We start from the raw sequence: 56,690 nt of genomic DNA on the forward strand, positions 1-56,690 counted from the left end.
GTATCGTTCGCGACCAGCATCTTGATCGCCTCGTCGTCCATCAGGAAGCCGTGTTCGATGCAGTCGATACCGGCTTTCACAGCCTGCTTGACCGCCTCGGCGCCATGGGTGTGCGATGCCACTCGCAGACCGCGACGGTGCGCCTCGTCGACGATGGCACACAACTCGTCGAACGAATAGTGCTGCGCCCCGGGTTCTCCGGTGAGCGACATGACGCCGCCCGACACGCAGACCTTGATCAGCTGCGCGCCGTGCTTGATCTGATACCGCACCGCCTTGCGCACTTCGTCGACGCCGTTGGCGATGCCCTCCTCGAGGGTGAGGTCCAGGACATGGGGCGCAAAGGCGGCGAACATCGTCGGGTCGAGGTGGCCGCCGGTGGGGGTGATCGCATGTCCGGCCGGCACGATGCGCGGTCCGTCGATCCACCCTTTGTCGATGGCCCGACCGAGCGCGACGTCGAGCAGGTAACCGCCGGTCTTGACGAAGAGTCCGAGGTTGCGGACGGTGGTGAAACCGGCCCGCAGCGTGCGGCGGGAATTGCCCACCGCACGCAGCATCCGGGTCGGCGGATCATCCTGGACCGTTGAGTAGACGGGCCGTTCGCCCCGGCCACCCATCAGCAGGTTGACCTCCATGTCCATCAACCCGGGGAGGAGGATGTTGTCGCCGAGGTCGATGATCTCGCCGTCGGGCTCGCCACCGATTCCGACGATCCGATCGCCGTCGACACGGATGATGCCCGGGGTGATCAGCTCACCCGCGTCGACGTCGACCAGACCGGCCGCCTTGAGAGTGACCATCAGACCACGGGTTCGCCGACGAGTTCGGCCCAGGCGGCTCCGCTGTCCGGGACACGCGGTTGCTTCCAGACCTCCACGGGGAACGACACCATCACCAGCGACTGCATGAGGTGGATCAGCGAACGTACGTCCTCGGGCAGGTCGTCGAGGGGGAATTTGTCACCGAAGACGCACGCGTCGTCCAGGCGTTTCATCGCCGCGTCGTAGAACTCCTGCATGTCCGCCATGCTCGACTCGAGCCGCTTCGCATAGCGCTGCGCCTCGGTGGGCAGGCACCAGTCCGAGTACTTCTCCAATTCGGCGAATTCAGCTGGCAGCTTTGGCATCTTCGTACTCCTTGACATGGTCGACGGCCGTTTTGTGGAGGTGACGCAGGAGGATCTCCTGGTCGCACAAGGGGAAATCGGTGACGGTGCGGGTCTCGATCATCTTCTGCGTCGCCTCGAGGGTGTTCGCGTCCTGCAACGCGTACTCCTTGAAGGTGACCGCGGCCAGCTCCTGGGCGAGGCGCTCGCGGACTGTCTTCGGCGGCACGAAGTAGAGCTTGGCCTCGAAGATGTGCCGATCGACCGCGGTGGGCCAATAGTGGTACGTCAGATACCAACCCGGCGCCCAGCACAGCAGCGACATGTTCGGGAAGAACTCGAACTCGTCGACGCCCCAGGGGACCGCGCCCGCGGGGTTGATGGCAGGCGGCAGCGGATCCAGACCCTCGATGTCGGGTCGATCCCACGGACCGAACAGACCCGACCGCAGGATGCGCTCGATCGGCTTGACCATGTTCAGATCCTTGGGTGGAGCCATGCCGCCCCACGACGAGACCATCGAATGCGGGCCCTGCAAGTCGTAGTGCAGGCCTTCGAAACCGACCTTCATGAGCTTGTCGGCCTCGTCCTTCACCGCCTGCTTCTGGTGCAGGACGGGGGCGTGATAGAACTCGGCGAAGGCGTCGATGAAGAGTTTCCAGTTGCTGCCGACCTCGGCGCGGTAGCTGTAGACCTCGGTCATCTCATGGAATGGATAGCCTTGGAGCCCTTTGCCGTAGGTGCCCAGATAGTCGTCCAGCGACTCGGCGTTCGGGTCGAGGTTGATGAAGATGAACCCTTCCCAGATCTCGCACCGGACCGACTTGAGGCCGAACTGTTGCTTGTCGAGGTCGAAGAACTCGCCCTCCTGCTGGACGTAACTCAGATCGCCGGTGAGGTCGTATCGCCAGGCGTGGTACTTGCAGGTGAACTGCCGGCAGGTGCCGGCGGTCTCCTCGTTGGGGAAGTCGTCCCACACCAGTTTGTTGCCGCGATGTCGGCAGACGTTGTGGAAGGCCCGGACGACGTCGTCCTTGCCCTTGACGATGATCAAGGACGTGTTCGCCGCCGCCAGTTCGCGCGTGAAGTAGCTGCCCTTCTTGGGGAGCCGCTCGACCCGGCCGACGTTGAGCCAGGTCTTCTTGAAGATGGCCTCACGTTCGCTCTCATAGAACTCGGGATCGATCGAGTCGGTGTAGTCCACCGGATCGGTCCCGAGCTGGGGGAAGTGCTCGGTCCAACTTCCCTCGGCGGGTTTCTTGAAGTGTGCCAATGGTTTACCTTTCGTATTCAGGCTGGAGTTCGCGATCCGGCTCGATGCCGAACGTGTTGAATGCCATGGACAATGTTGAGTAGGCGCCGACCGTGAAGACAAGATCCATCACCTGTCGGTCGGTGAGGTACTCGGCGAGCGAGTTCCAGGTCCCGTCGAGGATCGCGTGGTTGCGGTGCAACTCACCGACCGCCTCGAGGACGAGCTGCTCGACGGTGTCGAGCGCGACTCCTGTGCGCGCTTGCTCGATCTCCTCGAGGGTCATTCCGACGGCCTGGCCCATACCCGTGTGGTGCTCGAGTTCGTAGTCCGACTGATTGAGCTCCGCGACCCGGAGGATTGCGACCTCGCGAATCCGGTCCGACAGCGTGGACCCGAACAAGAGGTGCACGTTGAACGGCATGAATGCCCTGGTGAGATCAGGGTGACGTACGAGGGTTGCCAGTGCATTGCCGGCACCCTGTGGGTTCCGTCGCCTCTTCGGCAGCATGCCGGCCAGTGCGGCATCGACGTCGTCGTCCCACTGGTCGCCCGGCAATGGTGTCAGCCGCATTCGGCCCTCCTTCGGAGAATCATATTCTCATTGACGGATACTACGTTTTCACGAGTTGCCGCGCGAGTCAATGGATTGGCGCATGTTTCACGGGGCACCCGAGTTGCCTGGACGAACGGATCCTTGCGGCGCTTGCGTGCGTTATGCGACGTCGCGCCGCTCGAGGCCGGCAAATCTGTGATCTGGATCTCCCAATCTGTTGATTCTTCGTTTAGGAGAAGCTAGTTTCTCACTAGCGAGAGCAGGGATGCCACGGCTGTGCTTCGGAACCGAGTCCGACGGCCTTCGCCAGACGCTCTCGAATCCCGGTGGGATTTGCCGGCCCGGAGACGTCATTGAGGAGAATCAGGTGAGAGCACAGCGAATACTCGCGACGGCCATCGTGGTGGTCGCGTTTGCGGCCACAGGATGTGGCGGTCGCGACGGCAGCGGGACCGAGGAGAGCGGGGCCGAGGGGGCGGGATCCTCGTCGAGCGTTTCGAGCTCGTTCGGTGACTTGACCGATGTGTGCAAGGACGGATCCGCGAAGGGCGCCACCGCGCAGGGGGTCACCGACGACCAGATCCAGGTCGGTGTCTTCTCTGACGTCGGTTTCACCAAGAACTCCGAGTTCGGTGATGCGGCAAAGGTTTTCACGTCGTGGTGCAATGACAATGGTGGGATCAACGGTCGCAAACTCGTGGCGACGACGCGGGACACGAAACTCATGGCAGTGCGGCAGCAGATGTCCGAGGCGTGCAAGCAGGACTTCGCGCTTGTCGGCGGTGGCGCGGCCCTCGATGCGCTGGGTACCAAGGAACGGCTGTCGTGCCTTCTCCCGAACTTCCCCGCGCAGGTCGCGCAGCTGAGCGAACTCGGCGCGGACCTCAGCGTGCAGGCGTCACCGTCGCAGGTCTTCGGTTACCTGCCCTACTATCAATTCCGCGAGTGGCTGTTGAAGGACGCTTATCCGCAGTCCGCGAATGCGATCGGCATCATCAACGGGGACTCGCCGGTGACCAAGGTCCTCGGTGACATCCAGACCGAGACCGTCAAAGCCGCCGGCGGCACCTTCGTCTACAACGACTTGTATCCGGCCGCCGGAGTGTCGGACTGGACCCCGTATGCGCAGGCGATCAAGAACAAGGGCGTCAAAGGTCTGATCTTCTTCGGGGACTACAAGCAGCTCGCCAAGCTCGAGAGCGTGTTGACCAGCATGAACTACAAGCCGGACTGGATCGATGCGAACAACAACGCTTACAGTCAGTCGTTCCTCGACCTGATCGGTCCGTCGGCAGAGAAGCAGAACAATCTTGTCGATCTCGGCGGAGTCCTGCCGATCGAGAGCACGGACCCGGTGATGAGCCAGCTCAAGGATCTGTACAAGAAGTACGCTCCCGACGCCACGATCACCCTCCCCGCGCTGCGCGCCTTCTCGTCCTGGCTGGTGTTCGCGAAGTCGGCGGTGAGCTGCGGTGACAATGTGACGCGTGCGTGCGTACTCGGTGCCGCGACCAAGGAAACCCAATGGACCGCGGGTGGCCTGCAGGCTCCGCAGAATCTTGCGCCGGGTGCGGCGCCGTCACCGTGTTTCAACGTCGAGAAGTCGACCGCGAACGGGTGGGAGCCAGCCGACTTCGGCCCCGACCAGGGGGCATACCGCTGCAACATCCCGGTGAAGAAGTGGACCGGCCAGTACGGCAACGGAATGAGGTTGTCCGATGTCGGCAAGAGCATGAGTGACGTGCAGTAATGGATCAATTCCTCGCCTTCGGCGTGGTCGGACTCAGCACCGCCGCGATCTACGCAGTGATCAGCGGCGGGCTGGTCGTCACTTACACCACCACCGGTGTCTTCAACTTCGCCCATGGCGCCGCCGGCATGATGGCGGCATTCACCTACTGGCAGTTCAGCATCGGCTGGGGATGGCCCGTCTGGTTGTCGTTGATCGTGGTGCTCGGCGTGCTGACGCCCCTGTTCGGGCTGCTGGTCGAGATCGCGATGCGTCCGGTGCAGCCTCTCGGTGAGGCCGAGAAGCTCGTGATGACGGTCGCGTTGTTGAGTGGCCTCATCGCGTTGGCTCGATGGATCTGGGATCCGAATGAACCACGAAACCTGCCGGTCTTCTTCGCCGACCAGCAGTCGCTGCATGTCTTCGGTGCGACGGTGACCTGGCACCAGGCGCTCACGATGATCGTCGCAATCCTGGTGGCTGTTGGATTGCGTGTCCTGTTGTTCCGGACCCGGGCAGGTACCGAGATGCGTGCCACGGTCGACGATCGGCCGCTGGTCGGCCTCACCGGCGCAGATCCGGTGCGTGCCAACCGGATCGCATGGATCTTGGGGATCGAGCTCGCCGCCATCGGTGGCGTTCTGATCGCTCCGGTGGTCGCGCTCGATGCGATGTCGCTGTCGTTGGTGATCGTCAGTGCATACGCAGCGGCGATCTTCGGTCGGCTCAAGAGCCTCCCGCTCACCTTCCTCGGTGCGGTCGTCGTCGGTTGCATGGAGAGTTATCTGACGGGCTATCTGCCGCAGAACGCCTACCTGCCCGGAATTCGCTTGGCAGCTCCCGCGATCCTGCTGCTGCTCGCGCTATTGGCCTTTCCGCACGGACGGTTGCGGGGCCGTGACCGTCAATTGAGCCCGGTGCCGCTGCCGTCGCTTCGAGGCACCATCTTCTTCGCCCTGGTGATTGTGTGGTCCGGACTGATTCTGGCGACAGTGCTCAGCGACGGCGACCTGATCACCTATGGTCAGATCTTCGCGTTCGGCGTGCTTGCCCTCTCATACGTGCCGCTCGCGGGTTATGCCGGCCAGATCTCGTTGTGTCAGATCACGCTTGCCGGTATCGGTGCGATCGTCTGTGGTCACCTGGGAGCGAACGGTCAGTGGTGGGCGATCATTGCGGCCATGGTGATAGCCGGCGTCGTGGGAGCGGCAATCGCACTGCCGGCACTTCGATTGTCCGGGGTGTATCTCGCCCTGGGTACGGCCGCGATCGCGGTGATCTTCGATCGGTGGATCTTCACCCTTCCGGCCTTCGATCTCTTTGGCATGCACATCTCGTTCTTCGACCAGGGGTCGGTCGAGGTGCCGGGACCTACGTTGTTCGGCTATGCCATCGACACTCCGCAACGCACAACTGTTTTCGCGGCCGTGATCCTAGCGGTGGCCACGCTCGGCGTGGCGTTGCTGCGGCGCGGTCGCCTCGGGCGGAAACTCATCGCACTACGCGACAGCGAAGCAGCGTACGCCACTCTCGGCGGCAACCTCCTCGTCTCGAAGATGCTCGTCTTCGGTATGAGTTCCGCGTTGGCCGGACTCGGGGGCGCCTTGTACGGCATGCAACTCGGATCAGTCACCGGAGATCAGTTCAATTTCATTTCGGGACTGCCGATCTTCCTGGTCGTGGTCCTGGCGGGACTGGGAACGGTGGGGAGCGGACTCTTCACGGGTGCCGCACTCGCGGGGCCGCTCAACGCGATCGGCGTGTTGTGGCCGATGCTGCGTGAGGTCTCCCAGGCGATTCCGGCGCTCCTCGGCATCGCTTTCGGAGCCAGGGCGGTCAAGGAGGGGGGCATCGCGGCGCTACGCAGGCAATGGGACCTCGCCTTTGCCGATCGTGTGGTGATGGGTGCGCTGGTGGGGTGGACCCTGGTCGCGTGGCTGCTGCGGCTCGCCGATGTGATCAACGGCTACGTGTTCTGTTTGGCAATGGTCGTCGCAGCGGTACTCACGCCTCTGGTCGCAGTTTGGCGCGAACGTCGTACACATACCGGTGACGGGTCCGATGACTCCGAGATCCCGGTCGAATGGTGGGGTATCTCCCGGCCATGGACAGAAGATGACGAGGAGGTGTTGGATCGTGCCGTCGCTGCTGGAAGTTAGTGATGTGTCGGTGTCCTTCGGCCCGCACCGGGCGCTTGATGGTGTCCATCTGACCGCCGAGCGCGGACACATCACCGGCCTGATCGGACCCAACGGTGCCGGCAAGAGCACGCTGTTCGACGTCATAGGTGGGCTACGGCGGCCGAATACGGGCTCTGTGGTTCTGGATGGGAACGACATCACCCGGCTGGGCCCGGCGCAGCGCGCCAAGCGCGGCATGGCCCGGACGTTCCAGGGGCTCGAACTGTTCGGCCGGCTCAGCGTCCGCGACAACCTGCTCGTCGCGGCCGAACTCCGACGCCACGGACGTGATGTGAAAGCACTCGTCGACGGGGTCATCGAGCGGGCCCGGCTCGAGGCGTATGTCGACCGACTCGCCGATTCCCTGCCGACCGGTGTGGGTCGTCAGGTGGAGGTGGCGCGAGCGCTGACCACCAGGCCGGATTTGATTCTGTTGGACGAGCCGGCGGCTGGACAGGATGCCGAGGAGACCGAGCGCTTCGCGGGGATCCTCCGTCAGGTGGCTGCCGATGGGGTGGCAATCCTGCTGGTGGAGCACGACATGGAACTCGTCATGAGCGTCTGTGACCAGGTCCACGTTCTCGACTTGGGCTCGATCATCACCTCTGGGCCACCGGAATCGGTGCGCCAGAACGCCGCGGTACTCGACGCTTATCTGGGGACAGCATGATTCCACCTTTACTCGAACTCTGCGACATCCGCGCCGGCTACGGGGGCATCACCGCGTTGCACGGTGTCGACATCAGCGTTCACGCGGGCCAAGTGGTGGCCTTGCTCGGTCCCAACGGCGCAGGCAAGACGACGACCCAGAAAGTGGCCGCGGGTGTGCATCCGGTGGACTCGGGCCGGATTCTCTACGGCGGTCGTGACGTGACCGGCATCGCGTCCCGGAATGCGGCGCTGGCCGGGGTGTGTCTGATCCCCGAGGGCCGTGGGGTGTTCCCGAATCTGACGGTACGCGAGAACCTCTGGATGATGACGTTCACCGGAAAATCACGGGAACAGATCGAGGATATCGCCTTCTCGAGGTTCCCGATCCTCGAGGAACGTGCATCGCAGACCGCGGGCACCCTGTCAGGTGGTGAACAACAGATGCTCGCCCTCACGCGGGGGCTGGCAACAGATCCGGCGGTACTGCTACTCGACGAACTCTCGATGGGCCTGGCCCCCCTCGTGGTGGAGAGGCTTTACGAACACGTGGCCCAGATCGCTCGTGACGGAGTCGCCGTCTTGGTCGTCGAGCAGTTCGCTTCGGCAGTGCTCGACATGGCCGATCATGCCGCAGTTCTGGTCCGCGGACAGGTCGAATACGAGGGTCCGCCAGGAGAATCACTCAGAAAAGAACTCGCCAACCTCTACTTAGGAAGTGCCACATGACCGCCACATCTGACGACCGGGCGCAACGATTCACGCAGGAACTCGAGAAGCTGAAGATTCCCGATCCCGCTGCTGCCAGATCTCAGCTCTGGGTCCGACTCGGGGTGGCTGCCATGGTTGTCGGCGTCGCTCTGGGCGTGATCGCGTATCTGATGTCGCACAACACATCCGACCCACTCATCCAGCGTGACGCGCTGACGATCGCGCTCACGGGCGTGGCTGTCGCCATTGTCGGGTCGGCGGTCTTCGTGCGCTACTCGTTGACCAACTTCCTTCGGTTCTGGCTGGCACGGCAGTCGTTCGATCTCAATACTTTCGGCGAGCGCCTGGCCCCGGCCCCCGCGCCCGTGGCCGGAAAACACACCACTGCTGCAAAGGAGGAGATCCGCAATGACCACGAGAGTCCCGCCGCTGCGCGCGGGTGAGCAGTTGGCATGTCCGACGTGTACGACGAAGGTGGTCGTCGTCAAGGCTCCAGCCGACGGTGTCGCCGAGATCATCTGCGGTGAAACGCCAATCCAGCCGGTGAAATCGGTGACCCAGCCGGCGAAGGACGGCTCGGCACCCGGCATCCTGATAGGCAAGCGTTACGTCAACGCCGACGAATCCGTGGAGTTGCTCTGCGCCGCGGCCGGTGCGGGACCCCTCATCTGTGATGGCACCGAGATGACCCTCAAGTCCGCGAAAGCGCTCCCGGCATCGGATTGACCGGCAGCCGCGCGCACCGGCCCGACATCCGGGAGGGCCGGTGCGCGCGCATGTCCGGCACAAGCACACAGGAAGGTTCGGTTCATGTCTGCAGGGATGAGTTTCGATCTGACAGAGGATCAAGAGCTGATCCGGAAGTCGGTCGCCGAGTTGGCGGGTCGCTTCGACGACCACTACTGGATGGAGAAGGATCTCGCGCACGAGTTCCCGACCGAGTTCTATCAGGCCATCGCCGATGGCGGCTGGCTCGGCATGACCATCCCGGAGGAGTACGGCGGGCACGGCCTGGGGATCACCGAGGCCTCCATCCTCCTCGAGCAGGTCTCGCGGTCGGGCGGCGCGATGAACGCGGCGACCGCCATCCATCTCTCGATCTTCGGTATGCAACCGGTTGTGGTCCACGGATCCGAAGAACTCAAACAGCGGACGTTGCCGCGCGTGGTGGACGGCGACCTGCACGTGTGTTTCGGCGTGACCGAACCCGGTGCGGGCCTCGACACATCGCGCATCACCACGTCAGCGCGGCGCAAGGGCGACGGCTACGTGATCAACGGACGCAAGGTGTGGATCTCGAAGGCGATGGAGGCCGAGAAGATCCTCCTGCTCACCCGCACGACGCCCTATGACGAGGTCGCGAAGAAGACCGACGGGATGACGCTGTTCCTCACCGATCTGGATCGGGCACACGTCGACATCCGGCCCATCAAGAAGATGGGCCGCAATGCGGTCACCTCCAACGAGGTGTTCATCGACGACCTGTACGTGCCGGAGGAGGATCGGGTCGGGGAAGAGGGCAAGGGCTTCAAGTACCTCCTCGACGGTCTCAACCCGGAACGCATGCTGATCGCGGCGGAGGCGCTCGGTATCGGCCGTGTCGCCCTCGACCGCGCCGTGACGTACGCGAAGCAACGCGAGGTGTTCGACCGTCCGATCGGCATGAACCAGGGCATCCAGTTCCCGCTGGCCGACTCCCTCGCGCACCTGGATGCGGCGGAACTGGTGTTACGCAAGGCCACCTGGCTCTACGACAACGGGAAACCATGTGGCCGCGAGGCCAACACCGCCAAATACCTCTGTGCGGAAGCAGGTTTCACCGCCGCCGACCGTGCGCTTCAAACCCATGGCGGCATGGGGTACTCGGAGGAGTACAACGTGGCACGCTACTTCCGCGAGGCGCGTGTCATGCGGATCGCTCCGATCAGTCAGGAAATGATCCTCAACTATCTGGGATCGCACACATTGGGCATGCCGAGGAGTTACTGATGGGCCACAACACGATGTTCGACCTGACCGGCCGCGCAGCCGTCGTCACCGGCGCCGCCGGTGGCATCGGTTCGGCGGTGGCCGCGGCGCTGGCCACCGCGGGTGCGGCGGTCATGGTGACCGATGTGAACGAATCGGCCGCGGCCGAGGTCGCCGAGAAGATCTCGCTCTCGGGCGGCAAGGCCGTCAGCATGGCACTCGACGTCAGCGACCGCGACGCTGCCGACGGCGTGATGAGTCGCGCGGCCGCCTTGGGGGACGGGCACGTCCACATCGTGGTCAACAATGCCGGGGTGACGGCACCGGCCATGTTCGCCGACACCACCGGGGACAGCATCCGGCGGATGCTCGACATCCATCTGATGGGCGCGTTCAACTGTTCACAGGCGGCGTTGCCCCACCTGGCGACCGACGGCTCCGGCCGCATCATCAACGTGACGTCGTCGGCGGGGATCACCGGAACACTCGGGCAGGTGAACTACTCGGCTGCGAAAGCCGGGATCATCGGGCTCACCAAATCGCTCGCGCGCGAGCTGGCGCGCAAGCAGATCCTGGTCAACGCCCTGGCGCCGCTGGCCGCGACGCCGATGACCGAGACCATCCGCACCGACGAGCGTTTCGCGCCGACCATGCTCAACCGGATTCCGTTGCGGCGCTGGGCCGAACCATCCGAGGTCGCCGGCGCATTCGTCTTCCTCGCGTCTGATGCGGCGTCGTTCATAACCGGGCAGGTGCTGCCGGTCGACGGTGGCATGGTGATGTGATGTCGACGTCGGTCGAGCGAGTCGACACCGCCGGAACGCCGTCGGACGGGCCGCTCGCCGGTATCACCGTCGTCGCGCTCGAGCAGGCGGTGTCCGCGCCGATGTGCACGCGGACCCTCGCCGATCTGGGCGCCCGGGTGATCAAGGTCGAGAACCCCAACGGTGGGGATTTCGCGCGCCATTACGACGACGTCGTGAACGGCATGGCCGCCCACTTCGTCTGGGTGAACCGCGGCAAGGAGTCCGTCACCATCGACCTCAAGTCGGCAGGCGGCATGGCCGTGCTGCACCGGCTGCTCGACGACGCCGACGTCCTGGTGTCCAACCTGGCACCCGGGTCCACGACGAAGATGGGCATCGGTCCCGATGATCTCGCGGACCGTCATCCCGAGCTGATCGTGGTGGAGATCGACGGGTACGGACCCGGCGGTCCGCTGTCGCACAAGCGCGCCTACGACCTGCTCGCCCAGGCAGAGTCGGGTGCGTGCGCGATCACCGGATACCCTGACGCGCCTGCCAAGCCGGGGCCGCCGATGGCCGACGTCTGCTCCGGGCTCTATTCGGCCATCTCCATCCTGTCGTTGATGGTAGGACAGGGACGCGATGCGCAGCGGCGGCAACGCGGGGGTGCCGTGGCGGTGAGCCTGTTCGACACGATGGCCGAACTGATGGGCTACGCGCTCAACTACACCCGGCACACCGGGATCGACCAGCAGCCGCGCGGTATGGGTTCGCCTGCGGTCGCCCCGTATGGTGCTTACCCCACGGCCGATGCGCAGAAGGTCGTACTCGGAACCACGAATGATCGTGAATGGCAACGACTCGCGACAGAGATCCTGCAGCGCAACGATCTTGCGGCCGACCCCCGATTCACCAGGAATGCCGGCCGGGTCGAACATCGTGACATCCTCGACGCGGCCATCGGCGACTGGTGCTCGAAGCACGATCTCCTCGACATCCAGAAGGCCGCCGACGCGGCGGGTATCGGCAATGCGCGCTTCAATCTGCCGAGCGATGTGATCGCGCACCCGCATCTCGCCGAGCGTGACCGGTGGCGGGAGGTCGACACCCCGAACGGGCCGATCCCGGCGATCCTGCCACCGCCGGTGATCGCCGGTTTCGATCCCGTCATGGGTCCGATCCCCGGACTGGGGGAGCACACCGACAGCGTGCTGGGCGGCCTCGGACTCGGCGCCGACGACATCGCCGAGCTGCGCGCCCAGGGGGCGGTCGGTCCGGCGTTCGACCGATGATCACCGACACCGCGGATTCGGGGGTGGTGGTCGCCGACGACGCCTCGGGTGTCCGCACCGTGACGCTGAACCGGCCCGGTCGTAAGAATGCCCTCGACTGGACGGCGTGGTGCGCACTCCGAGATGTGCTGGAGGACACCGCCCGTGCGGAGGGTCCCCGGGCCCTGGTCCTGACCGGTGCCGGTGGCTCGTTCTGTTCGGGCGCCGACATCTCGAGACCCGATCCGCGCCACCCCGTGGACAAGATGCGCATCCTGGCCGATGTCGCGATGGCGGTGCACGACCTGCCGATCCCGACGATCGCCAAGGTGGACGGTGTCGCGGTCGGTGCCGGGTGGAATCTGGCCCTCGGCTGTGACCTGGTGGCCGCCACCCCCGACGCGCGCTTCTCGCAGATCTTTGCCCGCCGTGGCCTGTCCATGGACCTCGGCGGATCGTGGCACCTCCCGCGCCTCGTCGGGCTGCAACAGGCGAAACGTCTTGCGCTGCTGGCGGAGATGGTCGATGCGGCGCAGGCGCACACTCTGGGGTTGGTGACCTGGGTGGTCGATGCCGACGAGATCGACGGCTTCGTCGAGAAGATCGCGCGGCAACTGGCGGCAGGCCCGCCGGTGGCGCTCGCGCAGATCAAATCCCTGCTGAACGAAGGGGCCGACGGATCGCTGCACGAAGCACTGGCTCGTGAGTCACGCGCGCAGGTGATCAATTTCGGGACCTCGGACGCGGCCACCGCGTACGCCGCGTTCGCCAAGAAGAAGCAGCCGGCGTTCACCGGACGGTGGGCAGTACCCCCGCCGGGGAGTGCGCCGGGAAACGAGAACGGAGAGAGTGGACATGCGTGAAGTCGTCATCGTCGAAGCCGTGCGTAGCGCGGTCGGCAAACGCAACGGCGGATTGTCGGAGATGCACGCCGCTGACCTCTCCGCGGTGGTGCTGCAGGAGTTGTCCCGTCGTACGGGCATCGACCCGTCGATCGTCGACGACGTCGTCTGGGGCTGTGTCTCGCAGGTGGGCGACCAGTCCAGCAACATCGGGCGGTACGCGGTGCTGGCGGCCGGATGGCCCGAGTCGATCCCGGGTACCACCATCAACCGCGCGTGTGGTTCCAGCCAGCAGGCGCTGGACTTCGCCGCCCAGGCCGTGATGTCGGGCCAGCAGGACGTCGTCGTCGCGGGCGGAGTCGAGGTGATGAGCCGGGTCCCGCTCGGCTCGGCGCGCTCCACCGGGATGCCGTACGGTCCCAAGGTCTTGGCCCGTTACGACGACTTCACCTTCAACCAGGGGATCTCGGCCGAGCTGATCGCCGAGAAGTGGGGTCTGTCCCGCGCGGTCCTCGACGAGTACGCGGTCCGGTCACACGAACTGGCGGCCGCGGCGATCGATCGAGGTGCATTCGTCGAGCAGATCGTCCCGGTCGAGACGGGTGCCGGAACGGTGTCGGTCGACGAAGGGGTTCGGCGCGGGTCCACCGTCGAGAAGCTCGCCGGTCTCCGGCCTGCGTTCCGAGACGACGGTGTGATCCACGCGGGCAACTCGTCCCAGATCTCCGACGGTGCCGCCGCCCTGCTGATCACCACACCCGAGCGTGCGCGCGACCTCGGCCTCACTCCGCTCGCGCACTACCGAGGTGGGGCCGTGGCCGGCTCGGACCCGGTGCTGATGCTGACCGGCCCCATCCCCGCCACCGAGAAGGTCCTCGCGAAAGCCGGTGTGTCGCTGGCTGACGTCGGCACATTCGAGGTCAACGAGGCCTTCGCGCCGGTGCCGTTGGCGTGGCTCGCCGAGACCGGTGCGCCCGCCGACCGGCTGAACCCGGTCGGCGGGGCGATCGCTCTCGGACACCCGCTCGGCGGATCGGGCGCGATCTTGATGACCCGGATGCTGCACCATATGCGCGACAACAACATTCGATACGGACTCCAGACCATGTGCGAGGGCGGCGGCACCGCCAACGCCACCCTGGTCGAGCTGACGGCCTGAGAGGAATCCGACATGCGACGTGGGATCTACCACCAGGATCACGAGGCGTTCCGCGCCCTCGTCCGGGACTTCGTGACAAAAGAGGTCGTCGGCGAGTACCCGAAGTGGGAAAAGGCCGGCCAGATGCCCCGCGACGTCTTCGCCCGGCTCGGCGAACTCGGCGTGCTGGGCATGGCCATTCCGGAGGCGTACGGCGGGGCAGGCCAGGAGGACTTCCGCTACAACGTGATCCTGCAGGAAGAGGCCTCCCGGGCGCTGGTCACCCTGTCGACCGTGCGCACCCAACTCGACGTGATCCTGCCGTACTTCCTACGCTATGCGAATGCCGAGCAGCGTGACCGGTGGTTCCCCGGTCTGGCGAGCGGCCAGTTGCTCACGGCCATCGCGATGACAGAGCCGGGGACCGGGTCGGACCTCGCGGGCGTGAGCACCAGTGCGGTACGCGATGGCGAACACTTCGTCCTCAACGGCGCCAAGACCTTCATCACCGGCGGCCTGTTGGCGGACCTGGTCATCGTGGTCGCACGGACGTCGACCGATCCCGAGAACCGTCGTGCCGGACTGAGTCTGCTCGTCGTCGAGGACGGGATGGAGGGTTTCGAGCGTGGCCGGGTGCTCGACAAGATGGGTTGCAAGGTCCAGGACACCGTGGAGTTGTCGTTCACCGACGTCCGGGTACCGGTGTCCAACGTCCTCGGCGAGGTGGGCGCGGCCTTCGGATATCTGGGCCACAATCTGTCCCAGGAGCGGATGACCGTGGCGGCCGGTTCGGTCGCCCAGGCGCGGGCGGCCCTCACGGCGACCATCGAATACGTCTCGGAGCGCAAGGCATTCGGCAAACCGGTCGCCGGTTTCCAGAACACCAAGTTCGAGCTGGCATCGGTCTCGACGGAGGTGGAAGCGGCGCAGGCGATGCTCGACCAGGCAGTGCTGGCCCTGGTGGACGGTGAACTGTCGGGGGCCGATGCTGCGCGGGTGAAGCTGTTCTGCACCGAGATGCAGGCCCGGGCCGTGGATCGATGTCTGCAGTTGTTCGGTGGCTACGGGTACATGATGGAGTACCCGATCGCCCGCCTCTACGCGGATGCGCGCGTGGCGCGGATCTATGCGGGGACGAGCGAGGTCATGCGGACGATCGTCGCGAAATCACTGGGGCTGTGAGCAGCCGGTGAGCACCGCGGTTCCGATGCGATCGATTCCCGACGATCTGAGGAGCCACTACCTGGCGATGGGGTGGTGGAGCGATGAGTCGCTGGGGACGATACTCAGCCGCGGATTGCACGAGCATGCCGACCTCGGGTTCCACGTCCACTCGAAGGTGCGGCCCTACGCGGGAACTCTCGCCGATGTGGAGATGGTGGCCCGTCGCCTGGCGGCGGGGCTCCGGGCGCGGGGTGTCGGGCCCGGCGACGTGATCGCCTTTCAGTTGCCGAACTGGATGGAAGCGGCCGCAACCTTCTGGGCCTCATCGATTCTGGGTGCCATCGTGGTCCCCATAGTGCACTTCTACGGACCGAAGGAGGTGGCATTCATCCTCGCAGATGCGCGGCCGCGGGTTTTTGTCACCGCGGAGCGGCACGGACGTATGACCTACGATCCGGCGGTGAGTGCCGACGTGCCCATCGTCGGTGTCGTCGGCAGCAGTTTCGACGGACTGCTCGAGGACGAACCGTTGGCTGGCGTCCTCGACGTTGACCCCGGTCATGCGGCACTGATCGCCTACACCTCAGGCACGACCAGCGACCCGAAAGGTGTGGTTCACACGCATCAGACCCTCGGATTCGAGACTCGCCAGCAGATCGCCAACTACCAGCCGGACCGCGGTCGCCAGCTCAACGCGCTTCCGGTCGGTCACTTCATGGGCATGCTGACAGCGTTCCTGGTACCGATCCTCGAAGGCACCCCGGTCGACCTGTGCGACGAATGGGATCCGAAAGTGGTGATCGGTCTGATGGACTCCGACGGTGTCGGCTTCGGGGGCGGACCGACGTACTTCGTCACCAGTCTGCTCGATCACCCGGATTTCCGCAGAGATCACCTGAAGTATGTCAACCACATCGGACTCGGGGGATCCACGATTCCCGCTGCCGTGACCCGGCGTCTCACCGGTCTGGGGATCACCGTGACGCGGGCGTACGGCAGCACCGAACATCCGTCGGTGACCGGCACGAGCGCTTCCGCGCCGGAAGACAAGCGGCTGTGCACGGACGGAACTCCACGAACAGGGGTCGAGATCCGACTGGGGGACGACGGCGAGGTGTTGAGTCGCGGTCCGGACCTGTGCCTCGGCTATACCGACGAAGCCCTGACGGCCGGAGCTTTCGACGACGAAGGCTGGTACCACACCGGAGATATCGGCGTGATCGACGCCGATGGCTACCTGTCCATCGTCGATCGCAAGTCCGACATGATAATTCGCGGTGGAGAGAATGTGAGTGCCGCCGCGGTGGAAGAAGTTCTGCTGACCTTGCCCGCTGTCGCGGACGCGGTGGTGGTGTCTGCCCCGGACCCGCGTCTCGGCGAGCGCGTCGCGGCGGTGGTGCGGCTGCGCAGCGGTCATCCGATGCCCACATTGGAAGACCTACGAGGGCACTTCGGACGATCCGGCGTGGCACGCCAGAAGTGGCCGGAGGAGATTCACGAGGTCGAGGACTTTCCGCGCACTCCGTCGGGCAAGGTGCAAAAGCATCGAGTTCGTGAGTTGGTTGCCCGGGCAGGCTGCGGATAACCGATTCGCTGATCGAACCGGTGCTCGCCGCACTGCGCCTACACTCCGGACCCATCCGTCGCTGCGGTGTTCAGCCGGTCCAGAACGGACGCCGGCGCATAGTTGGCCCAGCCGTTCTCGGGCCAGTTGAACCATCCCGATGAGGCGAGTGTGCCGCCGTCGGGGTGCAGGGTGGTGCCGGTGATGTAGCTCGACAGCCCCGAGGCAAGAAACACCACGGCGTTCGAGACGTCCGACACCTCGCCGACGCGCCCCATCGGGATCGCGATGCGAGCGCCTGCCGCGGTGGCCATCGGCGGGGTCTCGCCGTGCCCGAACTTCGCGAGATTCGGGGTCGGCACGAAGTCGGGTGCGACGTTGTTGACCCGAATCCGATCGGGCGCGACCTCGACCGCCAGCGTCCGGGAGAACTGCTCGACGGCAGCCTTGGCCGCCGCATAGACCGCGAATCCCGGTGCGGCACGATGTGCCTCGATGGTGGTGATGTTGATGATGCTGCCGCCTCGCCCGGATGCCTGCATACGCGGCACCGCCAATGAGCACGCATGCAGGACATGGTGGAAATTGGTGCGCAGGAGAGCATCCCAGCCCTTGGAGGTGCTGTCGACGAAGTCGGCACGAAAGGTGCCACCCACGATGTTCACCAGGATGTCCACTCGGCCCCAACGTTCGGCCGCCGTACCGAACAGTTCCTCCAGTGCCTGCGGGTCGCGTGCATCCCCGCAGTGCACGATCGCGTCGTGGCCCCGTTCGGTGAGAACTCGGCGCAACGCATCCACCGCTGCGCCATCGATGTCGATCACCGCAGGTCGAACGCCGTTGACGGCGAGATCGAGCGCAATGCCCTCGCCGAGTCCTCCTGCGCCGCCGGTGATCACGGCCACCGTGCCGTCGAGGCCGCTCCGATCGTCGAACCAGCTCACGAGATCAGCGCTGTCCGGGCGCCAGGTACGTGGCGCCGAAGGCATCCAGGAAGTCGGCGGTCGCGGAGAAGTCGGCGGTCCCGCTCGACACCAGGATCCAGGTGACACCGACCTTCTCGAGCTGCGCGAATGCTTCCCGGTGTCGATCGGCATCGGCGGCGGGGTCGGCGATCCCCTCTGCCTGATAGGAGTAGAGGACGTCGATCGGCTCGGTCCGGCCCGCGAGGTCGGCGGCGCCACGCAGTTCGGCGATGATGTCGCCGAGTTCCGAACCCGGATCGAGCATCGGGGTCCGGGCAGTCGAACTCAACTGTGCGCCACCGGTCATCGGCATCCATCCCTGACCTACCCGCGCCACCCGGCGACGACTGAGCCGCGAATTCCCGCCGATCCAGATCGGGATCGGGGACTGCACAGGCCGGGGACGGCACATCACGTCGCGCGCGCTGAAATGCTTGCCCTGGAAGGTGAACGACTCGCCACTCCAATGCAGTGGGAGGACGTCGAGGGCCTCGTCGAGCAATGCGTTGCGCTCCGCGATGTCGACGCCGAGAGCATGGAACTCGCTCTTCTGGTAGCCCGCTCCGAGGCCGAGGATCAGCCGGCCGCCGGAAAGTGTGTCGAGGGTGGCCGCCGATTTCGCGAGCAAGAGCGGGTTCCGATACGGCGCCACCGCCAGGTAGGTCAGCAGTCTCAGTCGTTCGGTTGCGGCGGCCACGTATCCGAGCGTGACGAACGGATCGAGGGTCTGATGGCCACCGGTGGCCAACCACCGGGCGCCGGGAGCCGGATGCTCACTGAGTGAGAATGCGTCGAACCCCGCGCGTTCCGCGTGGACGGCCACCTCCTTGATCCCGCCGGCAGCGAACAGATCGCCGTCGGGCCCGCTGGTCTCGGGGTAGTGATAGATGAAACGCATGATCTCCTCGTGATAGAGCCCTGACGTGCAGGGTTATCGGCTGTGGTCGCCGGATGCCGTCGATCTTCTCGCGCCGTCCTGGTGCGAACGATACTATCGGCGTAGGAGAGTTCAATTCTCAGATTTGCGATCGGGCGCGCTGGTGCCGCCCGATCGCTTGCTGTGACCGTGACAGCGATTGATGTCAGATGAGACGCTTGTCACATCATCGGAACCTACCTACTATGTGTTCACTAGGTTGGATTCGGGCAGCCCCCCGAACTTGTTCGCTGGTGAGTCAGGAACGAAATTGTGAGTCAGGCGTCTGGTACACGTCCGTATGACGCGCTCCTCGCCAAAGGTGAGGAGCGCAAGCGGCGCATCCTGGAAGTGGCACAGCGGTTGCTGGGCCGAAACGGATGGCGCAATACGACGCTGGCCCAGATCGCGGCGGAGGCGGGCGTCACGCCTGCAGGTCTCCTGCATCATTTCGAGTCGAAGGCGCAGCTGCTCCATGCGGTGTTGGAGCTTCGCGACGCCGACGACGACGAGCACGCGGATCGCACGGGCGACATCCTCGAGCAACTCGAGAACGTCGCACTTCGATTCGAACGGTCACCGGAGCAGGTTCGGATGTTCACCGTGTTACAGGCGGAGAACCTCGAACCGGACACGCCGCTCCACGACCGGCTGTTGTTCCGCTATCACGCGGCGGTCGAGACCGTGGCCGAAGGAATTCGGCGCGGTCAGCGTGAGGGGCGCTTCCGTTCGGACCTGGACGTGGCCGCAAAGGCCGTGGAAGTCATCGCCTTTATCAATGGAATGGAAACATCATGGTTGCTCGATCCGTCAATTCCACTGGTGCCCGTATTCCGGGAGTACACGAGATCTCTCGAGCGCGAACTGTCGCGAGGCGTCGTCCCTTGCGCTACCGGCTCGCAGTGATCGCCACCGACCCGTTGGAGGCGATCGAACACGCGGGTGGCTGGCTGTTCGACCAGTCGATGGCAGGTTGGGATGTCTCTGTCCATGTGATCGAGGAAGGGGACACCCGACCGCTGGCGATCCTCGGCGCACCACTCTTCGATCTCCACGACTCTCTGGTGAACCGAAAGGCTTTCGATCAGCCCGGCGCAGGCCCGTGGCCACAGGCACTGGCGATCTCGGCAAAGGTCTTCGCGGCGGACGAGCGGATCCGGGCCGGGGCCACGTCGGTGATCGATCGGGGACTCGCCGACATCCGGCTGTGGGGTGAGGGGTTGCCGCTGGAACTGGACGAGCGTTGTCTGACCACATCGCACAGGCTCAGTTGTGCGGCACAGGCATTCAAACGTCAGGCTTTCTCGGCGGCTCACGTCGATCCGGATTCGCTGACTCCGGTCGAATCGTTCCGGATGGCGGCCGACCACGCGTTGACCCCACCGCTCGGCCTGGTCCCGGCAAGCTGACACCCCCGGCGTCGGTCACACGGTCGGGGGACGTCGCCGCGCCGCTCAGGGGATCGGTGCGGCGACGTACGGCGTCGGCGACCTCCCCGGCAGTACCACGACTTCGGCTCCCGGGCTTGGTTTCAGGAGTAGGTTCTCGATGGCGGCAGCGACCTCGTCCGCAGTCAGCATGGGTATGCCTGCGGCCTGGAACTGGTTGCGGGCAGCCGAAATGAGGGGAGTGTCCACCAATCCCGGGCACACCGCGGCGAGACTGATTCCCTCACGCGCCAGCTTTCCTGAAAGTGCTCGCACGAGCCCGATGACCGCATGTTTGGTCATCGTGTAGATCGGGTCCTGCTCCACCCCGTGGAGCGCTGCGAGCGACGCCGTGACGACGATCGACCCACGCCCACGTTGCCGCATGACGGGTAATGCGGCGCGCAATCCCCACATGACCGCATGCTGGTTGACACCGACGACCGCGCGATACCGGTCGAGGTCGACGTCAGCCGGATCCTTGTCGACCGAGTTCATGCCGGCGTTGAGGACCAGCAGGTCGAGGTGGCCCCCGGCCGCCTCGACGGCACGGTCTGAGGTCTCGGGTTCGGTGAGATCACCCAGCACCGCCTGACCGCCGATCCCGGCTGCCACCTCTTCGACGAGGGGGTTCCGGTCGACGAGGACGCAGCGGTATCCCGCCGTGGACAGTCGGCGCGCGGTGGCGGCGCCGAGGCCGCCTGCCGCACCGGTGATGACAGCAGAATCAGACACGGTGTACTCCTGAGCTGATTGGGTTGTGTGCAGGGATCGTGGTCAATCGCCGCAGACGCGAATGAGGACCTTCCCGATCGCCCGGCCGTCTGCGACGGTGCGCAGTGCCTGTGCGGCCTCATCGAGGGGGAACTCTGCACCCACGTGGGGGACGACCTGGCCGGAGGCGAGAAGTCCGCGCAGTTCCTCCTCGTTCCGGGCGAACTCGTCGGGTGCGATGTCGCCGAACTGGAACCCGAGTATCTGAATTCCCTTGACCAGGACCAGATTGAGCGGGATTCGCGGAATCTCACCCGAGGCGAAGCCGATCGTCACGAATCGGCCTCCCCGGCGTAACGAACGCAGCGAGGGCTCCGACAGGGACCCGCCGACCGGATCGATCACCGCCGCCGCGCCTCGGGGGAGCAGATCCTTCAGGGATGCGCGCAGGTCGGCCTCTCGATGATTGATCAGCCCTGTCGCTCCGTATCGCTGTGCGGCGTCGAGCTTTTCCGGTGATGACGCGACTGCGATCACGTCGGCTCCGAGAGCTGCTCCCAGACCGACGGCCGCGAGGCCGACACCACCGCCGGCGCCGAGTACGACGATCGAATCGCCCGGCTCGACCCGGGCGACCGAGCGTAGCGAGTGGTATGCGGTGCGGTATGCGACGCCGGCCGCGGCCGCCAGACGCGTGTCGACGCCATCCGGGACATGACTGAGCGAACGCGTCTCGGTCACTACCTCAGCAGCGAACGCGCCGAACAGACCTGTCCCCATCACCCGGTCGCCGATCGCGAACCCGACATCCTGGCCGCCGACTTCGGAGACGATGCCGGCGAACTCACTGCCCGGTATGAACGGGGTCGGGACCTTCACCTGATACTCGTTCGCGACGACCAGCACGTCGGGGAAGTTCACTGCGGCGAAATCGACCCGGACCCGCACCTGACCTGCCGACAATGCGGGAACCGGGATCTGCTGGACAGAAACGCTTTCCGGCGGACCATGACTCGCGCACACGGCCGCACCGATCGTCACCTCAACGGCCTTTCCACAGTGGGTCCCGCTTCGCCATGAACGCGGTCGCCCCTTCGATCGCGTCCTCGCTGGTGAAGACCACGGACTGCCAATGCGGCAGTCGTTCGGCGACCTTGGTCGGGTCCGTCACCGCCAGCCGGACCAACTCCTTGCACGCGGCCAGGCTCAACGGCGCGCACGCACCCACGCGCCGCGCGTAGTCGAGGGCGGTCGCGGTGAGGTCGGTGGCGTCGACCACCGCGTTCACCAGCCCGAGGTCGTAACCTCGCTGTGCACTGACGAACTCCCCGGTCATGGTCATCTCCAGCGCGGCACCGAGCGGGATTCGGGTGCCGATGCCGGTCCCGCCGCCGCCGGGAAACAGGCCGCGTCTGGCCTCGGGCAGTCCGAATCGTGCCTCACGACAGGCGATGATGAGGTCGCAGCCGAGGAGTAGTTCGAGACCGCCGCCGATGGCGGCACCGTTCACCGCAGCGATGACCGGAATCGGTGTCTCTCCCCGGGTGAGTCGGTAGTACGCCTCGGTGGCGGGATCCGACCCGCTGCCGACGTCGCCACCCTCGGCAAAGGTGCGCAGGTCCATGCCGGCGCAGAACGCGCGGTCGCCACTGGCGGTCAGCACGATCGCCCGAGTGTCGCTATCGCTCTCCGCTGTGAGCAAGGCATCTCCGATGGAGCGGATCAGGCTGCCCGTGAGGGCGTTCCGTGCGTCGGGGCGGTTGAGAGTCAACACGACGACCTCGCCGTGTCGCTCCTGTAGGAGTTCCTCGGTCGCCGTGGTCATGACCGGTAGTCCGTGGATTCCGCGAGGTCGGCTGCCGACCGCATCAGCTCGGGCACGATCGCGCCGAACGCCTGGAGCTTGTGATCGTCCCCGGCACGTTGGAAGCCTTGTTCGAGAACGATCGCCAGCTTCCATTTGGCGAGCACGAGGTAATAGTCGAGATCGTCGACCTGGCGGCCGGAGACCTCGGCATAGTGCTGGACCATCTGATCTCGTGAGGGCATCCCGCGGAGGTCGACATAGCTGGACTCGGAGGCCTTCTCGGAGGAGGTGTCCTCCGGCCAGCCCTGCACCATCCACGCGAGATCGAGCTTGGGATCGCCGACGGTCCCCATCTCCCAGTCGACGATGGCGGCGAGGCGCGCGGGTGCGCCGTCGCGGAACATGACGTTCGCGAACTGATAGTCGCCGTGCATCAGACCGGGGATGAAGTCGATCGGACGGTTGTCCTCCAGCCACCGGGTCGCGACATCCATACCGTCGAGTTCGCGGCCCTTGATGCGCTCGAAGAAGCCCGTCCAGCGGCTGACCTGGCGCTCATGGAATCCGTCCGGCCTGCCCAGACCGTCGAGGCCGCGCGCACGCCAATCCACCTTGGAGAGAAGCGCGATGCCCTCGGCGAGCTGATACCCGAGTTGCGGTCGCAGGGTGAGATCCGACGTGAAGGGCTCGGTCCAGCGTTTGTGCTCCATGGGTGACCAACCGTCCACGAATCCCATGAGATAGAACGCTCTGCCGAGGACGGAGGTGTCCTCACATGCCGCGATCGCGGTGGTGTGTGGGACGTCGGTTTCGTCGAGTGCCTCGATGATGCGCCATTCGCGCAGGATGCCCTTGTCCCGATCCGGTGGCGCTGCCGCCGGTGGGATGCGGATCACGCAACGCTCTGCGCCACGGGTGATCTCGTAGATCTCGTTCTGCGTTCCGCCGGAAAGGAATCGGGCCTCGATCGGTTCACCCTTCCCGGGGAGGCCGGTGCCGTCCATCCAGTCTGCGAGTCGTTCGGTGTCAATCATCGGTTACCCACTTCGTGTTCGAGGAACTCCGCATACTTCTCGCGTGCAGCCGCTTGCTTCTTGGGGATCCACTCGCTCGGCCAGACGTCGTCGGTCGGTGAGTGATCCCGGAGCACCTGCCGGGCGACGGTGGTCTTGTGCACCTCGGTTGGGCCGTCCGCGAGGCCCATCACCCCGGCACCGTGGATCATCATGAAGAACGGCATCTCGTTGGTGACCCCGAGTGCGCCGTGTACCTGCATGGCACGCCAGGCGATGTCGTGCAGCACGGTGGGCATCACGACCTTCACCGCGGCGATGTCCTTGCGCACTCTCTTGTAATCCTGGTACTTGTCGATCTCCCACGCCGTGTACAGCACCAACAACCGGAACTGCTTGAGCTGCGCGTACGAATCGGCGATGTAGCCCTGGACGAATTGCTTGTCCGACAGCGCGCTGCCGGCGGTGACGCGGCTCAGCGCTCGCTCGCACATCATGTCCAGTGCCTTCTGCGCCAACCCGATGGTGCGCATCGCGTGGTGGACTCGGCCACCGCCGAGGCGGGTCTGGGCGATCGCGAACGCCTGCCCGGCGCCACCGAGCAGGTCGTCGTCGGGAACCCGGACGTTGTCGTAGTGGATCAGCGCGTGCGATCCTCCGTTCATCGGTTCGCCGTACAACCCGACGTTCCGGACGATCTCGATGCCGGGCGTGTCCGACGGGACCAGGAACATCGACATGCCCTTGTACACACTCACGTCGGGATCGGTCACGGCCATCACGATCAGGAACGACGACGTGGCCGCGTTGGACGAGAAGTACTTCCAGCCGTTGATGACCCACCCGTCGCCGTCGCGTGTCGCCCGCGTCTCGAACCTGGCCGGGTCCGCGCCTGCCTGGGGTTCGGTCATCGAGTAGGACGAGAAGATCTCGCCGTCGAGCAGGGGCCGGAGGTAACGCTCCTTCTGCGCGGCGGTGCCGAAGTGCGCGATGATCTCGGCGTTACCGGTGTCGGGAGCCTGGCAACCGAAGACCACCGGCGCCCACGACGACCGACCGAGGATCTCGTTGAGCAGCGCCAGTTTGAGCTGACCGTGTCCCTGACCGCCGAGCTCTGGGCCCAGGTGCGTGGCCCACAGGCCTCTCTGGCGCACTTGTTCTTTCAGCGGGTCGATCGCCTTTCGGCGAGCGCCGTCCAATGGGATGAACTGCTCGTGCGGCCAGATGAGGTCGAGTGGCTCCACCTCGTTCCGGACGAACTCGTCGGCCCAGTCCAGTTGCTCCTGATACTCCGGATCGGTCTCGAAATCCCATGCCATGTTGTCCCCTCTCTGCAATGAGAATATAGTTCTCGCAACACAGAATGCAATTCTGAATTGTCAGAACAGTCGGCGGATCGGGGAACGCGCATGTCGGACGGATCGGGAGTGGCTCGGCGGATCGCCGCACGGTCCGTTGCGAAGCGCGAGTCGGGCTATGCCGACGAGATCCGTCGGCTCATCGATGCCGGCCGAGACGTGATGGCCGGGTCGGGTCACACGTCTGCGCCTCGCGTTGCCGACATCGTGGCCGCGGCCGGACTGTCGAATGACGCCTTCTATCGCCATTTCCGCTCGAAGGACGACCTGATCGCCGCGATCCTCGAGGACGGCACCGATCGGCTCTGCAGCTATCTGGCCCATCAGATGGGTAAAGAGGAGACTGCTCGTGGACAGGTCGTTCGGTGGGTGGAAGGTGTGCTGTCTCAGGCTCAGGTCGATTCGGCGCAGACGACTCGTGCGGTGCTGTGGAACGTCGGGAGCGTGAACCAGGAGGTCATGTCGTCACCTCCGTCCGTCAATGCGCGTCTTGCCGAACTGCTGCACGAGCCACTGGGCGAACTCGGCAGCGGGGACCCCGTTTTCGATGCGCGACTGATCTCCAACGCCACAGTCGGGGCGCTGTCGGACTACCTGTGGCGCAAGGATTCGCCGACTGGGCGCGACATCTCGCGGATCGTCTCGGCCTGTCTTCGGCTCGTCGCGGCACCCTGCTGAGCACTCGCTCAGGATTCTTTCTCGAAACGCTTGTCGATCGCCTCGCGGAATGCCATTCTTGCTGTGACAGAACTCTGTTCTTCTCCGGAGGGGGTGCCGATCGTGAACGCCGCGCCGATGACCCTCGCCCGGCACGCCCTGCGGACGCCCACCAAGCCGGCGATCGTGATGGGAGCCGATGGCGAGACCGTCACGTTCCGAGATCTCGAGGTGCGATCGAGGCAGCTCGCCGGCGTACTGCGGCAGCGGGGAGTCGAGACGGGTGCCGTCGTCGCGATCCTCATGGAGAACAACCGTTCCTATCTGGAGGTCACGTGGGCCGCACAACGCAGCGGCCTGTACTTCACCGCCATCAACCGGCATCTGAGCGCCGCGGAGGTCCAGTACATCCTGGACGACAGTGGGGCGGTGGCCCTGGTGACGAGCGAGCAGCTGGCCGATGTGATCGGTGACCTCGACCTGAGCCGGATCCCGGTGCGGATCGCTGCGAACGGCGAGGTCGACGGCTTCGAGTCCTACGAGCAACTGCTGCGCGATTCGCCACCGGGCCCGCTCGACGGTGAGTGCGAGGGACGCGAGATGCTCTACTCGTCGGGAACCACCGGCCGTCCGAAAGGCGTCCGCAAGCCGTTGCCGCTGACCCCGCTGGGGGATCCCACCGCGCCGACCGTGCAGATCGCAGCAGGTCTGGCGATGACCGGAGACACCGACGACGCGGTGTATCTGTGCCCGGCCCCGCTGTACCACGGTGCACCCCTGATCTTCTCGATGTCGTGGCAACGGCTGGGTGCGACGGTGGTGGTGATGGAGCGCTTCGATGCGGCCCAGGCCCTTGAGCTCATCGACAGGTATCGGGTCACCACCGGGCAGTTCGTGCCGACCATGTTCACCCGGTTCCTCCGACTCCCCACCGCGGAGCGGGAACGCCATGATCTGTCGAGTCTGCGAAGCGTGATCCATTCCGCCGCACCGTGCCCCGTCGGAGTGAAAGAGCAGATGATCGAGTGGTGGGGCCCGATCATCAGCGAGTACTACTCGGGCACCGAAGATGTGGGCACCACCTTCATCACGGCGCAGGAGTGGCTGTCCCATCGGGGATCGGTGGGACGACCGATGGAGACGTGTCACATCGTCGGCCCCGACGGGTCCGAGCTGCCGCCCGGTGAGATCGGCGAGGTCTACTTCGAGGGTGGCAGGCCGTTCGAATACCACAACGATCCGGGCAAGACGGCAGCGGCGGCCAACGACAAGGGGTGGCGCACGCTCGGTGACATCGGACGGCTCGACGAGGACGGCTATCTCTACCTGACCGATCGGGCCGCGCACATGATCATCTCCGGCGGGGTGAACATCTATCCGCAGGAGGCGGAGAACGTACTCGCCACGCATCCGTCGGTGGCCGACGTCGCGGTCATCGGGGTACCCGATGACGAGATGGGCGAGTCTGTGCTGGCGGTCGTGCAACCGGTCGACGGTGCGACCTCGAGCGAGGAACTCGCCGCGGAACTCCTGGAATACGTCCGATCGCGCATCGCGGGCTACAAGTGCCCGCGTGCAATGGATTTCGTCGCATCCCTCCCCAGGGATCCCAACGGGAAGCTCTACAAACGCAGACTGCGCGAACAGTATTGGTCCGATCACGATTCCCTCGTGGTGTAGCCGCGGGGTCACCCCGAGTCAAGTGAGGTATCGAGGATGGTTGTACAGACAATAGTGGACGAGCTGGGCAAACGCGCCGGTTACGGTGACGTCATCCCGGTCATCGATCCGGTGACCGAGGAGCAGATCGCCGAGTTCACCGACGGCGGTGCCAAGGCCGTCGACGAGGCCGTCGCCAGGGCACGAGAGGCCTTTACATCCGGTGTCTGGGTGGGAAAGGCCCCCAGCGAGCGCGCGAAGATCCTGTGGCGCGTCGCGGATCTGATCGATGACCGCGCCGCGGACCTCGCCGAACTCGACTCGTTCAACACCGGGATGCCGGTCGACCAGGCGCAGGCGATCATGGGTACTGCCGCCGAGATGTTCCGGTACTACGCCGGGTGGTGTACCAAGATCAACGGCATCGCCCACGACATCCAGATGACCGGCGGGGTCGCGCAATTGTTCTCCAACGCGCACGGTTACACCCTGCGGGAACCGTATGGTGTTGTCGGGCTGATCTTCCCGTGGAACGGACCCGTCTTCAACTGGGCCACCAAACTGGCTCCCGCCCTTGCGGCCGGCTGCAGTTGCGTGGTCAAGCCCGCCGAGGAGACCCCCTTGTCGGCGATGCTGCTGCACAAGCTCCTCGATGAGGCAGGCGTCCCCGAGGGAGTCGTCAATCTCGTGCAGGGATACGGCCACACGGCAGGCAAGGCGCTCACCGAACACCCGGATGTCGACAAGATCGCGTTCACCGGTTCCACGGAGGTCGGCAAACAGATCGTGGCCGCCGCGGCAGGAAACCTCAAGCGGGTCACGCTCGAACTCGGCGGCAAGTCCCCGGTCCTGATCTACGACGATGCGGATCTCGATCAGGCAATCCTGATGGCGTCGATGGGAATCTTCATCCATTCCGGTCAGGGCTGTATCTGCGGGTCGCGGATCTTTGTGCAGCGCGGGGTGTACGAGCAGGTCGTGGAAGGCATTGCGGGCGTGGCGAACGGTCTGCAGCTCGGCGGTCCCAAGGAAGAGAACGTCCACATCGGTCCGTTGATCAGCGAGAAGCAACTCAAGCGCGTGATGGGCTTCATCGACGAGGGGCGCAAGGACGGGGTCGAGGTGGTCACCGGTGGACACCGCCTGGACCGCCGAGGGTACTTCGTGCATCCCACGGTGGTCACCGACGTGGATCCCGAGATGCGTCTGTTTCAGCGTGAGATCTTCGGGCCGGTTGTCGCGATCCTGCCGTTCGACGACGACGACGAGGTGATCGCGATGGCCAACAACTCGAGTTACGGACTCGCGGCCACCGCGTGGACGAACGATGTGAGTCGCGCGCACGGACTCGCCAAACGACTGGAGGCGGGCACGGTCACACTCAACTGCCAGATGGTCTATGACCACGCGATGCCGTTCGGCGGCTACAAGCAGTCCGGGTGGGGACACGAGTTCGGTCGCGAGGGTATCGAGGCCTACCTGCAGACCAAGACCGTCTACACCAAGATCTGATCCGGCGGACACGAAGGAGCAGATCGCATGTCAGACAAGCCCGTCCACCGGGTGGTGCAGTGGACCACCGGCAACGTGGGCCGTAGTTCGGTCGCGGCCATCGCGGCGAATCCCACCTACGAGCTCGTCGGGTGTTACGCCTGGTCGCGAGACAAGGTCGGCAGGGATGTCGGTGAACTCGCCGGCGTCGGGCCCCTGGGTGTCGAGGCGACCGACGACGTCGCGGAACTCCTGCGGCTCAAACCCGATGTCGTGGTCTACAACCCGATGTGGATCAATGTCGACGAGCTGGTCCGGATCCTGGAGTCCGGCATCAATGTGGTGGCCACCGCGTCGTTCGTCACCGGGCACAATCAGGGCGAGGGGCGCGAGCGCATCGCCGAGGCGTGCCTGCGCGGCGGATCGAGCATGTTCGGGTCGGGTATCAGTCCGGGTTACGTGAACCAGTTGTCCATCGTCGCGGCCGGGATCTGCGATCGGGTCGACCGCATCACGGTCAACGAGGCCGCCGACACCACGTTCTACGACTCCCCGGAGACGGAGAAACCGGTCGGTTTCGGCCGGCCCATCGACGACCCGGAATTGCCGACCATGACCGCGCAGGGCACCGGAGTGTTCGGTGAGGCCGTGCGCATGGTCGCCGATGCACTCGGGATCGAGCTCGACGATGTGCGCTGCGACGCCGAATATGCGCAGACCACCGAGGATCTCGACCTCGGTTCCTGGACCATTCCGGCCGGATGTGTCGCCGGGGTTCATGCGAGTTGGAAGGGCATCGTCGGTGACCAGACGGTGGTGGAGATAAACGTGCGGTGGCGAAAAGGTCAGACGCTGCAACCCGATTGGAAGATCGAGCAGGACGGCTGGGTCATCGAGGTGGCCGGTCGGCCGACGGTGACGATGACGGTCGGATTCTTGCCACCGCCGGATTTCGAGGCGACCACGATGGAGGAGTTCATGGTGCTCGGGCACATCATGACGGCGACCCCGCCGTTGAACGCGATACCCGCTGTCGTCGCCGCACCCCCGGGGATCGTCACCTACAACGATCTCCCGTTGATCCTGCCGCGAGGAGTCGTCCGGCGCGACGGAACCTGAACAGACCGAAGGTAATTGATGACGAAAGGTTGGGAGACATGGGTGGACGCCTAGAGGGCAAGGTTGCCTTCATCAGTGGGGCAGCGCGAGGGCAGGGACGCAGTCATGCGGTCCGGTTGGCATCCGAAGGCGCGGATATCATCGCGGTCGACGTCTGCGGACCGGTCACCGCCGATTCCGCGATCGCCGCCGCCACCTCGGCAGATCTCGCCGAGACGGTGGAACTGGTCAAAGGCCAGAATCGTCGTATCGTCGCGGCCGAGGTCGATGTCCGTGACTACGAGGCGCTGAAGGCCGCGGTCGACAACGGAGTCGAACAGCTGGGCCGGCTCGACGTGGTGGTGGCCAATGCCGGAATCGGCAACGGCGGTGAGACGCTGGACAAGACCAGTGAGTCGGACTGGCAGGACATGATCGACGTGAACCTGGCCGGCGTCTGGAAGACCGTGAAAGCGTCTGTGCCACACCTGCTCGCGTCAGGAAGCGGCGGGTCTGTCGTGCTGACCAGCTCGGTCGGTGGTGCCAAGGCGTACCCGAACACCGGCCACTACATCGCGGCCAAGCACGGCGTGATCGGCCTGATGAAGAGCTTTGCCGTCGAACTGGGCGCCGAGTCGATCCGGGTCAACTCGGTCCTCCCCACGAATGTCAACACCCCGATGTTCATGAACGAGGGCACGATGAAACTGTTCCGGCCGGATCTGGAGAACCCGGGACCCGAGGACATGAAGATCGTCGCGCAGATGATGCACGTGCTGCCGATCGGTTGGGTCGAGCCCGAGGACATCAGCAACGCGGTGCTGTTCCTGGCGTCCGACGAATCCCGCTTCATCACTGGTGTCGCACTCCCGGTCGACGGTGGCAGCCTGCTCAAGTAGGAGCCTACGAGTCGCCTCGGCCTATCAGTCCGAGGCCGAGGCGATCTCGAACTGTCGCAGGCAACGCTCGATGAACTCCATGGTCTCCGCGTGTGCGGCGGTGATGCCGAGCGCCGCCTCACCGGTGACGGTTCGACCGATACCGCTGAGAATCGTCGCCAGGACCACCGGGGGATATTTCTGGACGTCGATGCCGCGGGCACGCAGCACCATGTCGAACGCGGCCGTCTCGATCTCACGTGCTTGGCGTGCGTAGGTCCTCAGTTCGGCGGCCACGGCCTCGCAGTGGATGGCCAGGGCCATGAACTCCGCGTTGAGCTGGGTCGTCCGGCTCTCGCTGTTGATCAGCCACAGAGCGCCGAGCGGGTCGTCGTCGGTGAGCGCTCGACGCCATCGCTCCAGGGCCGCATGGGCGTCACGCCGCAGAACGGCCAGGAACAGTGCGTCCATGCTCGGGAAGTGGTGCGCAACCACGGCCTGTGCCACACCAGAGGTGGCGGCGATCCTCTTGGGCGTCACGGCGGGATATCCGTCGGACTGCATCACCGCCAGAGTTGCGTCCATCAGCAGCTCTCGGATCGCAGGGCCGTCGTCCTCGTCGTCGGAACGGAAGAAGATCGAACTCACCGTGACCTCAGCCATCTCAGATCGAGCGCGCGGTTTCGGTCAGAAGGGCTTCGATCGGGCCGAGGTCGCCACCGAGTTCGGCAGTGACCGACCGGACGATCTCGAGGTCTTTGCCGACGAACTCGCCGACGGCATCGGCGAACGAGTCGACCGACCCGCGTCGCGCGATGCCGGCCAGAGCCCGGCTGTCGGCGCTGCCGTGGGGAAGTGCCGACAGGAGGGTCGACTCGTCGATGCCGAGTCGGGCGCCGAGGTCGACGCCGGCCCGGACCAGCCCGATCTGCGCGGCGAACACGGCGTTGTTGACGAGCTTGACGCGCTGCCCGTTGCCGAGCGCGCCGACGTGCAGGATCGGGTCGGCGTACGCGCCGAGGACCGGTCGCAGGTGATCGACGGTGTCGCTGTCGCCACCGACGAACAGGGTGAGCCCACCGGCCGCGATATTGTGCGGGCCACCGCTGACGGCGGCGTCGATCACCCGGATGTCGCGGCGCGCCATCAGCTCCGCGATCTCCTCGGCCGTGGTGGGGCTGCCGGTGGTGTGGATCACGATCGTGGACCCGGGCGACAGGCGAGAACCGAGGGGGCCGGAAAGGCACACCTCGCGCACCTGCTCATCGGTGAGCACGGTGATGAGTACGATGTCGGTGCTCGGCGTGGCGATGTCGGCGATGTCGGAGTGAGCGCGAACCCCTTTGGTGTGTAGCCGTTCACGTGTCTCGGCTGTGCGGCCGAAGGCGGTGACGGTGTGTCCGGCCTGCACGAGGCGATCGGCGATGGGCAGACCCATCCGCCCGACTCCGACGCACGCGACTTCGGTCATGACTCCGATCCCATCCGCTGCAAGGCCGCGTGGGCGGCGGCGAGTACCGCCTCGCCGTGGCTCCGCCGTTCCCCGGCAATGCCTTCGAGCAACCCGACATCCTTGCGGAGCAGTCCACCCGCGTGCATCGCGATCCGGTCGAGGGTGCCCCCGGCAGAAGCGACGCGTCCGAGAGCGAAGCTGTTGGCGGTGCCGTGGGTGATGACCTCGGCGAGGCGTGCGGTGTCCACGCCAAGGGAGTCCCCGAGCCCGATCGTGTCGACCGCGGTGGCGAGGTTGGCGGTGAAGAGCAGGTTGTTCAGCAGTTTGGTGGTCTGGCCGCTACCCAGATCCCCGAGGTGCACCACGGGATTCCCGTAGATCTCGAAGATCGGCAGGCACCGCGCCACGTCGTCGTCGGCGCCGCCCACCATGACCAGCAGATCGCCGGCCTCGGCGGCCCGCCCGCCGCCACTGACCGGTGCGTCGACGACGGTCACCCCGACGTCGCGGGCGGTGTCGGCGAGTCGCTGACATGTGTCGGGGTGAACCGTACTGTGCACCACGATGATCCCGCCATCGCTCATCCCGGACAGCACACCGTCGGGGCCCGTGGCGACATCCAGGACGTCCTGATCGGCGACCACGCAGAGACAGACGACGTCGCTCGCGGCGCCGACCTCGGCCGGGCTGCCGACGATCTTCGCACCGGTCTCGGCGTACGGGACCAGGGCCTCCGGTCGTCGCCCCCAAAGGGCCACCTCTTCACCGGCATCGATGATCCGGCGGGCCATCGGGCCACCTTGGCTGCCCAATCCGATGAATCCGATTCGCATGTCTCTCATCCCTTTCCGGGGTCGACGTCAGGAGAACGGTAGATCCGGGTGCATGCGTCCCACCACACAGCTCTCGACGAAGGAGAGGACGTGGAGATGGTAGGCGCGGGCCGCGTGGCCGAGGCTCAGATTGTGACCGCCGCCCGCCAGCTCGTCGACGACGACCCGAGGAGAACCGGTGAACAGCGCCGCGATGTCACGCAGGGCGTCGGGGTCCTTGCGCCAGATGCGCTCATGCGCGGCCGCGGTGAAATGGACCGGTATCGCCACCGCGGGTGCCAACGACGGGAAGTCCCGGCGCGGCCAGGAACGTATCACCGCTCCCTCGCCCGGGGGAGTGGGTGAGGCGAGGGCGGAACCCCCGGGCATCCCAGGCGGATAGAGAGCTGCGGGTTCCCACAAGAGCTTTCGCACTCCGGCCGGTGGTGCGTTGCGCTCGTGACCGCCGAGGATCTCCTGTGCCGCCGCCTGATACTCCAATCCGGTCCCGGACACCTCGAGCCCCAACAGTTCGGCGCCGCGGGCCTCGTCCGCGGCCAGGCGGACGGCGAGTTCGCAGCCGACCGAGTGCGCCCAGACGAAGATGCCTGCACCGGTCGGTAGGCCCTTCAGGTGTCCGGTGATCGCACCATAGGTGAGCTCCACCCGTCGCGCGGCATCCATCTCGGCGGCATGCGGTCTCGAGGTTCCGTGACCGGGTCGGTCGAGAGCGAGGACCGTGTAGCCCGCGGCGCTCGCGACGCGCAGCAGGGAAGCGGCCGGATGCCCGGGGCAGTCGAAGTACGCGGACTTGGTGGCACCGCCGTGGATCGCGACGATCACCGCCCGCGGGTCAGGCGCCTCGGCGAGCAACGCCGACATCGGCACGCCGTCGACGTCGACGACGCAGGATCGGACGATATCCGGGGAGTCGTCGAGCCATTGTTCGGCGGTCACGCCACACTCCGGAGCAACATCACGCCGCTCGGGGTGAGCCCACCGCTGCTGACAACGCTGACCCGTGCATCGGCCACCTGCCGATCACCGCCGTCCCCGCGCAACTGCACGACGGCCTCGTGGAGTAATCCCATGCCGTGCGTGCGGCCGTGGGAGAGCTGCCCGCCGTGCGTGTTGAGCGGGATCTGACCCTGGAGCGAGATGTTCTTCCCGCCGTCGAGGAATTCCTTGGATTCGCCGATCCCACAGAACCCGAGGCCCTCGATCCAGGACAGGCAGTTCACCGTGAATCCGTCGTAGAGTTCGGCGACGTCGACGTCTTCCGGGCGTAGCGAGGTGCGGGTCCAGAGATGTGCGGCCTGTCCGAGTACCTGTGGCTCGTGGGTCAAAGTGCTCTGGTCCCAATCCATCCGGTCGATGATCTGGGTGCCGACGGCCTCGACGAGGATCGGGGGGTGTGCCAGGTCGTTCGCGGCCTCGACGGCGGACACGATCACCGCGACGGCACCGTCGCACGGCACATCGCAGTCGTAGAGGCCGAACGGAGTGGTGATCGGACGGGCCCCGAGGTAGTCGTCCATCGTCATCGGATCGCGGTACACCGCGGTCGGATTGAGCCCGGCGTTGGCGCGCTGGTTGAGGGCGATCCAGCCGAGGGTCTCTTTGGTGGTCCCGTACCGATGGAAGTGGCGCTGCGCGTTCTGCGCCAGGGTGTGTGCGGCGGAGGTCGCCCCGAAGGGCACCATCCAACTCGATGTCCGCCCGGAAGGTTGGACGATCGTGCCGTTCTTCAGGAGCTCGCCGTAGGTGGATTCCCACACCGTGCGGTAACACAACACATGTCGCGCGAGGCCGCCGGCGACGGCCAGCATGGCCGCGATGACCGAACCTCCCGGACCGAAGGTCTCGATGCCGCCGTTGTGCCAGGTCGGCCGGATCCCGAGGGCCGCCTCCACCGGCGTGACGCCGCCTTCTCCGAAGCCGCCCACGTTGCCGCCACCGGGATAGGTGGCGATGCCGTCGATGTCGGCCATGGTGAGGCCCGCATCGGTGACCGCCGCCTGGCAGGCCTCGATCGTCAGAGACAGTGGCGGTCTCATCAGACGCCTGCCGATCTGAGACATCCCGACCCCGGTGAGCGCGACCTTGTCCTCGAACTTCTCGGTCGTCACCATCGGGCGGACATACCGGGCGAAGTCGGCGGGGTCGATCTCGTCGTCGGGCAACTCCGCGGGTTCGGACGGTTGATCGTCGACGGGTCGGAAGAGGGGGAGCCAGACGTCCTCGATGTTCAAGAAGTCGACCTCGACGGCCATCCCGAGAAAGACGTCCTCGGGATCGCAATCGATGATGTTGGTGGTCAGCCGGATTCGTGAGTCCTCGGCCAACGCGACCTGCGCGACAACGTAGGGCGGCGCGAGTCCGGGCAGCGCGAACCGTTGATTGACGGTGAAGCCGGCGACGATGCCGCGGCCGGACACCACACGTTCGCCGAGCTCGGTCCCATGGCAATAGCGGCACACCGGCTGCGGCGGATGGAGCAGTTCCCGGCAACCGGTGCACTCCTGGATGCGCAGTTGATCGTCGGCGCCGGACTTCCAGTAGAACTCGTTGGCCGGGGTCAGCTGGGGAAGGGGGCGTGTAGGGGTCTCGGGCACGCGCCCTACCCTTTCTGCTGCGCTCGGGACAGGGCGAGCGGTTCGGCGAGATTCTCGTCGTCCACCATCTTCTGCACCTCGACGAGGGTGTCCGCGAGGCTCGAATGGGTGCGAGGCCCGGGGGTGAACGTCGCGGGCAGGTGCCGCATGCCCTGGATCACGCCGATCGAGTCGTAGTGCACCGCGCCCTGTGGATCACACTGGTAGTCGGGCATCCGGTCGAGCACCGCGACCAGCATGCGCTTGAAGACGGTACGGGCGACGTTCGATCCGATGCAGCGATGGATCCCGAGGCCGAAACTGAAGTGGCGGTTGCCGGTGCGGTCGAGGTGGACCTGGTTCGGATCCTCGAAGAGCTCGGTGTCGCGGTTGGCCATCGCCCAGGACAGCCAGAGACGGTCGCCCTCGCGGAAATCGGTGCCGTCGGTGGCCTCGAAGTCCTCGGCGATGGTCCGTCCGTCGCCTGCCGCAGGGGTGAAGTAGCGGAGGAACTCCTCGGTGGCACCGTCGAGGAGTTCGTCGCGGTGGGCACTGAGACGTTCGCGTTCGTCGGGGTTCTCCGAGAGCCACTCCAGTGAATGCGCGGTCAGCGCGGTCGTGGTGTCGAAACCGCCGCCGATCACGAGACTCAGAATCCCCAGCAACTCCATGTCGTCGGGAGCGCCGCCGTCGATACTCGCGTTGGCCACCGCGTTGATCAGTCCCGGGCGCGGATTCTCCCTGATCTCGAAAAGGTTGGTGATCAGGTCGATCCCGAGTTGCCGGTGTAGCTCCGCGACTCGAGGCGCGTCGGGGGAGTCCGGCGGCGTGTACACCGCGGCATGTACCGGTTCGTTGTAGATCGTCCACTTCTCGACCGGGATGCCGAGCATCGCGAGGGTGAGCACCGCCGGCACGACATTCGCCAGCTCATCGACGAAATCGATGTGACCGGTCTCGATCTTCTCGTCGATGCATGCGTGGATCACCTTGTCGATGAACGGGACCCACCGCTTCACCGCAGCGGGTGCCAGGTACGGATTAAGGATGGAGCGGAAGAACTTGTGTTCGGGTTCGTCCATCTCCAGGATGCCACCCCGGACGCCCGACGCGCGGTCGGCCGTCGGGATACTGATGCCCTTGTAACCACGCCGCTCGTTGCGCACGTCGTGGTCGTTGGACACATACGGGCACCGCGCGAGCTCGAAGACGGCCTCGCTGCTGGCCGCGACCCAGTGGCCTCCGTAGGTGTCGCTCCACGCCACGGGGCACTTCTCGTGCATCTCCTGCGTGGTCTGGAGGAACTTCTCCCGGTATTCGGTCGAATGGCGGTCGAAGGGATAACGATTCCGCTTTCGTGCGTCGTCATCGGCGACGCTGTCAAGACTCATCGTGTCGTCTCCTGTCGTCGTGTCGGGTCACTCGGTGCCCGAGGAGATACGCTCGGACACCGATATCGCTTGTTCCGGACAGGATCGCGAGGCCTCGCGGACCTTGTCCTCGAATCCGTCCGGTACGTCCTCGGAGACCGGCGAGGCGTGGCCGTCGATATCGCTGAGCTCGAAGATCTCCGGAGCGATCATGGCGCAGAGGGTGTGTCCCTGGCAGCGGTCGCCGTCGATGTGAACCTTCACGATCGTCCTCCTATCGGTGGATGAAAGATGTTGCTGGGCTGTGGGTCGTGCGAAAAGGTCAGATCTTGAAGTCGTACCACTTGAGGTAGCCGCCTGCGTCGACGCGCATCTGCATACCGGTGACGTAGCGCGCTTCCTCGGAGGCGAGGTAGAGCACGGTGTTGCTGATGTCGGAGGGTTCGATCCAGGGTGTCTTCATCGCCTGCTGCACATAGAACGCAGGCGTTGCGTCCTCACGGGTGGGGTTCTCCAGATCGGGCCGGAAGGACCGGTACATCGGCTCGCTCTGCAGCATGTCGGTGTTGCAGTTGGTGGGATGGATGACGTTCGCGCGGATACCCTGGGGTGCGAGGTGCGTGGCGAGCTCGTGGATGTACTGGGAGAGAGCTCGTTTCGAGAAGACGTAGGCGACGCCGCCCAGATCCTTGCCGGGGACGTCGGTCTTGCTGATGTCCATCAGCGCCGCGATCGATCCGGTGGCGATGATCGATGCGCCTTCGCGGAGGTGGGGGAGCGCGACCTGCACCGCGTTCATGGTGCCGATCAGGTTGGTGTCCACCACGTCGCACCACGCCTGGGTGGCCGGTTCGCCCTTCATCCCGGCCACGCCTGCCTGCGCCACGACGATGTCGAGCTTGCCGAGTTCGTTGATGCCGCGTTCGAGCGCGCTGCGCAGTTGTGCGGCCTCGCGGACGTCGGCCTGGACTGCGACGACCCGTCGACCCTCCTTCTCGACGAGACGTGCGGTCTCCTCGAGGTCTTCCGGTGTGGCCATCGGATATCCGATGGTGTCGATGTCCTTGCAGAGGTCGACGGCGATGATGTCGGCGCCCTCTTCGGCCAGCCGCACCGCATGACTGCGGCCCTGCCCACGCGCGGCTCCGGTGATGAAGGCAACCTTGTCCTGAACGCGTCCCATGTCGAATCTCCTTCTGTGGTGCCACGTTCTACGCGATCCGCGGCGGTCTGTGGTCGGCTCCGGTCGACTCCGGAGCCGGGTGATCAGGTGTTCCGTCCCCCATTGACGCCGAGGATCTGTCCGGTGATGTAGCTCGCTTCCTCTGAGATGAGGAAGGCGCAGGCCGCGGCGATGTCCTCGGGGCGGCCCACCCGCCGGACCGGCGTCCGCTCGATGTGATCGTCGACGGTTCCGCCGAGTCGTTTGAGGCCCTCCGCATTACGCAGCATCGGTGTGTCGATGAACCCGGGCGGCACCGCGTTGACGGTGATGCCCTGCGGGCCGAGTTCGAGGGCCAGCGCCTTGGTCAGCCCGTTCACGGCGGACTTCGCCGCGACATAGTGCGTCATGTAGGGCTGGCCCGAATGGGCACTCGACGACGAGATGTTGACGATGCGGCCCCAGCCGGCGTCGGCCATGTCCGGCAGGACTGCCTGGGTGCAGTGGAAGACGCCGTTCAGGTTGACGTCGATGACCTTCTGCCACTCCGCGAAGTCCAGCTTCGCGAACCGCTTGAATCCGTCGACGCCCGCGGCATTGACCAGAATGGTGATCGGGCCGAGGGTTTCGCGGATCTTGGACATGGCGGCATCGACCTGGGACCGATCGGCGACGTCGGCGGCCTCCGCCGACGGCTCATCGCTGGGTCGCAGGTCGATGGTGGCGACGTGATAGCCCTGGCTGCGAAGGCGTTCGGCGACCGCCAGTCCGATGCCGGAGCCGCCGCCGGTGACGACAGCGTTCTTCACGACCACGCCTCGTCTCCGGCGATGGTCGTGCGGTGCATGGTCCGTTCCGAGGACGGGTCATACGGCAGCGCACGGTGCAGCATCCCGGTGTTGTCCCAGATCACCACGTCGTCCTTCTCCCAATCGTGGACGTAGGAGAAGCGCTCCTGGGTCGACCAGGCAAGCAGTTCGTCGAGCAGTTCACGGCTCTCCTCGGGGCGCATCCCGACGATGTGGTCGGCGGTCGCACCGATGACGAGTGACCGGCGACCGTCGCGGCGCTGCCACACGAGCGCACTCTCGTGCGAGGGCAGAGTGCGCCAGGCCGCGAGCTGCTCGTCGGTCGGATCGGGGTGCACCAGCCGCTGCGAGGCCTCGAAGGTGTGCACGACGCGCAGCCCGTCGTAACGCTTGCGGTCCTGCTCGGGGAGGTTTTCGTAGGCGGCATAGGTGCTCGCGAACTCCGTCCCGCCGCCGACCATGGCGACGTGACGTGCGGTCAGCATGGTCGCCTTGGCGGGCACGTCGTTGGTGGTGTCGTCGATGTGCCAGTGGAACGTGCCCTTGAGGTACTCGGCCGACCGGGACTTCGCCGGGTCGAGCGACACCACGAACACCTCTTTGCCGGAGGGCGCGAGCACCGGACCGAGCTGTTTGCTGAATGCAACCTGCGCCTCGTCGTCGAGGTGCAGGCCCCGGATGAGCAGGACACCACGCCATTTCAAGGCTTCCAGGCAACGACCGATCACCGCTGGATCGCGGAGGTCGTCGATTCCGGACACTTGCACACCCATCGCGGGGGTGAGGGCTGAGGTCTCGATCACAAGAATCTCCCTTCCATGAGTGAGAACGGTACTCTCGAAAATCAGCAATCGGCAAGTGTTCGAGTGGTTTGACCGGTGCTGAATGCCGCCCTGGGGTGTCGGCGTCGATGGAGCGTTCGGTCACCTCGCGACCTTGCGTCCTCGATGATTCTATGCGAATGTGACGTTAGTCATATACGAGAATGACATTTTCAACAAGGGAGTGGGAGGGCGTGTGGTGGCCCAGGACACGATGACGACCGGCGGCTCGAGCGCGGTCGATGCGAGTCAGGTTTCCGGCAGTATCCAGAAGCGACTGCTGATCGACGGACAGCTCGTCACGTCGACGACGACCTTCGAGACGATCAACCCCGCAACCGGGGAAGTGCTGGGCTCGGCGCCGGATGCAGGCGTGGACGAGGCGACAGCGGCGATCGCCGCGGCTCGTAACGCCTTCGAGAAGTCCGGGTGGGCGACCGACGTCACGCTCCGCGCGCGGTGCCTCGATCAGTTGCACAAGGCACTGCTCGACCATGCCGAGGAACTGCGTGATCTGACGATCGCCGAGGTCGGCGCCACCAAGATGCTCACGAAGGGCAATCAGCTCGACGCGCCGATCGAGATCGTCCGCTACTACGCCGATCTCCTCGAGAACCATTCCTTCACCGAGGATCTCGGGGAGATCGAGATCCGGGGTCAGCAGCACCGTCGATGGACCGAACGTGAACCCGCGGGCGTGGTGGCCGCCATCATCGCCTACAACTACCCGAACCAGTTGGCCCTGGCGAAGCTCGCGCCGTCGTTGGCGGCCGGATGCACCGTGGTGCTGAAGGGCGCTCCGGATACGCCGCTGGTGACCCTGGCGCTGGGCGAGATCATCGCCGAACACACCGACATTCCGGCAGGCGTCGTCAACATCATCACGTCGTCGAAGGTCGAGGTGGGACAGACGATGGTCGCCCATCCCGACGTGGACGTCGTCACGTTCACCGGGTCCACACCGGTGGGCAAGCAGATCATGGCCGATGCAGCGGGCTCACTGAAGCGCGTATTCCTCGAACTGGGCGGCAAATCGGCGCTCATCGTCCTCGACGACGCCGATCTGATGAAGGCCGCACAGTTCGCGGCGTTCACGATCTGCAGTCATGCGGGCCAGGGTTGCGCGTTGACCACCCGGTTGATCGTCCCGCGCGACAAGCACGATCAGCTCGCGGAGATGGTCGGGGCGATGCTCGACCATGTGACCGTTGGGGACCCGACCGATGACAAGACCTACATGGGCCCGTTGATCAGCGAGCGACAGCGCGACAAGGTCGACGGCCTGGTCCAGCGTGCGGTCGAGGCCGGCGCCCGGCTGGTACGCGGTGGACAGCGCATCGATCCCGGATTCTTCTATGCGCCGACGCTGCTCGCCGGAGTCGACCCCGACAGCGAGATCGCGCAGGAGGAGGTCTTCGGACCGGTGCTGGCGATGATCCCGCACGACGGCGACGAGCATGCCATCGAGATCGCCAACAACTCGCGGTACGGGTTGTCGGGCGGTGTCCTCACCACCGATTCGGCTCGAGGTGCCGCGGTCGGGCGCGCTATCCGTACGGGCACGTTCAGCATCAACGGCGGCAACTACTTCTCCGCCGACGTCCCGTTCGGCGGGTACAAGGAATCCGGCATCGGCCGGGAGATGGGCGTCGCAGGTCTGCATGAGTTCACCGAGATCAAGGCGTTCGCCGAGGCGGTGGAAGCGTGAGGCCGCTGGAGGGTTTCACCATCCTCGAGGTCGCGATGTACGGGTTCGTGCCGTCGGCCGGCGCGGTTCTGCGTGAGTGGGGGGCCGAGGTCATCAAGGTCGAGCACGCGGTGACCGGTGACCCGCAACGCGGGCTCCGCCAGACGGGCACGTTCCGCGTCGAGGGCGACCCCAATCCCAATGTCGAGCATGCCAATCGGGGCAAGCGCAGCATCGGGATCGACATGTCACGTCCGGAGGGACGCGAGGTGCTCTACGAGTTGGTGCGCAAGGCAGACGTCTTCCTCACCAGCTTCCTGCCCGGTCCGCGCACGCGGTTCGGGATCGACGTCGACGACATCCGCGCGGTGAACCCGTCGATCGTCTATGCGCGGGGCAGTGCGCTCGGCCCGAGGGGTGCCGAGTCCGACAAGGGCGGTTACGACATGACCGCCTTCTGGTCGCGCGGTGGCATCGCGGCGACCCTGACGCCGCCTGACACCGAGGGCCTCATCAGCCCGCCGGGTCCGGCGTTCGGCGACACGATCTCGGGGACCAATCTCGCCGGTGGCATCGCGGCCGCGCTGCTCAAGCGGGAACGGACCGGAGAGCCGTCGGTGGTCGACGTGTCCCTGCTCGGCAGCGGACTGTGGTCGATGGGCCACACCGTGGCGCTCTCGCTGCATCTCGACAAGCCGATGGAGGCTCCGGCGCAGGGTGGCCATGGGTCGCCCACCAATCCGCTGTCGGGACTCTACAAGACGGCGGACAACCGCTACATCTCGTTCGTCATGCTGCAGGCCGCGAAGTTCTGGCCCGACGTGTGCAAGCACGTCGAGCATCCGGAGCTCGCCGAGGATCCGCGGTTCACGAGCGCAGAACTGTTGGCGGAGAACACGTCTGAGGCAGTGGCGATCCTGCGGGAGATCATCGCCGAGCGCACTCTCGCGGACTGGACGGAACGATTCGCGACCCTCGCGGGCCCATGGGCCCCGGTGCAGGATTCGCGGCAGGTCGGTGACGACCCGCAGATCCGCGCCAACGACTACATCGTGAACGCGGGTGACCTCGAACTGGTGGGCAATCCCGTCCAGTTCGACGTCGAGCCATCGTCGGTCACCGCTGCGCCAGGGTTCGCCGAGGACACCGACGACATCCTGCAGGAACTCGGGATGGACTGGGACCGCATCATCGAATTGAAGACCGCGGGCGCGGTCACCTGACGGGAGCAGACGATGCCGAACATCACCTCCATCGGAACCTATCTCCCGTGTTGGGGTGTCGTCGACCACCGAGTCGCCGGTGACGACGAGGACGCCATCACCTTGGCCGTGGAGGCCGGGCGGGCCGCACTGAGTGGTGGTGCTTCGGTGGACTCGGTGGTGCTGGTCAGCCGCGATCTGCCGCTCACGGACAGCAGTAACGCGGCGGTCCTGTTGGCGGGCCTCGACCTGGACCCGGAACTCGAGGTCACCGAGCGCCTCGGTGGTGCGCCGGCGACGCTGGACGCGCTGAGCTCGGCCCGGTCGCGCACGCTGGTGATCGGTGTCGATCTCGAACCTGCCGGTGCCGCAGCGGTGTTGACCGCCGATCGTGGCCTCAATGTGCGGACCAGCGCACGGGTGGCGCGGAGCCTGCCGGTGCGTACCCGCAACACCACCGGAGCCGTCCACGACTACGGCGATCCGCGATTGCTGCATGACCGCGGGCTGGTCGCGTCGTTGGCGGCGTCGTGGCTGGACAAGCCGACCGTCGTGGCCGGCGTCGACCGCAAGGCGGCCGCGCGGCTTGCCGAGGTCGATGCGGAGGTCCCGACGATGGGCGCGAGCTCGGGTCTGTTCGCCTTGGCGGCGATGGCCGAGCAGGAACTGTCGGGCAGTCTCGTCGCCGTCGAGCAGGCCAGTCTGTCGGGGATCTCAGTCGCCGCAGCTCCGGTCGCCGTGTACCGGCGCGACCTGGCGCCACGTTCGAAATCGGAGGAACCGGTGGCGTCGGACGACGAACTCCGTATCTCGCTGGCCGCGTACGAGCGGGCCTTCGAGGCCAAGGTGCGGTGGGAGGCCGGGAAGTTCACCGACAGCGAGGTGCTCGATTTTCCGCCGCGCTATCACGTGGGCACCGACGGCGCCCTGCGTACCGACTACGAACTCGTCCCGTTGCCTCGGGCCGGCGTCGTGTATTCAGAGGCGACCGTGCATGTTCCGGTGCCGGGCCTGCCATCGCCCTACTCTCTCGTCCTCGTCGAACTCGACGACGTGGGCGTCCGCGCTTTGGTGAAGGTGGCCGGAGCGCACGTGGGACTGGTTGGCATCGGCGATCGGGGCAGGCTCGTACTGCGCCGCCTGGCCATCCGATCCGGCGTGCCCGACTACGGATACGCCTTCGAGCCCGAAGAGGTGGCAGCATGAGGAAGGTCGCGGTCGTCGGGGCCGGAATGACCCCGTTCGCGGAGCATTTCGCGCTCGGTGTGAAGGATCTCGTCCCGATGGCGTTCGCGGATTGCGTTGCATCGGTGGACAAGGGGATCGACAAGCACGACATCGAGGCCGCGTGGTTCGGCGCGGTGGGTGCGACGGATGGTTTCGCATCGGGCATCGTGGCCGACTCCCTCGGCATCGACGGGATCCCGGTGACCCGGGTGGAGAACTCGTGTGCCACCGGCAACGACGCGATCCGCAACGCGGTGTACGCCATCGGGTCGGGTGCGGTGGACGTGGCCCTGGTCGCCGGCGCCGACAAGCTGCGCGAGACCGCGTCGAAGAACGTCGTCTGGGAGTGGGAGGCGATCTCGCGCGACATGGCGTGGGAGTACCCGCTTGGCCTCGTCGCCCCGGCCGGGGTGGCCCTGCACGTCAACCGGTACTTTCACGAATCGCCCGCCACCCGGGAACATCTGGCCATGGTCGCGGTCAAGAACCATCGCCACGGCGCCAACAACCCCAAGGCCAGGCTGCAGTTCGAGATCACCGCAGAGCAAGCGCTTTCGGCGCCAACGGTGGTGGAACCGTTCAGCGTCTACGACTGCGCCCCGCTGAGCGACGGCGCCGCCGCGATGATCCTGGTGTCCGAGGACATCGCCGACCGCTACACCAGCCGTCCCGTATGGGTGGCCGGGGTGGGCCTCGGGCTGGATTCGATGATGCACCAGCACAAGACCGACCTGACGACCTTCCCCGCGACAGTGCGGGCCGCGCAGCGGGCGTTCGCCATGGCCGGTGTCACCCCGGCCGACGTCGACGTCGCCGAGGTCCATGACTTCTTCACCGGCATCGAACTCATCAGTTATGAGGATCTGGGCTTCGCCAACCGGTTCGAAGGTTACAAGCTCCTCGAATCGGGCGACACCACGATCGGGGGCTCCCTTCCGGTGAACACCAGTGGGGGTCTGAAGTCCAAGGGGCATCCGCCGGGTGCGACCGGCATCGGCCAGTGTGTCGAACTGTTCGAACAGCTTCGGGGTTCGGCGGTGAACCAGGTCGACGGAGCACGGATAGGATTGGCGCACAATGTGGGTGGGCCTACATCGGTTGCAGCCGTCACGATTCTGAGCCAGGACCCTCGGCTGTGACACGCGCACGGCGGAGTCCGACGCGGCGTCGATGTAGTGACTGGTGCGCCTCGATGGGGCACATCACTCCGGTAGCGCCTGCGTGAACCTGAAATACTCAACTGCCGCAACCGGGTCTCCGGGCAGACCGGCCGCCCGCAATGCCCGACGTTTGAATGCGAGCGCGGCGTTGCTGACTCTGTGCTCGTCCGGCGCTGAGCCGACCTCGAGGGCTTCCGGGTACTGACTGCCCCACAGCCGGACATCTGCTCGGCGAGCGCGGAGCGCTGCGGCGGCGGCTCTCTGGAACCTTTCGTCGGCGTGGCACAGGTCGGCAGAGATCGCCAGTGACTGCGGCCACTGCGTCCACGTGCACAGGGCGTGGGAAGGCCGCAGATCCAACACGCGCGTCCCCAGTATCTCCAGCGGCACCGTGGACGCGCCGCGATCGAGGATGTGGACGCTGACGTCCCAACCTGCCATCGCGTGATCGAAAAGCCATCCGCCACAGAACTCGACGACCTCTGAGGGGGTTGTCGCCATCACTGTCAGGCGGTAGCGCAGGTGATTCCGCCGCGAGCTCGCGCGCTCACGAGCGACCTCGCGTGCTTCCACGGCGGATGGATCGGGGTGGTCTTGGGTGAGAAGGGTCATCGCGGTGTCCATTCACTGAGCTGACGGCAAGGGCTCTGTCGCATTTCATTCTGAGGTCGGGTGAGATGCTCACAGTTGCGTGTACACGGTCTTGGTCTGTAGATAGCTCTCGACGCCATCTCGACCCCACTCATGGCCCCAACCCGATTGCTTGTAGCCGCCGAATGGCATCGAATGGTCGAACACCATCTGGCAGTTGAGGGTCACGGTGCCGGCCTGGAGCCGTTTCGCCAGACGATGACCGCGCGCGATGTCCTTGGTCCATGCCGTCGCAGCAAGCCCGTAGTCGGAATCGTTCGCGAGGGCGACGACCTCCTCGTCGTCGTCGAAGGGCAGGACTGCCACGACCGGACCGAAGATCTCTTGCTGGTACAGCGCCATCGAGGGGTGTACGTCGGTCACAACGGTGGGATGAACGAAGTAGCCCCGGCGGTCGAGGCGTTCACCGCCGGTGACGACCTCGACGCCGTTGCGCTTGCCGTCGTCGACGAATCCCATCACCCGGTTCAGCTGTTTCTCGCTGATGAGTGGTCCGATGAGGCTGTCCTCCTCGTCTGGACCGCCGAGCCTGACGCCGTTGGCGACCATCGAGATACCCTCGAGAACTTGCTCATACACGTTCCGCTGCACAAAGATGCGCGAGCCGCAGATGCATCCCTGACCGGAGTGGATGAAGATGCCCATTGCGGCCATGGTGACCGCGGTCTCCAGATCGGCGTCATCATAGATGAGAACAGGCGACTTGCCACCGAGCTCGAGCATGACCCGCTTGAGGTTCCCGGCGGACGCCGCGACGATCTGCTTGCCCACCTCCGTGGAACCGGTGAACGCGACCTTCTCCACGTCTGGATGCTCGGTCAGTGCCTTGCCCGCCGTGTGGCCGTAACCGGTCACCATGTTCACCACGCCATCGGGCACACCTGCTTCGGCGAGAATCTGCTCCAGCAGGATCGCCGACAGCGGTGTCTCCTCGGCAGGCTTCGCGATCATGCTGCAGCCGGCGGCCAATGCAGGCCCCAGCTTGGCGGCGGCGTTGAACATCGGCCCGTTCCACGGAAAGATCAGGCCGACCACGCCGTATGGCTCTTTGAGCGTGTACGCGTGCATGTTCGAGTACGCACCTGTGATCCCACCGGTCTGCTGCACGTCGTGGGCGATCCCGTTGAGCTTGGTGCACCAGCCCCCGTAGTAGCGGAAGATCTCCGCGCTGGTGCCCATGATCGACCTGGCCTGGTCGTAGTTCATGCCGGTATTCAGTGAATCCAGCGCCGCGAGCTCGTCGGCTCGCTCATCGATGCGGTCGGCGATCCGCCACATGATCTTTGCCCGCTCGCTGCCGGGAAGTTCACTCCACGAGCCGGATTCGAACGACTTCCGGGCGCGGGCGACCGCTTCGTCCACCGCTGTTGCTCCGCCGTCGACGAACTCGACGATCGGCTCCTCGGTGACGGGATTGATGATCGGGATGGTGTCGCCGTGACCCGGCCGGCTACGCAGCTCGTCCAGGATGTAGTCCACAGTCATTGTCCCGGCTCACTTCGTCTCGTCGAACTCGATGTGCAGATCGGTGAGCCCGCGCAGCAAGAACGTGGGTTCGTAGGTGAAGTTGCGTTCACCGGACGGTCCGTGGACGGATTCGTCGATCCTGATGTTGGTCATCCGATCGAGCAGTCGGTTGATCGTCACCCTTCCCTCGACCCTCGCCAGCGGAGCCCCGGCGCAGGTGTGAATACCTCGACCGAAGGTGATGTGTTCGCGGACATTCTCTCGGTCGATTCGGAACTCGTTGGGATCGTCGAACTTTCGGGGGTCCCGATTGGCGGCCCCGAGGCAGAGCATGATGATGGTGCCGGCCGGAATGTCTACTCCGCCGAGGGTGGTCGACCGACGCGTGAGTCGGAAGTCCACCTTGGTGGGACTCTCCATGCGCAGCGCTTCTTCGATGAACGGGACGATCAGCTTCCGATTCGCGCGGAGTTCCGCCTGGAGGTCGGGCCTCTCGCAGAGGATGAGGAGCGCGGAGCTGAGCAGTTTGGTCACTGTTTCCTGACCGGCGGCGAACAGGAAGGTGGCAGGTCGTGCTACCTCGATCACGGGCGGGACCGAACCGTCCGGGTAGGTTGCCGAAGCAAGCCCGCCGAGTACGTCGCCGCGAGGATGTTCGCGCCGGTCCGTGATGTACCCGGAGAAGAGATCGTCGAGGTACTGCAGAGGGTTGCTGCCGACAGGTTCGTGATCGAGGGCCCCGACGCGGCTGCCCGGAGCGTTGCCTGCGCCCAGATTGCGACGGACCTCGTCCCGGTCGCCTTCCGGGACGCCAAGGAGATCGGCGATGGCGAGCGTGGCGAACGGTTTACCGAAGTCTCCGAGGAACTCACAGCGCTTGCGTGCGATGAACTCGTCGATCTGGCGGTCGGCGAGGACCCACACGAAGTCCTCGTTCTCCTGAAGGCGCCGCGGCGTCAGCAGGCGCAATAGCAGCGATCGAGCCTTCTGATGTTCGGGCGGATCCATCGTGACCATGTGCTCGAAAATGGGGAACTCGTGTCGATGGGCCTCGATCAGATCGGTGATGTCGTCGCCGACCGGCTGGAAGGGAAGCGGTGGGAACGGTCCGCCGATGGCGTTGACTGCGGAGAACGAGTCGGTGTCCTTGAACACCTCTTGGGCTTCTTGATAGCCGGTGACCGCGATGACGTTCTGGTGGGGTTCTTGCGTCACCGGTCCGATACTGCGCAAATGGTCCCAGTATTCGTAGGGGTCTTGTGACACTCCGGCGTCGGAGAAGTAGTCGACCGTCGTGGGGTTGGACATCGTTTCAGTCCTTTCGAGGTACCGAGAATAGGAAGATGTGAACTGTTGCTCGTGGCTGCGCATTGCCCGTGCGGAGCGGTTCGAGTCAGAGCCCGATGCGGGTGTTCTTGATCTGCTGAAACTCCTGGAGTCCTTCGACGCCGCCGGCTCGACCGGTGCCGCTCTTCTTGAAGCCCCCGTACGGTCCTTGGGGCGAGATGTCACTGTTGCGGTTGATCCACACGGACCCGGACTGAAGCGCACGGGAAAAACGATGGGCCCGTGGGAGGTTCATCGTCTGCACGTAGGCGTTGAGACCGTAGTCGCTGTCGTTTGCCAGTGCTAGTGCCTCCGATTCGTCACCGAACCGAGTGACGGAGACGACCGGCCCGAAGATCTCGGTGGTCGCGAGCGGAGAACGATTGTCGACGTCAGTGAACACGGTCGGCTCGATGTAGTAGCCGTCGCTGAACTCTCCACCCACTCGCCGGCCGCCCGTGGTGAGCGTTCCGTGCCGGCCGTGCACAGCTTGGTCGATGACGCCGAGGATGCGATTCATCGCGGGCTCGCTGACCACCGGACCCACCATGACGTCCGGATCGAAGGGGTCCCCGATCTTGGCTGCCGCCAGGACCGCCAGGAAGCGTTGCATGAACTCGTCGTAGGCCTCGTTCTGCACGAAGATCCGACTCGCGCACGCGCAGCTCTGACCCGATTGCCCCAGGGGCCCTTGCCATGCGGCCAGAATGGCGGCCTGGTCCAGGTCGGCGTCAGCGAAGATGATGTTCGCGGATTTGCCGCCGAGTTCGGTCGCCACCGGGGTCAGGTTTGCCGCGGCTGTGGTCAACACCTGCCGCGCGGTCGCACCTCCGCCGGTGAAGTGGATCTTCCCGAGCCCAGGATGAGCCACGAGCGAGCGGCCGCCTTCGGCATCGGATGGCAGCACGTTGACCAGACCGGGCGGCAACCCGGCCTCCACACAGATCTCGCCGAACCGTAGTGCGCTGAACGGTGACAACTCCGAGGGCTTCAGGATGACAGCGTTGCCGGCCGCCAATGCCGGCGCGACGTTGAGACCGACGACAACCATCGGCCCGTTCCACGGAGCGATCACCCCGATCACACCGTAAGGCTCTCGATCGATGATGTTGAGATCGTGCTTGCCCGAGACCTCTGAGGTCTGACCGTGCGCTTTGTCGACGTGTCCGGCGTAGTAGCGGATGAAGCTCTCGGCGAGCATGGTGTGTCCCGGTGCGGTCCGCATGGGCACGGCAAAATCGTGGATGCTCAGTCGGCCCAGGGCGTCGATGTTCTCGTGCACGGCGTCGGCCAGATCGAACATGATGTCGCGTCGTCGGCCGATCGGCAGGGATGCCCATTCGCGTTGGGCCTCTGCGCCACTCGTCACCGCATGGTCGATCTCCTCGGGACCGGCGAGAGTGATCGTCGCGTTGGGCCGGCCCGTCGCCGGGTAGATGTGCTCATGTTCGATCGCCGACGATCCGGCGACCCAATCACCACCTATCAACAGTTCGGTGGGTAGCGCATCGGTGTTCTCGGTCTTGGCCGCGGTCGTCATGGACAGCCTCTCACGTGGTTGACGGTGGAGAGATTCATCGCACGGTGAAACCGGCGTCGAGAGCCCACTGGGTGCCGGTGATGAACTTTGCCTGATCGGAGACGAGATAAGCGACGGCGTTGGCCACGTCCTCCGCTTCCAGCATCTGAATCGGCAATGCGTTCTGCATGCCGGAGATCGTGTTTGCCCCGCCCTTGGCCGCCTCGGCCATCAGTTTCTGCATCGCATCGTTCATGGTCATCCCGCTCGCAACGCCGGTCGGGTGAATCGTGTTCACCCTGATCCATTCCGGTGCAAGGTAATTGGCGAGTCCTTGCATCAATGCGACAACGCCTCGTTTGGCGGAGGCATAGGCATTTCCGCTCGCGTTGATGGATGCGGAGGCCTTGATCCCGGCAGACGAACTCGTGATCACGATCGACCCCCCACGCCCGCCGTCCCTCATCGCGGGCAGAGCGGCACGAATGGTGTGGAAGACACCCGTCAGGTTCGTGTCGATGACATCGTTCCACTCGGCGAGGAAGTTCGTCGGATCCTCCGGTCCCATCTTGATGATTCCGGCATTCGCCACGATGATGTCGACGCGACCGAACTCGTCGTATCCCTCCTGGAAAGCGGTCGACAGCCCGGCGAAGTCTCGCACGTCCGCCTTCCGCGCGATGACGCGACGACCCTCCTTCTCGACGAGTCGCGCGGTCTCTTCGAGGTCCTCTTGAGAGGCATTCGGATACGTCATCGACGCGACGTTCTCGCAGATGTCGACGGCAATGACGTCTGCCCCATCTTGGGCGAGACGGATCGCATGCGCGCGACCTTGGCCCCGCCCTGCACCGGTGATGAAAGCCACGCGGCCTTCAAGTCCTGACATGTTGCTGAATCCCATCTTTCGGTTGGATGCGGCCCGCGCGGACATCAAGCAGTCGCGCTCGCGAGCGAGGTGGTCATGGTTGCAACCGCGCCCATGCCTCCTCACTGGCGCCGTGGAGGGCTTCGGCCTTGGCGAAGCCGGAATAGGCTGCGAGCTGGAGAACCACTTCGTCCATCTCGGGTTTCGTGATGTCGCCGGATTCGAGCGCCGAGCCCGTGTGTGAATGCAAAGGTGTCAACGAATCACAGACCGCCACCGAGGCGACGGTGATGAACCTGCGGTCCCGCCGAGTGAGTGCTGGTCGTTGCCAGACATGGCCGAAGACGAAGTTCAGGATGCCCGCATGTATGTACGGCGTCTCCGGGCGCGGTGCGTCGATCAAGTTCACCTCGACGAATTCCCGTGTGCCGTCGGCAATTCTGGAGTCCCAGTCGTTCAATCCCAGACTGGCGTTGTCCGGTGGTGCCACTGTGCCGGTTCCGCCGCTCGCGCGGTCGATCGTTGCCCATGTGCGTCGGATCACGCCTTCGAGATGGGAGGCCTTGGGCCACCCGTTGTAGACGGCGAAATGAAGGACGAACTCCAACATCTCGTCGATGCTGATGTCACCGCTGGCGAGAGCATCCTGGACTTGATCGTCGATCGGCTTGTGGGCATCAGCCGCACCGACGCACGTCAAGGTCACCCAGCGGCGCTCACGCCGTCCCAAACCGGGGCGGGACCACACCTGGTCGTGGAGCCAGCCCTGTTTCGCCTGTTCGAAAGGGGTTTCGTGGGCTCGTGCATTGGTGTTTCGTGCAGTGATGTAACCCGCCGAAGACTGGGACATGTGACCTACCTCTCAAACGTGTGGACTGAACATTAAGGCAATCGACCTAATTTGTCTATGGTTTGATTATGTCTATGCAGACGGAAGTGCGATCCGCCAAAGAGCGGCTGATACTGACCGCTGAGCGGCTCTACGCGCTCCATGGTCTCGATGGAGTCCCGTTGCGGCAGATTGCAATTGAGGCAGGAACAGCGAACAAGTCCGCTGTCCAGTACCACTTCGGGTCCAAAGATGCGCTGGTGACGGCGGTGCTGGCCAATCGGGTAGATGATCTCGACCGTCGGCGCGGACTGCTGTACGCGCGGGCGGATCTCCGGGATGTCCGAGCCGTTGTCGAGGCTCAGCACCTGCCGCTCATCGAGCTCGGCGAGGATCAGATGTGCTACTACCTGGAGTTCATCGAGCAGCTCGAACGCAAGTCGCATCCGTTCCACGAGCTGCCTCCTGCGAATCGACTGACCGAGCAGGCCTATTACGACCGTGTCGGCGCATTGTTGGGGTCTGTGCCAGTGGAGTTACGTGAGCTTCGTATCAAACAGGCGACCGCAGCGTGCCTGCACATCTGCACAGACCGCCGACGCACAAGAGAACTCGGCGAGGCGGTGCCGCCGTACGCGGTGCATGTGAGTCAGCTCCTCGACAGTCTGGTGGGCCTGCTCACGCTCGAACCGTCACGGGAGACGACGGCTGCTCTCGAGGTGTGGTCGGGTCAGAAGGTCGGCCGAACGTAGCCGACAGACGAATCAATGTGTTTGCTGTGTAAGGGAGTTCGTATGGGTGCCACGGAATACGCTCAGTGCCAGACGATCTCGGTCGAGAGGCCATTGACAGTGCGATGTTACTCGTGCCACACTCCGACTCGAGTGTTCGGTATCTGACCCGAGCGCCGCGACCCGACTGCAGCCGGGCGCAATTCACCTATCCACTCTGGATTTCCTGAGAAAGTTGGTAGATCAATGGCTGGTCGTATGGAGGGCAAGGTTGCCTTTGTCACGGGCGCCGCCCGTGGGCAGGGGCGTAGTCACGCGGTGCGATTGGCTGAGGAGGGAGCCGACATCATTGCGGTCGACATCTGTGGCCCGGTCACCGACGACACGTCGATTGCGGCGTCGACTCCGGAGGATCTCGCCGAGACGGTCGAACTGGTCAAAAGGCAGAACCGTCGGATCATTGCGACCCAGGCCGATGTCCGGGACTACGACGCGCTGAAGTCGGCTGTCGACGACGGGGTGGAGCAACTCGGACGCCTTGACGTGGTCGTAGCGAATGCAGGTATCGGGAACGGGGGCGAAACGCTCGACAAGACGAGCGAGTCCGACTGGCAGGACATGATCGACGTGAATCTTTCCGGTGTATGGAAATCCGTGAAAGCCACAGTTCCCCACTTGCAGTCGGCCGGCGGCGGATCTGTGGTCTTGACGAGTTCTGTGGGGGGAATGAAGGCATACCCGAACACCGGACACTACATCGCGGCCAAGCATGGGGTCATCGGATTGATGCGGAGTTTCGCCGTCGAACTGGGGGCCCAGTCGATCCGGGTCAACTCGGTCCTTCCGACGAACGTCAACACACCGATGTTCATGAACGAAGGGACGATGAAGATGTTCCGACCGGATCTCGAGAACCCGGGTCCGGATGATCTCAAGGTGGTTGCACAGATGATGCATGTGCTGCCGACAGGATGGGTCGAGCCTCGTGACATCAGTAACGCGGTGCTGTTTCTCGCCTCCGATGAGGCACGCTTCGTCACCGGTCTTGCTATGGCCGTGGACGCCGGCAGCCTGCTCAAGTAGTAATCCCTCAGGAGGTTGTCGATGGCGAACGAACACGGCCACGGGGACGGTGGCGCGACCACCGGACCGCGGGTGGAGGTCGACACATTGCTGTGTGAAGGTCACGGGCTATGCGCTGTACTTGCGCCTGATGTCTTCGAGGTCGGTGATGACGATGTCGCGGTGTGGGAGCGACACCCGCCGGAGGACTCGCGTGGTGTTGTCGAGGCGGCAGTGAGTGCATGTCCGCGACAGGCGATCACCCTCAGCTGATCACTACCGACCGGTGCGGCGCCACCGGCATGGTCGTCCCGTTCGACTACTTGACCCTGGCGTTCAGAGTGACTGTCCTGCAGTGTAGTTGCTCACTGCGTCGGCAAGTTGACGGTCGGAGAAGTCACCGGAACTCGCGAGCCCATCGACGACACTTACCTGGTTGCATTCGGGCTGGTTCTGCGACATCTTGGCTTTGCCCTCCCACCGGGTGATGGTGAGTTCCAGACCTACGATTGCTTTGAGTTGGCCGGCGACGAAGTCGGCGGGTGCGTCGGTGACGGCCCATGGCATATCACGACTCTGCTCGTGACGGTCGCTGAGGGCCGAAACATGGTCGAGCAGCCAGTCGGGGTCGTCGTGGACGCGAAGGGCGCCGTAGACGTTGATGGTCTCGTAATTCCAGGTCGGGACCACCTTGCCCGTCTCGGCTTTGGTCGCATAGAGCGACGGTGAGATGTATCCATCGATGCCGGTGAAGATCGCGACCGACTCGGCTGCAGACTCGAGAGTGACCCGCCAGTGGGGGTTGGCGCGGGCCATGTGCGCCACGAGTACATTGCGGGCGGGGTCGTAGATCATCGGCATCGGGGTGATCGCGAGTCCGTCGTCACCAGGCGTGATCAGGTGTGCCATCCCGGCGCTCCCGAGAGCGGTCGCGATCGCCTCGTCGGACAGTTCGAATTTGCGCGGGATGTACATTGCCGTCGGCTCCATTCATCTGAGAGACCTCGCACTCGGTACCGGTGAATACACGCCACGGTAGCAATGAGTAGTTGGCCGTAGGGAGCGTCAGCATCGGCTCCTCGCCTGGTGGCTCGGTGCCGACTCGATCGGCGGGTGGTGCGGGGGTCTCGCCGGTCGAGTAGCCGCGAACGGAGTGAGTGGCGTATCGAGACCACCTTCCGCGAGGAGAGGAACTCCGATCAGCGGAGCTTGCTCTTCATCACCTTTCCGGTGGCATTCACGGGCAACTGGTCCACGAAGGTGATCGTGCGCGGTGCCTTGAAGCCCGCCATCCGTTCGCGACTCCACTCGACGAGCTCGTCCTCGGTGACCGGCGCGGCCGCGACCACGAAGGCCTTGCCCACCTGGCCGAGGCGCTCGTCGGGGGCCCCGATCACGGCAACCTGGTCGACCGCTGGATGTTCGAGCAGGTAGCTCTCGATCTCGGCGGGGTACGCATTGAAGCCGCCGACGATGAACATGTCCTTCTTGCGGCCGACGATCCGCAGGCGCCCGCCGTCGACGATCTCGCCGAGATCGCCGGTGTGTAGCCAGCCGTCGTCATCGATGGCGGCGGAGGTCGCCTCCGGGTCGTCGAGGTAACCCTGCATCACGTTGTATCCGCGGATGAGGACTTCGGCGTCGCCGGAGATGCGGATCTCGATGTCGGCGCAGGGGATTCCGACGGTGGTCGCGATCTGATCGAAGGTGTCGCCGGATCTGGATGCGGTCACGGTGCCGGCCTCGGTGAGTCCGTAACCGGTCATGATCGTCTCGAACGGGAGCTCGTTGCGGATGCGGCGGATGAGATCGACCGGTATGTCGGCGGATCCGGTCACCGCGGCGCGTAACGACGAGAGATCGCGTGAACCGTCGTTCGCGGAGAGCAAGGACTGATACAGGGTCGGCGGGCCCGGGAGCATGGTGATCTTCTCGGTCTCGATCAGTTCGAGGACCTGTCCGACGTCGAGGACGGGCACGGGGTGGATCGTCGCGCCACGGATGAAGGAGGCGACGATTCCCGCCTTGTAACCGAACATGTGGAAGAACGGATTGACGATCAGGTATCGGTCACCTTCGCGGAGATCGGCCAGGTCGCACCATTCCGAGAACAGTCGCAGCACCTGCTCGTGGTTCATCATGACGCCCTTGGGGCGACCCGTGGTGCCCGAGGTGTACATGATGTCGGCGATGTCTGCCGGACCGACCGGTGCCTCGAAAGGTGCTCCACTGGAGAGGAAGTCGCTCTTGATGTCGATGACCGCCACGCCGGCCGGCACTTCGAAGTCGAGTCCGAGGAAATCCTTCTGGACGAGCACGGCCTTCGCGCCGCTGCGCGCGATGATGTCGGCGGCCTCGTCCCGCTTGTAGCGGGTGTTGACGGGCACCAGTGTCCCGCCCGCGGTCAGGAGCCCGAAGACGGCAATGATCCACTCGGCCGAGTTGGGCGCCCAGATCGCGACCCGGTCGCCCTTGTCGATTCCGATGTCGGCGAATGATCCGGCTGCACAGCGGATTCGATGAACCACGTCGCGGAAGGTGAGCCGCAGGGACCCGTCGACGACCGCTTCGGCATCGCCGAAGCGGTCGGCTGACGACAGGACCATCTCGGGGATGGTCTTCCAGGTCATACCTTCAGGAGCCGCGCCATGTTGCCACCCATCACGAGCTTCTGGTCCTCGAACGGGAGGTGCTCGATGTGGCTGATGTAGGTGGTGGGCTCGGCAAGGCCTTCCGGATGCGGATAATCCGACCCGAACAGCACGCGCTCGGCACCGATCAACGAGGTCAGCTTGCTGAAGTCCTCTTCCCAGAACGGGCTGACGTGGATGCTCTTCTTGATGGCGGCCACCGGGTCCTGCATGCCGAAGCCCTCGGGAGCCTTCTTGTACACGTCGGTCAGGGTCTGCAGCACGTGCGGCAGCCAGCTGGCACCGTTCTCGATCACGGCGATCCGCAGCTCCGGGAAGCGCAGCAGCGCACCATGGCACACCCAGGAGGAGACGGCGTCCTGGATCGGGCGCCACTCGCTGACCATGCGGAAGGCGTTCGTCACGAAGGGGAGCATCTCCTCGCCGCTG

At 65.1% G+C, this 56,690-nt stretch carries 57 protein-coding genes (2 of these 57 running past the window's edge); 27 read left to right on the forward strand and 30 right to left on the reverse strand.

All coding sequences use genetic code 11. The annotated features are described in order from the left end of the window. The 4 genes in view from OVA31_RS15725 to OVA31_RS15740 are tightly spaced (at most 4 nt apart) and all read right to left on the reverse strand, a layout consistent with a single transcriptional unit that may run on beyond the window. Positions 1–803, reverse strand: partial view of a metal-dependent hydrolase family protein gene (locus OVA31_RS15725; RefSeq protein ID WP_267627547.1) — the 5' portion only. 409 nt of this gene lie to the left of the window's left edge; the window shows 803 of its 1,212 coding nt (coding positions 1–803); the start codon lies at positions 801–803; its stop codon lies off the left edge, out of view. After that, positions 803–1,129 carry a hypothetical protein gene (locus OVA31_RS15730; protein ID WP_267627548.1) on the reverse strand — a complete coding sequence of 109 codons (327 nt, stop codon included), beginning with the start codon at positions 1,127–1,129 and terminating at the stop codon, positions 803–805. Before OVA31_RS15730 ends, OVA31_RS15725 begins: the two co-directional genes overlap by 1 nt. Beyond that, a complete protein-coding gene (locus OVA31_RS15735) occupies positions 1,110–2,381 on the reverse strand; it encodes an aromatic ring-hydroxylating oxygenase subunit alpha (RefSeq protein ID WP_267627549.1) in 1,272 nt (423 codons plus the stop codon). The genes OVA31_RS15730 and OVA31_RS15735 overlap by 20 nt, the downstream gene beginning before the upstream one ends. Positions 2,382–2,385: 4 nt before the next feature. Continuing rightward, positions 2,386–2,934 carry a carboxymuconolactone decarboxylase family protein gene (locus tag OVA31_RS15740; RefSeq protein ID WP_267627550.1) on the reverse strand — a complete coding sequence of 183 codons (549 nt, stop codon included), beginning with the start codon at positions 2,932–2,934 and terminating at the stop codon, positions 2,386–2,388. 349 nt (positions 2,935–3,283) lie between these two features. On the opposite strand from OVA31_RS15740, the gene OVA31_RS15745 reads away from it, so the two are divergent. The 13 genes from OVA31_RS15745 to OVA31_RS15805 all read left to right on the forward strand — a co-directional run bounded on the left by OVA31_RS15745 (position 3,284) and on the right by OVA31_RS15805 (position 16,898). Further along, positions 3,284–4,666, forward strand: coding sequence for an ABC transporter substrate-binding protein (locus OVA31_RS15745; protein WP_267627551.1), 1,383 nt, complete (start codon positions 3,284–3,286; stop codon positions 4,664–4,666). Next, positions 4,666–6,804 carry an ABC transporter permease gene (locus OVA31_RS15750; protein ID WP_267627552.1) on the forward strand — a complete coding sequence of 713 codons (2,139 nt, stop codon included), beginning with the start codon at positions 4,666–4,668 and terminating at the stop codon, positions 6,802–6,804. Before OVA31_RS15745 ends, OVA31_RS15750 begins: the two co-directional genes overlap by 1 nt. After that, entirely contained in the window at positions 6,782–7,495 is a 714-nt protein-coding gene (locus OVA31_RS15755; protein WP_267627553.1) for an ABC transporter ATP-binding protein, read from the forward strand. The genes OVA31_RS15750 and OVA31_RS15755 overlap by 23 nt, the downstream gene beginning before the upstream one ends. Further along, a complete protein-coding gene (locus OVA31_RS15760; RefSeq protein WP_267627554.1) occupies positions 7,492–8,202 on the forward strand; it encodes an ABC transporter ATP-binding protein in 711 nt (236 codons plus the stop codon). The genes OVA31_RS15755 and OVA31_RS15760 overlap by 4 nt, the downstream gene beginning before the upstream one ends. Beyond that, on the forward strand, positions 8,199–8,627 hold the full coding sequence (locus OVA31_RS15765; protein ID WP_267627555.1) for a hypothetical protein: 429 nt from the start codon (positions 8,199–8,201) through the stop codon (positions 8,625–8,627). The genes OVA31_RS15760 and OVA31_RS15765 overlap by 4 nt, the downstream gene beginning before the upstream one ends. Continuing rightward, complete coding sequence (locus OVA31_RS15770) at positions 8,593–8,910, forward strand: hypothetical protein (protein ID WP_267627556.1); 318 nt, start codon at positions 8,593–8,595, stop codon at positions 8,908–8,910. The genes OVA31_RS15765 and OVA31_RS15770 overlap by 35 nt, the downstream gene beginning before the upstream one ends. A gap of 84 nt (positions 8,911–8,994) precedes the next feature. Then, on the forward strand, positions 8,995–10,173 hold the full coding sequence (locus OVA31_RS15775; protein WP_267627557.1) for an acyl-CoA dehydrogenase family protein: 1,179 nt from the start codon (positions 8,995–8,997) through the stop codon (positions 10,171–10,173). Continuing rightward, the gene (locus OVA31_RS15780) at positions 10,173–10,937 is read left to right on the forward strand and encodes an SDR family NAD(P)-dependent oxidoreductase (RefSeq protein ID WP_267627558.1); all 765 of its coding nucleotides are present in this window, start codon (positions 10,173–10,175) and stop codon (positions 10,935–10,937) included. Before OVA31_RS15775 ends, OVA31_RS15780 begins: the two co-directional genes overlap by 1 nt. Continuing rightward, positions 10,937–12,190, forward strand: a complete 1,254-nt coding sequence (locus OVA31_RS15785) for a CaiB/BaiF CoA transferase family protein (RefSeq protein ID WP_267627559.1) — start codon at positions 10,937–10,939, stop codon at positions 12,188–12,190. Before OVA31_RS15780 ends, OVA31_RS15785 begins: the two co-directional genes overlap by 1 nt. After that, positions 12,187–13,032, forward strand: coding sequence for an enoyl-CoA hydratase/isomerase family protein (locus OVA31_RS15790; protein WP_267627560.1), 846 nt, complete (start codon positions 12,187–12,189; stop codon positions 13,030–13,032). The genes OVA31_RS15785 and OVA31_RS15790 overlap by 4 nt, the downstream gene beginning before the upstream one ends. Further along, complete coding sequence (locus OVA31_RS15795; protein ID WP_267627561.1) at positions 13,025–14,170, forward strand: thiolase family protein; 1,146 nt, start codon at positions 13,025–13,027, stop codon at positions 14,168–14,170. Before OVA31_RS15790 ends, OVA31_RS15795 begins: the two co-directional genes overlap by 8 nt. A gap of 12 nt (positions 14,171–14,182) precedes the next feature. After that, a complete protein-coding gene (locus OVA31_RS15800) occupies positions 14,183–15,331 on the forward strand; it encodes an acyl-CoA dehydrogenase family protein (RefSeq protein WP_267627562.1) in 1,149 nt (382 codons plus the stop codon). Positions 15,332–15,356: 25 nt separating this feature from the next. Beyond that, a complete protein-coding gene (locus OVA31_RS15805) occupies positions 15,357–16,898 on the forward strand; it encodes an AMP-binding protein (protein WP_267631556.1) in 1,542 nt (513 codons plus the stop codon). Between the two features lie 38 nt (positions 16,899–16,936). Here the strand turns inward: OVA31_RS15805 and OVA31_RS15810 are convergent, their stop codons facing one another. Both OVA31_RS15810 and OVA31_RS15815 read right to left on the reverse strand, forming a co-directional pair. Further along, positions 16,937–17,866, reverse strand: coding sequence for an SDR family NAD(P)-dependent oxidoreductase (locus OVA31_RS15810; RefSeq protein WP_267627563.1), 930 nt, complete (start codon positions 17,864–17,866; stop codon positions 16,937–16,939). Beyond that, complete coding sequence (locus tag OVA31_RS15815; RefSeq protein WP_267627564.1) at positions 17,826–18,740, reverse strand: LLM class F420-dependent oxidoreductase; 915 nt, start codon at positions 18,738–18,740, stop codon at positions 17,826–17,828. Before OVA31_RS15815 ends, OVA31_RS15810 begins: the two co-directional genes overlap by 41 nt. 291 nt (positions 18,741–19,031) lie before the next feature. On the opposite strand from OVA31_RS15815, the gene OVA31_RS15820 reads away from it, so the two are divergent. Both OVA31_RS15820 and OVA31_RS15825 read left to right on the forward strand, forming a co-directional pair. Next, positions 19,032–19,664, forward strand: coding sequence for a TetR/AcrR family transcriptional regulator (locus tag OVA31_RS15820; RefSeq protein WP_267627565.1), 633 nt, complete (start codon positions 19,032–19,034; stop codon positions 19,662–19,664). Then, positions 19,661–20,167 carry a hypothetical protein gene (locus OVA31_RS15825; RefSeq protein WP_267627566.1) on the forward strand — a complete coding sequence of 169 codons (507 nt, stop codon included), beginning with the start codon at positions 19,661–19,663 and terminating at the stop codon, positions 20,165–20,167. Before OVA31_RS15820 ends, OVA31_RS15825 begins: the two co-directional genes overlap by 4 nt. Positions 20,168–20,212: 45 nt before the next feature. On the opposite strand, the gene OVA31_RS15830 is transcribed toward OVA31_RS15825, so the two are convergent. The 5 genes from OVA31_RS15830 to OVA31_RS15850 are packed head-to-tail and all read right to left on the reverse strand — an operon-like array spanning position 20,213 to position 25,038. Then, positions 20,213–20,920 carry an SDR family oxidoreductase gene (locus OVA31_RS15830; RefSeq protein WP_267627567.1) on the reverse strand — a complete coding sequence of 236 codons (708 nt, stop codon included), beginning with the start codon at positions 20,918–20,920 and terminating at the stop codon, positions 20,213–20,215. A gap of 42 nt (positions 20,921–20,962) precedes the next feature. Continuing rightward, entirely contained in the window at positions 20,963–21,934 is a 972-nt protein-coding gene (locus tag OVA31_RS15835; RefSeq protein ID WP_267631557.1) for an NADPH:quinone oxidoreductase family protein, read from the reverse strand. 7 nt (positions 21,935–21,941) lie between these two features. Continuing rightward, complete coding sequence (locus tag OVA31_RS15840) at positions 21,942–22,724, reverse strand: enoyl-CoA hydratase/isomerase family protein (protein ID WP_267627568.1); 783 nt, start codon at positions 22,722–22,724, stop codon at positions 21,942–21,944. Beyond that, positions 22,721–23,740, reverse strand: a complete 1,020-nt coding sequence (locus tag OVA31_RS15845) for a phosphotransferase family protein (RefSeq protein ID WP_267627569.1) — start codon at positions 23,738–23,740, stop codon at positions 22,721–22,723. Before OVA31_RS15845 ends, OVA31_RS15840 begins: the two co-directional genes overlap by 4 nt. Further along, on the reverse strand, positions 23,737–25,038 hold the full coding sequence (locus tag OVA31_RS15850) for an acyl-CoA dehydrogenase family protein (protein ID WP_267627570.1): 1,302 nt from the start codon (positions 25,036–25,038) through the stop codon (positions 23,737–23,739). The genes OVA31_RS15845 and OVA31_RS15850 overlap by 4 nt, the downstream gene beginning before the upstream one ends. A gap of 90 nt (positions 25,039–25,128) precedes the next feature. On the opposite strand from OVA31_RS15850, the gene OVA31_RS15855 reads away from it, so the two are divergent. The 5 genes from OVA31_RS15855 (at position 25,129) to OVA31_RS15875 (ending at position 30,881) form a co-directional block, all read left to right on the forward strand. Then, positions 25,129–25,755, forward strand: coding sequence for a TetR/AcrR family transcriptional regulator (locus OVA31_RS15855; protein ID WP_267627571.1), 627 nt, complete (start codon positions 25,129–25,131; stop codon positions 25,753–25,755). 117 nt (positions 25,756–25,872) lie between these two features. Then, a complete protein-coding gene (locus OVA31_RS15860) occupies positions 25,873–27,414 on the forward strand; it encodes an acyl-CoA synthetase (protein WP_267631558.1) in 1,542 nt (513 codons plus the stop codon). A 36-nt stretch (positions 27,415–27,450) separates the two neighbouring features. Further along, entirely contained in the window at positions 27,451–28,905 is a 1,455-nt protein-coding gene (locus OVA31_RS15865) for an aldehyde dehydrogenase family protein (RefSeq protein ID WP_267627572.1), read from the forward strand. Positions 28,906–28,932: 27 nt separating this feature from the next. Beyond that, positions 28,933–30,003: a dihydrodipicolinate reductase gene (locus tag OVA31_RS15870; RefSeq protein ID WP_267627573.1), complete on the forward strand. Its 1,071-nt coding sequence runs from the start codon at positions 28,933–28,935 to the stop codon at positions 30,001–30,003. A gap of 38 nt (positions 30,004–30,041) precedes the next feature. Next, complete coding sequence (locus tag OVA31_RS15875; protein ID WP_267627574.1) at positions 30,042–30,881, forward strand: mycofactocin-coupled SDR family oxidoreductase; 840 nt, start codon at positions 30,042–30,044, stop codon at positions 30,879–30,881. Positions 30,882–30,905: 24 nt separating this feature from the next. On the opposite strand, the gene OVA31_RS15880 is transcribed toward OVA31_RS15875, so the two are convergent. From OVA31_RS15880 to OVA31_RS15925, 10 genes are all read right to left on the reverse strand, one after another. After that, positions 30,906–31,523 carry a TetR/AcrR family transcriptional regulator gene (locus OVA31_RS15880; protein WP_267627575.1) on the reverse strand — a complete coding sequence of 206 codons (618 nt, stop codon included), beginning with the start codon at positions 31,521–31,523 and terminating at the stop codon, positions 30,906–30,908. A gap of 1 nt (position 31,524) precedes the next feature. Then, positions 31,525–32,331, reverse strand: a complete 807-nt coding sequence (locus tag OVA31_RS15885) for an NAD(P)-dependent oxidoreductase (RefSeq protein ID WP_267627576.1) — start codon at positions 32,329–32,331, stop codon at positions 31,525–31,527. Beyond that, positions 32,328–33,146, reverse strand: coding sequence for an NAD(P)-dependent oxidoreductase (locus OVA31_RS15890; protein WP_267627577.1), 819 nt, complete (start codon positions 33,144–33,146; stop codon positions 32,328–32,330). The genes OVA31_RS15885 and OVA31_RS15890 overlap by 4 nt, the downstream gene beginning before the upstream one ends. Before the next feature lie 27 nt (positions 33,147–33,173). After that, entirely contained in the window at positions 33,174–34,082 is a 909-nt protein-coding gene (locus OVA31_RS15895) for an alpha/beta hydrolase (protein WP_324290115.1), read from the reverse strand. Beyond that, positions 34,079–35,740, reverse strand: a complete 1,662-nt coding sequence (locus OVA31_RS15900; RefSeq protein WP_267627578.1) for a thiolase C-terminal domain-containing protein — start codon at positions 35,738–35,740, stop codon at positions 34,079–34,081. The genes OVA31_RS15895 and OVA31_RS15900 overlap by 4 nt, the downstream gene beginning before the upstream one ends. Positions 35,741–35,745: 5 nt before the next feature. Next, positions 35,746–37,110 carry a cytochrome P450 gene (locus tag OVA31_RS15905; RefSeq protein ID WP_267627579.1) on the reverse strand — a complete coding sequence of 455 codons (1,365 nt, stop codon included), beginning with the start codon at positions 37,108–37,110 and terminating at the stop codon, positions 35,746–35,748. A gap of 27 nt (positions 37,111–37,137) precedes the next feature. Continuing rightward, positions 37,138–37,353, reverse strand: coding sequence for a ferredoxin (locus tag OVA31_RS15910; RefSeq protein ID WP_164307280.1), 216 nt, complete (start codon positions 37,351–37,353; stop codon positions 37,138–37,140). A 58-nt stretch (positions 37,354–37,411) separates the two neighbouring features. Beyond that, a complete protein-coding gene (locus OVA31_RS15915; protein WP_267627580.1) occupies positions 37,412–38,272 on the reverse strand; it encodes a mycofactocin-coupled SDR family oxidoreductase in 861 nt (286 codons plus the stop codon). Between the two features lie 83 nt (positions 38,273–38,355). Beyond that, entirely contained in the window at positions 38,356–39,060 is a 705-nt protein-coding gene (locus OVA31_RS15920; protein ID WP_267627581.1) for an SDR family NAD(P)-dependent oxidoreductase, read from the reverse strand. After that, positions 39,057–39,863 carry a TauD/TfdA dioxygenase family protein gene (locus OVA31_RS15925; protein ID WP_267627582.1) on the reverse strand — a complete coding sequence of 269 codons (807 nt, stop codon included), beginning with the start codon at positions 39,861–39,863 and terminating at the stop codon, positions 39,057–39,059. Before OVA31_RS15925 ends, OVA31_RS15920 begins: the two co-directional genes overlap by 4 nt. A gap of 232 nt (positions 39,864–40,095) precedes the next feature. On the opposite strand from OVA31_RS15925, the gene OVA31_RS15930 reads away from it, so the two are divergent. The 4 genes from OVA31_RS15930 to OVA31_RS15945 are packed head-to-tail and all read left to right on the forward strand — an operon-like array spanning position 40,096 to position 45,136. Next, positions 40,096–41,589 carry an aldehyde dehydrogenase family protein gene (locus tag OVA31_RS15930; protein ID WP_267631560.1) on the forward strand — a complete coding sequence of 498 codons (1,494 nt, stop codon included), beginning with the start codon at positions 40,096–40,098 and terminating at the stop codon, positions 41,587–41,589. Further along, positions 41,586–42,791 (forward strand): CaiB/BaiF CoA transferase family protein, encoded by a 1,206-nt coding sequence (locus OVA31_RS15935; protein WP_267627583.1) that lies wholly within the window; start codon positions 41,586–41,588, stop codon positions 42,789–42,791. The genes OVA31_RS15930 and OVA31_RS15935 overlap by 4 nt, the downstream gene beginning before the upstream one ends. A 12-nt stretch (positions 42,792–42,803) precedes the next feature. Beyond that, positions 42,804–43,976, forward strand: coding sequence for an OB-fold domain-containing protein (locus OVA31_RS15940; protein ID WP_267627584.1), 1,173 nt, complete (start codon positions 42,804–42,806; stop codon positions 43,974–43,976). Then, on the forward strand, positions 43,973–45,136 hold the full coding sequence (locus tag OVA31_RS15945; protein ID WP_267627585.1) for a thiolase C-terminal domain-containing protein: 1,164 nt from the start codon (positions 43,973–43,975) through the stop codon (positions 45,134–45,136). Before OVA31_RS15940 ends, OVA31_RS15945 begins: the two co-directional genes overlap by 4 nt. Positions 45,137–45,199: 63 nt before the next feature. Here OVA31_RS15945 and OVA31_RS15950 read toward each other — a convergent pair whose 3' ends face one another. The 6 genes from OVA31_RS15950 to OVA31_RS15975 all read right to left on the reverse strand — a co-directional run bounded on the left by OVA31_RS15950 (position 45,200) and on the right by OVA31_RS15975 (position 51,838). Then, a complete protein-coding gene (locus OVA31_RS15950; RefSeq protein WP_267627586.1) occupies positions 45,200–45,769 on the reverse strand; it encodes a hypothetical protein in 570 nt (189 codons plus the stop codon). 69 nt (positions 45,770–45,838) lie between these two features. Beyond that, positions 45,839–47,293 (reverse strand): aldehyde dehydrogenase family protein, encoded by a 1,455-nt coding sequence (locus OVA31_RS15955; RefSeq protein WP_267627587.1) that lies wholly within the window; start codon positions 47,291–47,293, stop codon positions 45,839–45,841. A 9-nt stretch (positions 47,294–47,302) separates the two neighbouring features. Then, on the reverse strand, positions 47,303–48,583 hold the full coding sequence (locus OVA31_RS15960; RefSeq protein ID WP_267627588.1) for a cytochrome P450: 1,281 nt from the start codon (positions 48,581–48,583) through the stop codon (positions 47,303–47,305). A gap of 85 nt (positions 48,584–48,668) precedes the next feature. After that, on the reverse strand, positions 48,669–50,141 hold the full coding sequence (locus OVA31_RS15965) for an aldehyde dehydrogenase family protein (protein WP_267627589.1): 1,473 nt from the start codon (positions 50,139–50,141) through the stop codon (positions 48,669–48,671). A gap of 34 nt (positions 50,142–50,175) precedes the next feature. Continuing rightward, on the reverse strand, positions 50,176–51,009 hold the full coding sequence (locus OVA31_RS15970) for a mycofactocin-coupled SDR family oxidoreductase (protein ID WP_267627590.1): 834 nt from the start codon (positions 51,007–51,009) through the stop codon (positions 50,176–50,178). Between the two features lie 73 nt (positions 51,010–51,082). Continuing rightward, positions 51,083–51,838, reverse strand: coding sequence for a carboxymuconolactone decarboxylase family protein (locus tag OVA31_RS15975; protein WP_267627591.1), 756 nt, complete (start codon positions 51,836–51,838; stop codon positions 51,083–51,085). Positions 51,839–51,906: 68 nt separating this feature from the next. Between OVA31_RS15975 and OVA31_RS15980 the strand changes: the two genes are divergently transcribed. The 3 genes from OVA31_RS15980 (at position 51,907) to OVA31_RS15990 (ending at position 53,883) form a co-directional block, all read left to right on the forward strand. After that, positions 51,907–52,569 (forward strand): TetR/AcrR family transcriptional regulator, encoded by a 663-nt coding sequence (locus tag OVA31_RS15980; RefSeq protein ID WP_267627592.1) that lies wholly within the window; start codon positions 51,907–51,909, stop codon positions 52,567–52,569. Positions 52,570–52,794: 225 nt separating this feature from the next. Then, entirely contained in the window at positions 52,795–53,631 is an 837-nt protein-coding gene (locus OVA31_RS15985; RefSeq protein ID WP_267627593.1) for a mycofactocin-coupled SDR family oxidoreductase, read from the forward strand. Between the two features lie 21 nt (positions 53,632–53,652). After that, a complete protein-coding gene (locus tag OVA31_RS15990) occupies positions 53,653–53,883 on the forward strand; it encodes a ferredoxin (RefSeq protein ID WP_267627594.1) in 231 nt (76 codons plus the stop codon). A 63-nt stretch (positions 53,884–53,946) separates the two neighbouring features. Here OVA31_RS15990 and OVA31_RS15995 read toward each other — a convergent pair whose 3' ends face one another. The 3 genes from OVA31_RS15995 to OVA31_RS16005 all read right to left on the reverse strand — a co-directional run. After that, on the reverse strand, positions 53,947–54,585 hold the full coding sequence (locus OVA31_RS15995) for an FMN-binding negative transcriptional regulator (RefSeq protein ID WP_267631561.1): 639 nt from the start codon (positions 54,583–54,585) through the stop codon (positions 53,947–53,949). Positions 54,586–54,809: 224 nt separating this feature from the next. After that, positions 54,810–56,240 carry a FadD3 family acyl-CoA ligase gene (locus OVA31_RS16000; protein ID WP_267627595.1) on the reverse strand — a complete coding sequence of 477 codons (1,431 nt, stop codon included), beginning with the start codon at positions 56,238–56,240 and terminating at the stop codon, positions 54,810–54,812. Then, positions 56,237–56,690: the final stretch of an amidohydrolase family protein gene (locus OVA31_RS16005; RefSeq protein ID WP_267627596.1), read on the reverse strand. The gene runs 728 nt beyond the window's last position; the window shows 454 of its 1,182 coding nt (coding positions 729–1,182); its start codon lies off the right edge, out of view — the gene reads right to left on this strand; the stop codon is at positions 56,237–56,239. The genes OVA31_RS16000 and OVA31_RS16005 overlap by 4 nt, the downstream gene beginning before the upstream one ends.

This window comes from Gordonia sp. SL306 (assembly GCF_026625785.1).
Taxonomy (GTDB): domain Bacteria; phylum Actinomycetota; class Actinomycetes; order Mycobacteriales; family Mycobacteriaceae; genus Gordonia.

Bases quoted from the DNA above. Each gene is read 5' to 3' on its own strand.
- OVA31_RS15970 (WP_267627590.1), bottom strand. From the start codon at position 51,009: ATGTCAGGACTTGAAGGCCGCGTGGCTTTCATCACCGGTGCAGGGCGG.
- OVA31_RS15770 (WP_267627556.1), top strand. From the start codon at position 8,593: ATGACCACGAGAGTCCCGCCGCTGCGCGCGGGTGAGCAGTTGGCATGT.
- OVA31_RS15905 (WP_267627579.1), bottom strand. From the start codon at position 37,110: ATGAGTCTTGACAGCGTCGCCGATGACGACGCACGAAAGCGGAATCGT.
- OVA31_RS15880 (WP_267627575.1), bottom strand. From the start codon at position 31,523: ATGGCTGAGGTCACGGTGAGTTCGATCTTCTTCCGTTCCGACGACGAG.
- OVA31_RS15855 (WP_267627571.1), top strand. From the start codon at position 25,129: ATGTCGGACGGATCGGGAGTGGCTCGGCGGATCGCCGCACGGTCCGTT.
- OVA31_RS15980 (WP_267627592.1), top strand. From the start codon at position 51,907: ATGTCTATGCAGACGGAAGTGCGATCCGCCAAAGAGCGGCTGATACTG.
- OVA31_RS15765 (WP_267627555.1), top strand. From the start codon at position 8,199: ATGACCGCCACATCTGACGACCGGGCGCAACGATTCACGCAGGAACTC.
- OVA31_RS15740 (WP_267627550.1), bottom strand. From the start codon at position 2,934: ATGCGGCTGACACCATTGCCGGGCGACCAGTGGGACGACGACGTCGAT.
- OVA31_RS15940 (WP_267627584.1), top strand. From the start codon at position 42,804: ATGCCGAACATCACCTCCATCGGAACCTATCTCCCGTGTTGGGGTGTC.
- OVA31_RS15785 (WP_267627559.1), top strand. From the start codon at position 10,937: ATGTCGACGTCGGTCGAGCGAGTCGACACCGCCGGAACGCCGTCGGAC.
- OVA31_RS15815 (WP_267627564.1), bottom strand. From the start codon at position 18,740: ATGCGTTTCATCTATCACTACCCCGAGACCAGCGGGCCCGACGGCGAT.
- OVA31_RS15950 (WP_267627586.1), bottom strand. From the start codon at position 45,769: ATGACCCTTCTCACCCAAGACCACCCCGATCCATCCGCCGTGGAAGCA.
- OVA31_RS15965 (WP_267627589.1), bottom strand. From the start codon at position 50,141: ATGACGACCGCGGCCAAGACCGAGAACACCGATGCGCTACCCACCGAA.
- OVA31_RS15915 (WP_267627580.1), bottom strand. From the start codon at position 38,272: ATGGGACGCGTTCAGGACAAGGTTGCCTTCATCACCGGAGCCGCGCGT.
- OVA31_RS15990 (WP_267627594.1), top strand. From the start codon at position 53,653: ATGGCGAACGAACACGGCCACGGGGACGGTGGCGCGACCACCGGACCG.
- OVA31_RS15775 (WP_267627557.1), top strand. From the start codon at position 8,995: ATGTCTGCAGGGATGAGTTTCGATCTGACAGAGGATCAAGAGCTGATC.
- OVA31_RS15890 (WP_267627577.1), bottom strand. From the start codon at position 33,146: ATGCGAATCGGATTCATCGGATTGGGCAGCCAAGGTGGCCCGATGGCC.
- OVA31_RS15860 (WP_267631558.1), top strand. From the start codon at position 25,873: ATGACCCTCGCCCGGCACGCCCTGCGGACGCCCACCAAGCCGGCGATC.
- OVA31_RS15995 (WP_267631561.1), bottom strand. From the start codon at position 54,585: ATGTACATCCCGCGCAAATTCGAACTGTCCGACGAGGCGATCGCGACC.
- OVA31_RS15800 (WP_267627562.1), top strand. From the start codon at position 14,183: ATGCGACGTGGGATCTACCACCAGGATCACGAGGCGTTCCGCGCCCTC.
- OVA31_RS16000 (WP_267627595.1), bottom strand. From the start codon at position 56,240: ATGACCTGGAAGACCATCCCCGAGATGGTCCTGTCGTCAGCCGACCGC.
- OVA31_RS15960 (WP_267627588.1), bottom strand. From the start codon at position 48,583: ATGTCCAACCCCACGACGGTCGACTACTTCTCCGACGCCGGAGTGTCA.
- OVA31_RS15795 (WP_267627561.1), top strand. From the start codon at position 13,025: ATGCGTGAAGTCGTCATCGTCGAAGCCGTGCGTAGCGCGGTCGGCAAA.
- OVA31_RS15885 (WP_267627576.1), bottom strand. From the start codon at position 32,331: ATGACCGAAGTCGCGTGCGTCGGAGTCGGGCGGATGGGTCTGCCCATC.
- OVA31_RS15850 (WP_267627570.1), bottom strand. From the start codon at position 25,038: ATGGCATGGGATTTCGAGACCGATCCGGAGTATCAGGAGCAACTGGAC.
- OVA31_RS15790 (WP_267627560.1), top strand. From the start codon at position 12,187: ATGATCACCGACACCGCGGATTCGGGGGTGGTGGTCGCCGACGACGCC.
- OVA31_RS15840 (WP_267627568.1), bottom strand. From the start codon at position 22,724: ATGACCACGGCGACCGAGGAACTCCTACAGGAGCGACACGGCGAGGTC.
- OVA31_RS15955 (WP_267627587.1), bottom strand. From the start codon at position 47,293: ATGACTGTGGACTACATCCTGGACGAGCTGCGTAGCCGGCCGGGTCAC.
- OVA31_RS15865 (WP_267627572.1), top strand. From the start codon at position 27,451: ATGGTTGTACAGACAATAGTGGACGAGCTGGGCAAACGCGCCGGTTAC.
- OVA31_RS15760 (WP_267627554.1), top strand. From the start codon at position 7,492: ATGATTCCACCTTTACTCGAACTCTGCGACATCCGCGCCGGCTACGGG.
- OVA31_RS15805 (WP_267631556.1), top strand. From the start codon at position 15,357: ATGCGATCGATTCCCGACGATCTGAGGAGCCACTACCTGGCGATGGGG.
- OVA31_RS15945 (WP_267627585.1), top strand. From the start codon at position 43,973: ATGAGGAAGGTCGCGGTCGTCGGGGCCGGAATGACCCCGTTCGCGGAG.
- OVA31_RS15985 (WP_267627593.1), top strand. From the start codon at position 52,795: ATGGCTGGTCGTATGGAGGGCAAGGTTGCCTTTGTCACGGGCGCCGCC.
- OVA31_RS15730 (WP_267627548.1), bottom strand. From the start codon at position 1,129: ATGCCAAAGCTGCCAGCTGAATTCGCCGAATTGGAGAAGTACTCGGAC.
- OVA31_RS15845 (WP_267627569.1), bottom strand. From the start codon at position 23,740: ATGATTGACACCGAACGACTCGCAGACTGGATGGACGGCACCGGCCTC.
- OVA31_RS15750 (WP_267627552.1), top strand. From the start codon at position 4,666: ATGGATCAATTCCTCGCCTTCGGCGTGGTCGGACTCAGCACCGCCGCG.
- OVA31_RS15870 (WP_267627573.1), top strand. From the start codon at position 28,933: ATGTCAGACAAGCCCGTCCACCGGGTGGTGCAGTGGACCACCGGCAAC.
- OVA31_RS15810 (WP_267627563.1), bottom strand. From the start codon at position 17,866: ATGCCTTCGGCGCCACGTACCTGGCGCCCGGACAGCGCTGATCTCGTG.
- OVA31_RS15780 (WP_267627558.1), top strand. From the start codon at position 10,173: ATGGGCCACAACACGATGTTCGACCTGACCGGCCGCGCAGCCGTCGTC.
- OVA31_RS15875 (WP_267627574.1), top strand. From the start codon at position 30,042: ATGGGTGGACGCCTAGAGGGCAAGGTTGCCTTCATCAGTGGGGCAGCG.
- OVA31_RS15930 (WP_267631560.1), top strand. From the start codon at position 40,096: ATGACGACCGGCGGCTCGAGCGCGGTCGATGCGAGTCAGGTTTCCGGC.
- OVA31_RS15975 (WP_267627591.1), bottom strand. From the start codon at position 51,838: ATGTCCCAGTCTTCGGCGGGTTACATCACTGCACGAAACACCAATGCA.